General features: G+C 72.5%; 47 protein-coding genes (1 of these 47 only partly in view). 26 read left to right on the forward strand and 21 right to left on the reverse strand.

Features of this window, described 5'->3' with window-relative positions:
• Both pelF and AB0D01_RS19930 read right to left on the reverse strand, forming a co-directional pair.
• Positions 1-1187, reverse strand: partial view of a GT4 family glycosyltransferase PelF gene (pelF, locus tag AB0D01_RS19925; RefSeq protein ID WP_363056945.1) — the 5' portion only. Its footprint begins 328 nt before the window's first position; the window shows 1187 of its 1515 coding nt (coding positions 1-1187); its start codon is at positions 1185-1187; its stop codon lies off the left edge, out of view.
• 128 nt (positions 1188-1315) lie between these two features.
• On the reverse strand, positions 1316-3346 hold the full coding sequence (locus AB0D01_RS19930) for a hypothetical protein (protein ID WP_363056947.1): 2031 nt from the start codon (positions 3344-3346) through the stop codon (positions 1316-1318).
• A gap of 356 nt (positions 3347-3702) precedes the next feature.
• Here AB0D01_RS19930 and AB0D01_RS19935 point away from each other — a divergent pair, with 356 nt between their 5' ends.
• The 6 genes from AB0D01_RS19935 to AB0D01_RS19960 all read left to right on the forward strand — a co-directional run bounded on the left by AB0D01_RS19935 (position 3703) and on the right by AB0D01_RS19960 (position 13242).
• Positions 3703-5238 carry a leucyl aminopeptidase gene (locus AB0D01_RS19935; RefSeq protein WP_363056949.1) on the forward strand — a complete coding sequence of 512 codons (1536 nt, stop codon included), beginning with the start codon at positions 3703-3705 and terminating at the stop codon, positions 5236-5238.
• A 312-nt stretch (positions 5239-5550) separates the two neighbouring features.
• The gene (gene lpdA, locus AB0D01_RS19940) at positions 5551-6939 is read left to right on the forward strand and encodes a dihydrolipoyl dehydrogenase (RefSeq protein WP_363056951.1); all 1389 of its coding nucleotides are present in this window, start codon (positions 5551-5553) and stop codon (positions 6937-6939) included.
• A 54-nt stretch (positions 6940-6993) separates the two neighbouring features.
• Complete coding sequence (sucB, locus tag AB0D01_RS19945) at positions 6994-8772, forward strand: 2-oxoglutarate dehydrogenase, E2 component, dihydrolipoamide succinyltransferase (protein ID WP_363056953.1); 1779 nt, start codon at positions 6994-6996, stop codon at positions 8770-8772.
• Positions 8773-8962: 190 nt separating this feature from the next.
• Entirely contained in the window at positions 8963-9586 is a 624-nt protein-coding gene (locus AB0D01_RS19950; RefSeq protein WP_363057048.1) for a GntR family transcriptional regulator, read from the forward strand.
• A gap of 316 nt (positions 9587-9902) precedes the next feature.
• Complete coding sequence (gene aceE / locus AB0D01_RS19955; RefSeq protein ID WP_363056955.1) at positions 9903-12587, forward strand: pyruvate dehydrogenase (acetyl-transferring), homodimeric type; 2685 nt, start codon at positions 9903-9905, stop codon at positions 12585-12587.
• Positions 12588-12723: 136 nt separating this feature from the next.
• Positions 12724-13242 carry a DUF4240 domain-containing protein gene (locus AB0D01_RS19960; protein WP_363056957.1) on the forward strand — a complete coding sequence of 173 codons (519 nt, stop codon included), beginning with the start codon at positions 12724-12726 and terminating at the stop codon, positions 13240-13242.
• Between the two features lie 28 nt (positions 13243-13270).
• Here the strand turns inward: AB0D01_RS19960 and AB0D01_RS19965 are convergent, their stop codons facing one another.
• Positions 13271-14041, reverse strand: a complete 771-nt coding sequence (locus tag AB0D01_RS19965) for an SDR family oxidoreductase (RefSeq protein ID WP_363056959.1) — start codon at positions 14039-14041, stop codon at positions 13271-13273.
• 86 nt (positions 14042-14127) lie between these two features.
• Here AB0D01_RS19965 and AB0D01_RS19970 point away from each other — a divergent pair, with 86 nt between their 5' ends.
• A complete protein-coding gene (locus AB0D01_RS19970) occupies positions 14128-14781 on the forward strand; it encodes a TetR family transcriptional regulator (protein ID WP_363056961.1) in 654 nt (217 codons plus the stop codon).
• A gap of 56 nt (positions 14782-14837) precedes the next feature.
• Here the strand turns inward: AB0D01_RS19970 and AB0D01_RS19975 are convergent, their stop codons facing one another.
• Together AB0D01_RS19975 and glnA are read right to left on the reverse strand one after the other, a co-directional pair.
• The gene (locus tag AB0D01_RS19975) at positions 14838-15140 is read right to left on the reverse strand and encodes a hypothetical protein (RefSeq protein ID WP_363056963.1); all 303 of its coding nucleotides are present in this window, start codon (positions 15138-15140) and stop codon (positions 14838-14840) included.
• A 152-nt stretch (positions 15141-15292) separates the two neighbouring features.
• Positions 15293-16702: a type I glutamate--ammonia ligase gene (glnA, locus tag AB0D01_RS19980; protein ID WP_363056965.1), complete on the reverse strand. Its 1410-nt coding sequence runs from the start codon at positions 16700-16702 to the stop codon at positions 15293-15295.
• Positions 16703-16886: 184 nt separating this feature from the next.
• On the opposite strand from glnA, the gene AB0D01_RS19985 reads away from it, so the two are divergent.
• Positions 16887-17354 (forward strand): RDD family protein, encoded by a 468-nt coding sequence (locus tag AB0D01_RS19985; protein WP_363056967.1) that lies wholly within the window; start codon positions 16887-16889, stop codon positions 17352-17354.
• A 224-nt stretch (positions 17355-17578) separates the two neighbouring features.
• Positions 17579-19309 carry a recombinase family protein gene (locus tag AB0D01_RS19990; RefSeq protein ID WP_363056969.1) on the forward strand — a complete coding sequence of 577 codons (1731 nt, stop codon included), beginning with the start codon at positions 17579-17581 and terminating at the stop codon, positions 19307-19309.
• On the opposite strand, the gene AB0D01_RS19995 is transcribed toward AB0D01_RS19990, so the two are convergent.
• The 4 genes from AB0D01_RS19995 to lipB all read right to left on the reverse strand — a co-directional run bounded on the left by AB0D01_RS19995 (position 19239) and on the right by lipB (position 22304).
• On the reverse strand, positions 19239-19931 hold the full coding sequence (locus AB0D01_RS19995; RefSeq protein ID WP_363056971.1) for a DUF4191 domain-containing protein: 693 nt from the start codon (positions 19929-19931) through the stop codon (positions 19239-19241). The two genes, AB0D01_RS19990 and AB0D01_RS19995, sit on opposite strands and share 71 nt — an antisense overlap.
• 9 nt (positions 19932-19940) lie before the next feature.
• The gene (locus tag AB0D01_RS20000; protein ID WP_363056973.1) at positions 19941-20138 is read right to left on the reverse strand and encodes a hypothetical protein; all 198 of its coding nucleotides are present in this window, start codon (positions 20136-20138) and stop codon (positions 19941-19943) included.
• A gap of 304 nt (positions 20139-20442) precedes the next feature.
• Positions 20443-21396 carry a lipoyl synthase gene (gene lipA, locus AB0D01_RS20005; protein WP_363056975.1) on the reverse strand — a complete coding sequence of 318 codons (954 nt, stop codon included), beginning with the start codon at positions 21394-21396 and terminating at the stop codon, positions 20443-20445.
• 110 nt (positions 21397-21506) lie between these two features.
• Positions 21507-22304: a lipoyl(octanoyl) transferase LipB gene (lipB, locus tag AB0D01_RS20010; protein ID WP_363056977.1), complete on the reverse strand. Its 798-nt coding sequence runs from the start codon at positions 22302-22304 to the stop codon at positions 21507-21509.
• A 310-nt stretch (positions 22305-22614) separates the two neighbouring features.
• On the opposite strand from lipB, the gene AB0D01_RS20015 reads away from it, so the two are divergent.
• Positions 22615-24051 (forward strand): regulator, encoded by a 1437-nt coding sequence (locus AB0D01_RS20015; protein ID WP_363056979.1) that lies wholly within the window; start codon positions 22615-22617, stop codon positions 24049-24051.
• A 57-nt stretch (positions 24052-24108) separates the two neighbouring features.
• Here AB0D01_RS20015 and AB0D01_RS20020 read toward each other — a convergent pair whose 3' ends face one another.
• The 3 genes from AB0D01_RS20020 to AB0D01_RS20030 form a co-directional block, all read right to left on the reverse strand.
• Entirely contained in the window at positions 24109-25395 is a 1287-nt protein-coding gene (locus tag AB0D01_RS20020; RefSeq protein WP_363056980.1) for an FAD-dependent oxidoreductase, read from the reverse strand.
• Positions 25396-25556: 161 nt separating this feature from the next.
• Positions 25557-26459, reverse strand: a complete 903-nt coding sequence (locus AB0D01_RS20025) for a TIGR01777 family oxidoreductase (RefSeq protein WP_363056982.1) — start codon at positions 26457-26459, stop codon at positions 25557-25559.
• 514 nt (positions 26460-26973) lie between these two features.
• Positions 26974-27663 (reverse strand): VIT family protein, encoded by a 690-nt coding sequence (locus AB0D01_RS20030; RefSeq protein WP_363056984.1) that lies wholly within the window; start codon positions 27661-27663, stop codon positions 26974-26976.
• Positions 27664-27739: 76 nt separating this feature from the next.
• Between AB0D01_RS20030 and AB0D01_RS20035 the strand changes: the two genes are divergently transcribed.
• A complete protein-coding gene (locus AB0D01_RS20035; RefSeq protein ID WP_363056986.1) occupies positions 27740-28870 on the forward strand; it encodes a PP2C family protein-serine/threonine phosphatase in 1131 nt (376 codons plus the stop codon).
• On the opposite strand, the gene AB0D01_RS20040 is transcribed toward AB0D01_RS20035, so the two are convergent.
• Positions 28867-29133 carry a hypothetical protein gene (locus tag AB0D01_RS20040; RefSeq protein WP_363056988.1) on the reverse strand — a complete coding sequence of 89 codons (267 nt, stop codon included), beginning with the start codon at positions 29131-29133 and terminating at the stop codon, positions 28867-28869. The genes AB0D01_RS20035 and AB0D01_RS20040 overlap by 4 nt on opposite strands.
• Before the next feature lie 107 nt (positions 29134-29240).
• Between AB0D01_RS20040 and AB0D01_RS20045 the strand changes: the two genes are divergently transcribed.
• Positions 29241-29615, forward strand: coding sequence for an ArsC/Spx/MgsR family protein (locus AB0D01_RS20045; RefSeq protein WP_363056990.1), 375 nt, complete (start codon positions 29241-29243; stop codon positions 29613-29615).
• A gap of 48 nt (positions 29616-29663) precedes the next feature.
• Here AB0D01_RS20045 and AB0D01_RS20050 read toward each other — a convergent pair whose 3' ends face one another.
• On the reverse strand, positions 29664-31316 hold the full coding sequence (locus tag AB0D01_RS20050; RefSeq protein ID WP_363056992.1) for an ATP-binding cassette domain-containing protein: 1653 nt from the start codon (positions 31314-31316) through the stop codon (positions 29664-29666).
• Positions 31317-31571: 255 nt separating this feature from the next.
• On the opposite strand from AB0D01_RS20050, the gene AB0D01_RS20055 reads away from it, so the two are divergent.
• Positions 31572-32159 carry a hypothetical protein gene (locus AB0D01_RS20055; protein WP_363056994.1) on the forward strand — a complete coding sequence of 196 codons (588 nt, stop codon included), beginning with the start codon at positions 31572-31574 and terminating at the stop codon, positions 32157-32159.
• A gap of 169 nt (positions 32160-32328) precedes the next feature.
• On the opposite strand, the gene AB0D01_RS20060 is transcribed toward AB0D01_RS20055, so the two are convergent.
• Positions 32329-33270 (reverse strand): Gfo/Idh/MocA family oxidoreductase, encoded by a 942-nt coding sequence (locus tag AB0D01_RS20060; protein WP_363057050.1) that lies wholly within the window; start codon positions 33268-33270, stop codon positions 32329-32331.
• A 188-nt stretch (positions 33271-33458) separates the two neighbouring features.
• On the opposite strand from AB0D01_RS20060, the gene glnII reads away from it, so the two are divergent.
• The 3 genes from glnII to AB0D01_RS20075 all read left to right on the forward strand — a co-directional run bounded on the left by glnII (position 33459) and on the right by AB0D01_RS20075 (position 36492).
• Positions 33459-34478 carry a glutamine synthetase gene (gene glnII / locus AB0D01_RS20065; protein WP_363056996.1) on the forward strand — a complete coding sequence of 340 codons (1020 nt, stop codon included), beginning with the start codon at positions 33459-33461 and terminating at the stop codon, positions 34476-34478.
• 127 nt (positions 34479-34605) lie between these two features.
• Positions 34606-35523 (forward strand): hypothetical protein, encoded by a 918-nt coding sequence (locus tag AB0D01_RS20070; protein ID WP_363056998.1) that lies wholly within the window; start codon positions 34606-34608, stop codon positions 35521-35523.
• Positions 35524-35871: 348 nt separating this feature from the next.
• Complete coding sequence (locus tag AB0D01_RS20075; RefSeq protein ID WP_363057000.1) at positions 35872-36492, forward strand: winged helix-turn-helix domain-containing protein; 621 nt, start codon at positions 35872-35874, stop codon at positions 36490-36492.
• A 78-nt stretch (positions 36493-36570) separates the two neighbouring features.
• Here the strand turns inward: AB0D01_RS20075 and AB0D01_RS20080 are convergent, their stop codons facing one another.
• Positions 36571-38031, reverse strand: a complete 1461-nt coding sequence (locus AB0D01_RS20080) for a PepSY domain-containing protein (RefSeq protein WP_363057002.1) — start codon at positions 38029-38031, stop codon at positions 36571-36573.
• 123 nt (positions 38032-38154) lie between these two features.
• Entirely contained in the window at positions 38155-39189 is a 1035-nt protein-coding gene (locus AB0D01_RS20085; RefSeq protein WP_363057004.1) for a hypothetical protein, read from the reverse strand.
• Positions 39190-39297: 108 nt separating this feature from the next.
• On the opposite strand from AB0D01_RS20085, the gene AB0D01_RS20090 reads away from it, so the two are divergent.
• The 7 genes from AB0D01_RS20090 (at position 39298) to AB0D01_RS20120 (ending at position 46146) form a co-directional block, all read left to right on the forward strand.
• Positions 39298-39867 carry a rhomboid-like protein gene (locus tag AB0D01_RS20090; RefSeq protein WP_363057006.1) on the forward strand — a complete coding sequence of 190 codons (570 nt, stop codon included), beginning with the start codon at positions 39298-39300 and terminating at the stop codon, positions 39865-39867.
• 68 nt (positions 39868-39935) lie between these two features.
• Positions 39936-40730 (forward strand): tyrosine-protein phosphatase, encoded by a 795-nt coding sequence (locus AB0D01_RS20095; protein WP_363057008.1) that lies wholly within the window; start codon positions 39936-39938, stop codon positions 40728-40730.
• A 125-nt stretch (positions 40731-40855) separates the two neighbouring features.
• Entirely contained in the window at positions 40856-42778 is a 1923-nt protein-coding gene (locus AB0D01_RS20100; protein WP_363057010.1) for a hypothetical protein, read from the forward strand.
• Positions 42779-42911: 133 nt separating this feature from the next.
• Entirely contained in the window at positions 42912-43808 is an 897-nt protein-coding gene (locus AB0D01_RS20105) for a metal-dependent hydrolase (protein ID WP_363057012.1), read from the forward strand.
• Positions 43805-44848, forward strand: a complete 1044-nt coding sequence (locus AB0D01_RS20110; protein ID WP_363057014.1) for a PDR/VanB family oxidoreductase — start codon at positions 43805-43807, stop codon at positions 44846-44848. The genes AB0D01_RS20105 and AB0D01_RS20110 overlap by 4 nt, the downstream gene beginning before the upstream one ends.
• A 29-nt stretch (positions 44849-44877) precedes the next feature.
• Complete coding sequence (locus tag AB0D01_RS20115) at positions 44878-45585, forward strand: TetR/AcrR family transcriptional regulator (RefSeq protein ID WP_363057016.1); 708 nt, start codon at positions 44878-44880, stop codon at positions 45583-45585.
• Positions 45586-45621: 36 nt separating this feature from the next.
• Positions 45622-46146, forward strand: coding sequence for a GNAT family N-acetyltransferase (locus tag AB0D01_RS20120; RefSeq protein ID WP_363057018.1), 525 nt, complete (start codon positions 45622-45624; stop codon positions 46144-46146).
• Positions 46147-46257: 111 nt separating this feature from the next.
• Here the strand turns inward: AB0D01_RS20120 and pulA are convergent, their stop codons facing one another.
• Positions 46258-51588, reverse strand: a complete 5331-nt coding sequence (gene pulA, locus AB0D01_RS20125) for a pullulanase-type alpha-1,6-glucosidase (RefSeq protein WP_363057052.1) — start codon at positions 51586-51588, stop codon at positions 46258-46260.
• Positions 51589-51678: 90 nt separating this feature from the next.
• Entirely contained in the window at positions 51679-53379 is a 1701-nt protein-coding gene (locus tag AB0D01_RS20130; RefSeq protein ID WP_363057020.1) for a carbohydrate-binding module family 20 domain-containing protein, read from the reverse strand.
• Between the two features lie 245 nt (positions 53380-53624).
• Here AB0D01_RS20130 and AB0D01_RS20135 point away from each other — a divergent pair, with 245 nt between their 5' ends.
• Positions 53625-54317, forward strand: coding sequence for an HNH endonuclease family protein (locus AB0D01_RS20135; protein WP_363057022.1), 693 nt, complete (start codon positions 53625-53627; stop codon positions 54315-54317).
• A gap of 126 nt (positions 54318-54443) precedes the next feature.
• Here the strand turns inward: AB0D01_RS20135 and AB0D01_RS20140 are convergent, their stop codons facing one another.
• The gene (locus AB0D01_RS20140; protein WP_363057024.1) at positions 54444-55682 is read right to left on the reverse strand and encodes a helix-turn-helix transcriptional regulator; all 1239 of its coding nucleotides are present in this window, start codon (positions 55680-55682) and stop codon (positions 54444-54446) included.
• Positions 55679-55999 carry an antibiotic biosynthesis monooxygenase gene (locus AB0D01_RS20145; RefSeq protein WP_363057026.1) on the reverse strand — a complete coding sequence of 107 codons (321 nt, stop codon included), beginning with the start codon at positions 55997-55999 and terminating at the stop codon, positions 55679-55681. The genes AB0D01_RS20140 and AB0D01_RS20145 overlap by 4 nt, the downstream gene beginning before the upstream one ends.
• A gap of 102 nt (positions 56000-56101) precedes the next feature.
• Here AB0D01_RS20145 and AB0D01_RS20150 point away from each other — a divergent pair, with 102 nt between their 5' ends.
• Together AB0D01_RS20150 and AB0D01_RS20155 are read left to right on the forward strand one after the other, a co-directional pair.
• Complete coding sequence (locus AB0D01_RS20150) at positions 56102-56281, forward strand: hypothetical protein (RefSeq protein WP_363057028.1); 180 nt, start codon at positions 56102-56104, stop codon at positions 56279-56281.
• Positions 56274-56510, forward strand: coding sequence for a hypothetical protein (locus AB0D01_RS20155; protein WP_363057030.1), 237 nt, complete (start codon positions 56274-56276; stop codon positions 56508-56510). Before AB0D01_RS20150 ends, AB0D01_RS20155 begins: the two co-directional genes overlap by 8 nt.
• Positions 56511-56773: the final 263 nt, after the last annotated feature.

Genomic DNA, 56773 nt, shown 5'->3' on the forward strand with positions numbered 1-56773 from the left:
CCGCAGGACATGGCCTCGATGATGCTGAAGGGGAAGCCCTCGCTGATGGAGGAGAGCATGACGACGCTGCCGGCCGCGTAGGCCCGCGCGACCTGTTCGACGCGGCCCTCGTAGGTGATGCCGTCGGTGACGCCCAGTTCGGCGGCGAGCTTCTCCAGGCGGATCCGGTAGTCCTCGCAGCCGGCCGGGACCGGGCCGAAGAGGCGCAGGCGCAGGGCGGGCAGTTCGGCGCGCATGAAGGCGTAGGCGCGGATGAGGGTTTCGAGGTCCTTGATGGGGTCGATGCGACCGCACCAGCTGAGGGTGGGCACCTCGGGTTCGGGACCGGCCTCGGGGAAGGCGTGCGGGTCGACGCCGTTGTAGACGGTGCGGATGCGTTCGGAGTCGGCGCCCCCGCGTTCCTCCCAGCGGCGGTTGTACTGGTTGACGGGGGTGATCAGGTCGGCCTGGCGGTAGCCCTCGGTGTTCAGCTCGCGGTAGAAGCCGAGCATCAGGGCCTTGACGGGCCAGCGTTGGGCCGCGGTGCGGTAGCCGAGGTAGCGCTCGCGCAGGTAGATGCCGTGCTCGGTGAGCAGGAACGGTACCCCGTCGAGGCGTTTGGCGGCGAGGGCCGGGAGCGTGGCGAGGCCGCTGCTGACGGCGTGCGCGACGCTGTCGGGCGGGATCCGCACGGACAGCGGGCGCAGGGCGTGTTCCAGCAGGTCGGTGGCGGTGAGCGCGTCGTGGATGGTGGGCTTCGCCTCGGCGGTGGGCAGCCCGGGGCGGGTCCACACCTCCATCAGCAGGCGCAGCACCGACTCGGAGCGCAGGGCCGGGGCGAGGCGGCCGGCGCGGGCGAGGCGGGTGAACTCGCCGAGGGCGTCGGAGAAGGCGCCCCGGTCCGGGTCGACGAGGGAGAGCAGGAAGGCTTCGTACGTCTCGTGGAACAGGCGGCGGGCCTTGCCCCGCAGGGCGAGCCGGCGGGTCCGGGACGGGGGCGGGCCCCAGAGCGGCACGGCGGTGTGCCGGTAGACGTTGCGCGGCAGTTCCCAGGTGACCGGCTCGCGACCGGAGCCGGTCAGGGCTATGACGTTGAAGTCGACTTCCGGCATGCCGCGGACCAGTTGGTCGCACCAGGTGCTGACGCCTCCGTGGACGTGCGGATAGGTTCCTTCGGTGAGCATGGTGACGTGACGCCCATGGCTCATTTCGGTGTGTCCCCCCAGGACTCTCTGCTCTGTGTCGGGCTCGGTTCGCCTCGGGGGGCGCGACGGTCTGCCCGCCGCGCCCCCTTCGGCTCACTCGCCCGTGCGATGTGTGGTGGTGCGGAGGTGGATCAGCTGGGCAGGCGGAGCGTCACCGCGCTCTGGAGCAGCGCGGGGCCGGTCCAGCCGGAGAGGTTCCCGGCGTAGGCGGCGCCGAAGTCGGTGGTGCCGAGCAGCAGCTGCTTCTTCGTCCCGTTGGGCGCGGTGATCGGGGCGAGGACCCCGGCGGGCGCCTTGACGGTGACGTCCTTGCCGATCTTGTATGCGGTGACCTGGCCCGCGGCGAGCGCCTTGTCCCAGGCGGTGCGGCGGGTCAGTTCGAGACCGGTGTCCTTCATGCTCTGGTTGACGATCGGCGCGGAGGTCGCGTACAGGGACCGGTAGGTGTCGAGGACCTGGTTGAGCACGGGGTAGAGGGTGCGGTCCTCGGCGAGGTTGGACTGGTGCACGTAGTGCGGGCGCGGGTCGTTGGCGAGGACGTGGCGCAGCGCGGTGCGGGCCTCGGCGGGCACGATGGTGTTCAGGTAGCCCGTGTTGACGTCGAGCGGGGCCGGCAGGCAGGTCGAGGTCGCCGGGTTGTCCTCGCAGATGCCGCTGCCGCCGTCGGCCCGGCTGGTGTAGATCCAGTTGTACTCGTCGGCCATCTCCGCATTGGTGCCCGTGTTGTAGTACACGTTCATCGGGTGGCGGGGGACGGTCAGGGCGGCGCCGACGGCCCGCTGGGCGGGTTCGCGGGAGTTGTCGCTGCCGGCCCACTTGACGCCGTTGTCGGCGAGGGCGCCCGCGAGGTTGGGGTTGTCCTGGGGCTGCTGCGGGGCGGTCTTCAGCCCCGAGTGCTCGCCGGTCACCAGCTCGGTGCGGTCGGTGACGATGCCCTTGGACGCGGCCCAGTTGTTGTTGTCGCGGATCTGCGCGGAGATCTCGGCCCGGCTCATCCAGTTGATCGCGCCCTGGGCGTTCTTGGTGCAGGTCCACGGCACGGTGGTGGTGTCCTGCACGCAGCCGAGGAACGGGTGCGTGTAGGTGTGGTTCATCCACCGGTACTTGGCCCGGTCGGCCACCAGCCGGTCCGTCAGGGCGTCGACCCCGCCGTTCTCGGCCTTCCACTCCTCGCCGGCGCCCGCGTTGAAGAGCAGGTCGAGCTTGAAGTTCTTCGACGTCTGCCACTGCGCCGCGTACTGCGCGTCGGCGGCCGTCATCCGGATGGTGCTCTCCTTGCCCTCGCCGCCCGCGCAGGCGTAGTCGCCGGGCGTGCAGTTGAGCTCCTTGTTCCAGCGGGCGTCCGGGGCGAAGACGTCGTCGACGTGGACGGCGAAGTAGTTGCGGCTCTGGCCCAGGTGGACGCCCTGCGTGAGCCACTCGACGATGCCCCGGGCGAGCAGCCGGAACTGCTGCTGGTGCTGGTTGTAGCCGAAGGTGACGACCAGCTCGCTGCGCCCGTCGTGGGTGTACTCGCCGACGAGCGAGGCCCGCCCGGAGCCGACGGGGGCGTCGAGGTAGCTGGTGTAGCCGGCGCGCGGCTTGCCCATGAAGCCGTAGCTCTCGGGCACCAGCGGGGAGTTGTCCTCGAAGGTGACCTGACCGCCGAGGTAGGCGAAGGGGCCCGCCTTGCCGGCCGCGGTGACCGTGGCCGGCGTGCCGTCCAGGCTGCCGCTGAAGCCTCCGTTGTCCGTGTACTCCAGACCCACTCCCGGGTGGGCCCAGGTGTAGGCGTCGACCTGGCGGATCCCGTACGTCGTCTCGTACGCGCTCAGCGCGGTCATCTCGGCGGAGCCCGCGCCGAACGGGTTCTCGTTGGGCAGGACCACGCCCTGGTACTTGGCCCGGGGCCGACCGTCCACGGTGTCGCTGAGGAACGCCGCGTTGATGACCGGGCGCGTGGGGCTGCCCAGGTCGACGCGGGTGAACGGCACTCCGGTGTCGCGCAGCTCGGCGGTGATCGCCTCGACGGAGCTGCCACCGTCGTCGACGACCAGCACCTTCAGGTCGACGCGCGGTGTCACGGCCGCGGCGTGCGCGGTCGCGGCGGGTACTGCCACGGACATCAGAGCTGCCGCGGCCATGGCGGCGGCGACCCTGTTCATCCGGTTCTTGTTGACCATTTCGGCCTTCCCCCCGCAGGCCTCCCCGGTGCCGGCCACAGGCGGAGGGCCGAACGGGTGAGGCTCTGTGGAAATCATGCAAAGGAACCCCGCGTCCCCTTGCGAGAGCGGCTCGATCCTCTCGGACCCCGTCAGGTCTAAGAGGCAAACCTGGAGCAGAGTCCACAGATGGGTGAACCTCGCGGCGCATTGATCGAACAAGTTGCCAAACCTTCGAGTGACGTACGGGCGAGTACGTGCGCGTAGGCTCGTTTCCGGCGGCCGCCGCGCCGGAATACGATCGCTGCGGAAGCGGCCGGCGATCCCGGTACCACCACCAGCTCCCCATACACAAACGGAAGCGAGACCTCACCACCGTGACTGCTCTGACTCTCAGCACCGCCGGCGCAGCGACGCTGCGCGCCGACGCCCTCGTGGTCGGCGTGGCCAAGGGCCCGAAGGGCCTCCTCGTGGCCGCCGGCGCCGAGGCCGTGGACAAGGCGTTCGACGGAAAGCTCTCCGCCGTGCTCGACGCCCTCGGTGCCTCCGGCGCCGAAGGTGAGATCACGAAGCTGCCCGCACCGGCCGGTCTCAAGGTCCCCGTCGTGCTGGCGGTCGGGCTGGGCACCGCGCCCGAGGCGGACGAGTCCTTCGACGAGGAGGTGCTGCGCCGCGCCGCCGGCTCCGCCTCCCGCGCCCTGCACGGTACGAAGAAGGCCGCCTTCGCACTCCCCCTGGACGACGCCTCCGCCGTCACCGCCGTCGCCGAGGGCGCGCTGCTGGGCGCGTACGCCTTCACCGCCTACCAGGGCGGCGAGAAGAAGGCCGGCAACGGCAAGAACTCCGGCCCCAAGCAGCCCCTGGCCGAGGTGGCCCTGCTCGGCGCCAAGCCGCGCGACAAGGAGCACAAGGCCGCGGCCGAGCGCGCCACGATCGTCGCGACCGAGGTCAACATCGCCCGTGACCTGATCAACACCCCGCCGAACGACCTCACCCCCGAGGCCTTCGCCGCCGTCGCGTCCGCGACCGCGAAGGAGAACGGCATCAAGGTCCAGATCCTCGACGAGAAGGCCCTCGTCAAGGGCGGCTACGGCGGCATCATGGGCGTCGGCAAGGGCTCCGAGAACCCGCCGCGCCTGGTGAAGCTCACCTACACGCACGCCAAGGCGGAGAAGAGCCTGGCCTTCGTCGGCAAGGGCATCACCTACGACTCGGGCGGCATCTCCCTCAAGCCGGCCGGCCACAACGAGACGATGAAGTGCGACATGGCCGGCGCCGCCGCCGTCTTCGCCGCCGTCGTCGCGGCCGCGAAGCTGGGCCTGCGGGTCAACGTCACCGGCTGGCTCGCGCTCGCCGAGAACATGCCCTCCGGCTCCGCCACCAAGCCCGGCGACGTGCTGCGCATGTACAGCGGCAAGACCGTCGAGGTCCTGAACACCGACGCCGAGGGCCGTCTGGTCCTGGGCGACGCGCTGACCAAGGCCTCCGAGGACAACCCGGACGCGATCGTCGACGTGGCGACCCTGACCGGCGCGATGGTGCTGGCCCTGGGCGACCGCACCTTCGGGATCATGGCGAACGACGACGCCTTCCGCACCTCGATCCACGAGATCGCGGAGGAGGTCGGCGAGTCCTCCTGGCCGATGCCGCTCCCCGAGGACCTGCGCAAGTCCATGGACTCCCCCACCGCCGACATCGCCAACATGGGTGTCCGCATGGGCGGCGGTCTGGTGGCCGGCCTCTTCCTGCGCGAGTTCGTCGGCGAGGGCATCACCTGGGCCCACCTGGACATCGCGGGTCCGGCCTTCCACGAGGGCGCCCCGTACGGGTACACCCCCAAGGGCGGCACCGGCTCGGCCGTGCGCACCCTGGTGCGGCTCGCCGAGCGCACCGCCACGGGCGACCTGGGCTGACGTACCGGTCCGTGAGACGACCGGTGTGACGTGCGGAACGCGCCCCGGGACCCGTTCGTGGTCCCGGGGCGCGTTCGCTCTGGAAGAAACCTTGAGGATCAGTAGGTTTCTACGCAGCGGTAACCCTCACTTCGGACGGAACGACCGTCCACACCCGGGGCCCGGCGTCCCGCGTTCCCCCGACAAATGCGAAGATGGGTTCTCGGCAGGACAGGGCCCCCACCACAGGGCCGAAGAAACAAGCGGCCGATTACCAGCCGCCGCCCGGTCACAGAGGACCGGTGCCCGGCGCACATGCATGGAGGACGTGACGTGGCGAACGACGCCAGCACCGTTTTCGACCTAGTGATCCTCGGCGGTGGCAGTGGCGGTTACGCCGCGGCTCTCCGCGCATCCCAGCTGGGTCTCGACGTTGCGCTGATCGAGAAGAACAAGCTCGGTGGCACCTGCCTGCACAACGGCTGCATCCCCACGAAGGCTCTGCTGCACGCCGGTGAGGTCGCCGACCAGGCGCGCGAGGCCGCCCAGTTCGGTGTCAAGGCCTCCTTCGAGGGCATCGACATCGCGGGCGTGCACAAGTACAAGGACGAGGTCATCTCGGGCCTGTACAAGGGCCTCCAGGGCCTGGTCGCCTCCCGCAAGGTGACCTACATCGAGGGTGAGGGCCGCCTGTCCTCCCCGACGTCCGTCGACGTCAACGGTCAGCGCGTCCAGGGCCGCCACGTCCTGCTGGCGACCGGCTCCGTGCCGAAGTCGCTGCCGGGCCTGCAGATCGACGGCAACCGCATCATCTCCTCGGACCACGCGCTGGTCCTGGACCGCGTCCCCGAGTCGGCGATCGTCCTGGGCGGCGGCGTCATCGGCGTCGAGTTCGCCTCGGCGTGGAAGTCCTTCGGCTCCGACATCACCGTCATCGAGGGCCTCAAGCACCTCGTGCCGGTCGAGGACGAGAACAGCTCGAAGCTGCTGGAGCGCGCGTTCCGCAAGCGCGGCATCAAGTTCAACCTCGGCACCTTCTTCGACAAGGCCGAGTACACCGAGAACGGCGTACGCGTCACCCTCGCCGACGGCAAGACCTTCGAGGCCGAGGTGCTGCTGGTCGCGGTCGGCCGCGGCCCGGTCTCGCAGGGCCTGGGCTACGAGGAGCAGGGCGTCGCGATGGACCGCGGCTACGTCCTGGTCGACGAGTACATGCAGACCAACGTGCCGACCATCTCGGCCGTCGGTGACCTCGTCCCGACCCTCCAGCTGGCGCACGTCGGCTTCGCCGAGGGCATCCTGGTCGCGGAGCGTCTGGCCGGCCTGAAGGCCGTCCCGATCGACTACGACGGTGTCCCGCGCGTCACGTACTGCCACCCCGAGGTCGCCTCCGTCGGCATCACCGAGGCCAAGGCCAAGGAGATCTACGGCGCGGACAAGGTCGTCGCCCTCAAGTACAACCTGGCGGGCAACGGCAAGAGCAAGATCCTCAAGACCGCGGGCGAGATCAAGCTCGTCCAGGTCAAGGACGGTGCCGTGGTCGGCGTCCACATGGTCGGTGACCGCATGGGCGAGCAGGTCGGCGAAGCCCAGCTGATCTACAACTGGGAAGCCCTGCCCGCCGAGGTCGCGCAGCTCATCCACGCGCACCCGACCCAGAACGAGGCGCTCGGCGAGGCCCACCTGGCCCTGGCCGGCAAGCCGCTGCACTCCCACGACTGATTCGTCACGGGCGCGACGACCACTTCCGCACTTTCGTAAGGAGCAACAGAAACCATGTCGGTTTCCGTAACCCTTCCGGCGCTCGGCGAGAGCGTCACTGAGGGCACTGTCACCCGTTGGCTGAAGGCCGAGGGCGAGCGCGTCGAGGCCGACGAGCCGCTGCTCGAGGTCTCGACCGACAAGGTCGACACCGAGATCCCCTCCCCCGTCTCCGGCATCCTGGCCTCCATCAAGGTCGCCGAGGACGAGACCGTCGAGGTCGGCGCCGAGCTGGCCGTCATCGACGACGGCTCCGGCGCCCCGGCCCCGGCCGCCGCTCCGGAGGCCGAGACCGTGGTCGCCGAGACCCCGGCCGCCCCGGCGCCCGCCGCCGAGGCCCCGGCCGCGCCGGCTCCGGCCGCCGAGGCCCCCGCCGCCGCCGCTCCGGCCGCGTCCGGCACGGACGTCGTGCTGCCCGCGCTGGGCGAGTCCGTCACCGAGGGCACCGTCACCCGTTGGCTGAAGTCGGTCGGCGAGACCGTCGAGGCCGACGAGCCGCTGCTGGAGGTGTCCACCGACAAGGTCGACACCGAGATTCCCGCGCCGGTCGGTGGCACCCTGCTCGAAATCCTGGTCGGCGAGGACGAGACCGCCGAGGTCGGCGCCCGTCTGGCCGTCATCGGTGTCGCGGGCGCGGCTCCCGCCGCCGCCCCGGCCGCCGCCGCTCCGGCCCCCGCGGCCGCTCCGGCTCCGGCCGCTCCGGTCGCTCCGGCCGCTCCGGTCGCCGCCCCGGCTCCGGTCGTGGCCGCGCCCGCCGCCGCCGCTCCGGCGCCGGCCCCGGTGGCCGCCCCGGCTCCGGTCGCGGCTCCGGCCCCGGTCGCGGCTCCGGCGCCCGTCGCCCCCGCCGCCCCGGTCTCCGCCGGTGACGAGGGCGCGTACGTGACCCCGCTGGTGCGCAAGCTCGCCTCGGAGTCCGGCGTCAACCTGTCCTCGGTCACGGGCACCGGTGTCGGTGGCCGCATCCGCAAGCAGGACGTCCTGGCCGCCGCCGAGGCCGCCAAGGCCGCCGCTGCCGCCCCGGCTCCGGCCGCCGCAGCCCCGGCCGCGAAGGCTCCGGCCGCCGCGGTGTCCGAGCTGCGCGGTCAGACCGTCAAGATGACCCGCATGCGCAAGGTCATCGGCGACAACATGATGAAGGCCCTGCACTCGCAGGCGCAGCTCAGCTCCGTGGTCGAGGTGGACATCACCAAGATCATGAAGCTGCGCGAGAAGGCCAAGGCCGGCTTCCTCGCCCGCGAGGGCGTCAAGCTGTCCCCGATGCCGTTCTTCGTCAAGGCCGCCGCCCAGGCGCTGAAGGCCCACGCGGTCGTCAACGCCCGGATCAACGACGACGAGGGCACCATCACCTACTTCGACTCGGAGAACATCGGCATCGCCGTGGACTCCGAGAAGGGCCTGATGACCCCGGTCATCAAGGGTGCCGGTGACCTCAACCTGGCGGGCATCTCCAAGGCCACGGCCGACCTGGCCGGCAAGGTCCGCGGCAACAAGATCACGCCGGACGAGCTGTCGGGCGCGACCTTCACCATCAGCAACACCGGCTCGCGCGGCGCGCTGTTCGACACGGTGATCGTGCCCCCGAACCAGGTCGCCATCCTGGGCATCGGTGCCACGGTCAAGCGTCCGGTGGTCATCGAGACCGCCGAGGGCACCAACATCGGCATCCGCGACATGACGTACCTGACCCTGTCCTACGACCACCGCCTGGTGGACGGCGCGGACGCGGCCCGGTACCTCACGGCCGTCAAGGCCATCCTGGAGGCCGGCGAGTTCGAGGTCGAGCTCGGCCTGTAAGGGTCCCCGCGCACGGCCCGTGCCGTCGATTGCGGCGCCCCCGCCCGGATTCGTCCGGGCGGGGGCGCCGTCGTTGTAACGAGCCTCACCCTCAGTCCCCGACCGGGAACGCATCGCAGCAGGCCACGACGGCCGTATTGTCTACGCATCAGGCCCCGCGTGCCCCCACCCAGGAGTTGAAGCGCCGATGATCACCCCACCCGTCGTGCACTCGCTGCGCGAGCAGATCCGCGAGCACATCGTGGAGGGGATCGTCAGCGGCCGTTGGAAGCCCGGGGAGCGGATCGTCGAGCGGCGGATCGCGGTGGAGCTGGAGGTCAGCCAGACGCCCGTGCGGGAGGCCCTGCGCGAGCTGGAGACGCTGCGCCTGATCGAGTCGGCCCCGAACAAGGGGGTCCGCGTACGGAACCTCTCGGCGGCCGATCTGGAGGAGATCTACCCGGTCCGGGCCGGCCTGGAGCAGATCGCGGCGGAGCTCGCGGCTCCCCGGCTGGCGGCCGACTGCTCGGCCCTGGAACCGCACGTGGCGGCCCTGTGGGAGGCCGACCGCACCGAGGACGGCACGGCGCAGGTGCGGCACACCGTGGGCTTCCACCGGGAGATGGTCCGGGCGGCCGGGAACAGCGTCCTGCTGCACACCTGGGAGAGCCTGGGCATCGAGGTGTTCACGGCCCTGTCCATCCGCTGGCTGGGGACCGTCCAGAAGTCCTACGCCGAGGAGCACGAAGCCCTCGTGGCCGCCTTCCGTGCCCAGGATCCGGACATCGCTCTGCTCGTGAAGCGGCATGTCCTGGGTTGCGCCCCGCGCGCTTGATCCTTTTGCCGGCGGGCTCGCCGCCGGCCTTTCCCTTACCCTGCGAAACCCTATTTGACCTGGGGTTTTGAGGATTCCTCAAGGGGCCCTCCGGTGCCAGGCCCTGTACTGAATCCACCGGCACGGCGTGCCTGCGTTCATGGCACCCGGTGCCGACTTTCGTCACAGCGACATTTATTCGTCACTTTTATTTGATCGATCATCGATCAGCGCTTTACAGTCGACGCGGACCCCACCCGGGCCCATCGACCCTGTCCTGCCCGTCAGGGTTTTCTTCACCACCTCCTCTCCTTTGTCCGGAAGGCGGCGCACACCGATGTCCGACCCCGTAGGAAAGCTTCCGAGCGAGCTCGACCAGCTCCCGGACCGCGACACCGAGGAGACCGCCGAATGGGCGGCCTCCCTCGACGCCGTCGCAAAGGCCGCCGGTTCGCGCCGCGCCGAGTACCTGCTCCGCCGCACCCTCCAGCACGCCGAGGCCGCCGGCCTCGCCCTGCCCAAGCTGCTGGAGACGGACTACGTCAACACCATCCCCACCTCCGCGGAACCCGAGTTCCCCGGTGACGAGGCGATGGAAGCCAAGATCACCGCCTGGAACCGCTGGAACGCGGCCGCCATGGTGACCCGCGGCTCCAAGTACGGCGTCGGCGGCCACATCGCCACCTTCGCCTCCGCCGCCTGGCTCTACGAGACCGGCTTCCAGCACTTCTTCCGCGGGAAGGAGACCGACGGATCGGGCGACCAGCTCTACATCCAGGGCCACGCCTCCCCCGGCATCTACGCCCGCGCCTTCCTCGACGGACGCGTCTCCGAGCAGCAGCTCGACAACTTCCGCCAGGAGTCCGGCGGCAACGGCCTGCCCTCCTACCCGCACCCGCGGCGCCTGCCGTGGCTGTGGGAGTTCCCCACGGTCTCCATGGGCCTCGGCCCCCTCTCCGCGATCTACCAGGCGCGCTTCAACCGCTACCTGCAGAACCGGAACATCAAGGACACCGCCAACTCGCACGTCTGGGCCTTCCTCGGCGACGGCGAGATGGACGAGCCCGAGTCGACCGCCGCCCTGGCCCTGGCCTCGCGCGAGCAGCTCGACAACCTGACCTTCGTCATCAACTGCAACCTGCAGCGCCTCGACGGTCCGGTCCGCGCCAACTTCCGCGTGGTCCAGGAACTGGAGGCCCAGTTCCGCGGCGCCGGCTGGAACGTCATCAAGACCCTGTGGGGCTCCGCCTGGGACGAGCTGTTCCAGCTCGACACCACGGGCGCCCTGGTCCGTCGCATCCGCGAGGTACCGGACGCGCAGTTCCAGACCTACGCGACCCGCGACGTGGCGTACATCCGCCAGCACTTCTTCGGCGCCAACGCCGAGCTCGTGCAGCTGGCCGGCGTCCTGTCCGACGCGAAGATCGCCGAGTGCTTCCACACCTCGCGCGGCGGCCACGAGCCCCGCAAGGTCTACGCCGCGTACAAGGCCGCCCTCGCCCACAAGGGCGCGCCGACGGTCATCCTCGCGCAGACCGTCAAGGGCCACACGCTGGGTGCCGGGTTCGAGTCGAAGAACGCGAACCACCAGATGAAGAAGCTGACGATCGACGAGTTCAAGGACATGCGCGACCTCCTTGGCCTCCCGATCCCCGACAGCGCCTTCGCCGACGGCGTCGTCCCCTACGGCCACCCCGGCGCGGACAGCCCCGAGGTCCGGTACCTGCACGAGCGCCGCGCGGCGCTCGGCGGCCCCGCCCCGGCCCGCAAGGTCCACCACGTGGCCCTGCCGGCTCCGGCCGACCGCTCCTTCGCCCCGCTCCTCAAGGGTTCCGGCAAGCAGGAGATGGCCACCACCATGGCCTTCGTCCGCCTCGTCAAGGACCTGATGCGGGACAAGGAGACCGGCAAGCGCTGGGTGCCGATCGTCCCCGACGAGGCCCGCACCTTCGGCATGGAGTCCCTCTTCCCGTCGGCCGGCATCTACTCGCCGCTGGGCCAGACGTACGAGCCGGTCGACCGCGACCAGCTCATGTACTACAAGGAAGCCAAGGACGGCCAGATCCTCAACGAGGGGATCACCGAGGCCGGCGCCATGGCCGACTTCATCGCCGCCTGCACGTCGTACGCGACGCACGGCGAGCCGATGATCCCGTTCTACATCTTCTACTCGATGTTCGGCTGGCAGCGCACCGCCGACCAGATGTGGCAGCTCGCCGACCAGCTCGGCAAGGGCTTCATCGTCGGCGCCACCGCCGGTCGCACCACGCTGACCGGCGAGGGCCTCCAGCACGCGGACGGCCACTCGCACCTGATCGCGTCCACGAACCCGGCGTCGCTGAACTACGACCCGGCCTTCGCGTACGAGATCGCGGTGATCGTCAAGGACGGTCTGCGCCGCATGTACGGCGAGACGCCGGAAGACGTCTTCTACTACCTGACGGTCTACAACGAGCCGAAGGTGCAGCCCGCGATGCCCGAGGGCGTCGAGGAGGGCATCGTCAAGGGTCTGTACCGCTTCAACACGGCGGCCGACCTCGCGGAGGCGGCCCCGGCCGCCGACGCCGCGAAGATCCAGCTCATGGCCTCGGGCACGGCGATCCACTGGGTGCTGGAGGCGCAGAAGCTCCTCGCCGCCGACTGGAACGTCTCCGCCGACGTCTGGTCCGCCACCTCGTGGGGCGAGCTGCGTCGCGACGCGCTGGAGTGCGACGAGGCTCTGCTGCGCGGCGAGGTCCGCACCCCGTACGTCACCCGCGCGCTGGAGGGCGCCCAGGGCCCGGTCCTGGCCGTCTCCGACTGGATGCGTCAGGTCCCGGACCAGATCAGCCAGTGGGTCGAGCAGGACTACACCTCGCTGGGCACGGACGGCTTCGGTCTGTCCGACACCCGTGAGGGCGCCCGCCGCCACTTCGGTGTCGACGCCCAGTCGATCGTGGTGGCCGCGCTGGCCCAGCTCGCCCGCCGCGGCGAGGTCCCGGCGTCCTCCGTCAAGGAGGCCCGGGAGCGCTACGGCCTCTGAGCCCGCGCACCGATCCGACCGCGAGGCGGCCCACCCCTTCGGGGGCGGGCCGCCTCGCGGCGTTCCCGCGCCCGCGCCGCCTTTGGCCGTATGCGCGGTGGCGGCGGTGGGGGCCAGCCGTGATGCTGGAGCGGTGATGGACGAGACGGAGTTCTGGGAGATCGTCGACCGTACCCGCGAGGCCGCCGAGGGCGACCCCGAGGAACACGCCGAGCTGCTCGTGGAGCGGCTGGCCCTGCTCGACCCCGACTCCGTCCTGGACTTCGCGCGACATTTCGAGTCGCGGTACAACCGGGCGTACACCTGGGAGCTGTGGGGAGCGGCGTGGGTGTTGCTGGACGGGGCGAGCGACGACGCGTTCGACTACTTCCGGTGCTGGCTGATCGGCCAGGGCCGGGAGGTGTTCGAGGGCGGCGTCCACGAGCCGGACCGCCTGGCGGAGCTGCTGGGCGAGTTCGACGAGGAGATCGACGGGGACGGCGAGGAGCTGGGGTACGCGGCGGACGAGGCGTACGAGCAGCTGACGGGCGCGGTCGCCCCGGACCTCGGGATCCCGTTGCAGGCGGCCGAGCCGGAGGGCGCCGCGCTGGACTTCGAGGACGAGTCCGTGCTGGCGGAACGCTTCCCCCGGCTCTGGGACCGCTTCCGGGCCTGAGGGGCCGTGGCGCCCCGGAGGTCAGGGCCTAGTAGTGCGTGCCGCCGTCGATGCGGATCTCCGTGCCGGTGATGAAGGCGCCGTCCTCGGAGCCGAGCATGGCGACGACGCCGGCCACGGTCTGGGGGCCGGCGAAGCCCTGCCCGATGGCCGGGGCGAGCTTGGTGAACAGGCTCCAGTCGGTGTCCTGCGGCAGGCCGGGACCCTCGCCGGTGGTCATGCCGCTCTCGATGGAGCCGGGGGCCACGGCGACGAAGCGCAGGCCCTGCTTGCTGTACTCGGCGGCCAGGGCGTGGGTCATGGACTGGATGCCGCCCTTGCTGGCCGCGTAGGCGGACATGTAGGGGTGGGCGAAGCTCGCCGAGGTGGAGCTGAAGTTGACCACGACGGGCTGGTCGCCGGCGAGGAGCGCCGGGAGGGATTCGCGGATGACCAGGAAGGTGCCGGTCAGGTTGACGGCGATGACCTTGTTCCAGAAGTCGAGCGTGGTCTGGTGGGTGTGCGCGGAGCGCAGGATGCCCGCCGCGTTGACCAGTACGTCGATGCCGGTGAGGGCGTCGACGGCGGCGGCGACCCCGGCCTTGACGGCGGCCTCGTCGGATATGTCGAGGACGGCGGTGGTCAGCCGGTCGGCGTGGCCGTCGGCGGCGGCGCGGTCGGCGGTGGCGGCGAGGCCGGCCTCGTTGACGTCCACGGTGTGGACGCGGCCGCCCTCGGCGAGAATGCGGTGGACGGTGGCCTGGCCGATGCCGGAGCCGCCGCCGGTGATGAGGACTCGGCGTCCTTCGTAACGGTTCATGGGGCGAAGGGTACCGAGCACATGGCACGTTTTGCCAGAGTGTCACGTAATGCAATGTCCGGCATCCCGGGCGGTACGCTTCACCCGTGAGATCTCCCCGCCCGTACTCCCCCCAGAGCGGTCCCGGAACCCCGTCGCTGACCGAGCGCCGCAAGGCCGCCACCCAGCTCGACATCGCCCGCGCCGCCTGCGAGCTCTTCGCCGAACACGGCCCCGACGGCACCACCGCCGAGGACATCGCCCACCGCGCCGGCGTGGCCCTGCGCACGTTCTACCGCTACTTCCGCAACAAGCAGGAAGCCGTGGCCCCCCTCCTCGCGGGCGGCGGCGACGCCTGGCGCGCCCTGCTCGCGGAAGAGGATCCCGGCACCCCCCTGGCGGTCGCCCTGGAACGGGCGGTCACCCGCTCGCTCAGCGACTCCCAGTCCGTGGAGGAGGGCCTTGAGGTCACCCGGGGACTGCTGCGCGCGGCCGCGGCGGACGAGGCGCTACGGGGCGTCTGGTACCGGGTGAACCAGGAGTCCGAGGAGCGCCTGGTGCCGGTGGTGGCCCGCCTGGCCGGACCGGGGGCGAGCGAGGTGTCGGTGCGCCTGGTCGCGGCGGCGGCGACGGACGCGATCCGGGTCGCTCTGGAGGTCTGGTCGGCCGGCGACGCCCCGGTCTCGGGCCCCGGCTCCCCCGCCGACCTGGCGGTCCGCTGCCTGCGCGAGCTGACCGGCGCGATGCCCCTGCTCCGCTGACGCGCGAAGCAGGGGCATCGGCCCTGCGGTTCCACGGTGTCCGTCGGTGCGGAGGGTCAGCGCCAACCACCCCGGTCGTCGTAGTAGTAGCGGCCGTCGTACCCGTCGTCGTACCAACCGCCGTGGCCCCAGTTGGCGTTGTCCCAACGGCCCCAGTCGTCGTCGTAGTTGCGGTGGTGGTCGTTCCAACGGCCGTTCCCGCCGCCGCCACAGTCGTCGTCGTACCAGTGGTCGGAGTAGCGGGAGTCCGAACGCCCGCCCCAACCGCCGTCGTGGGCGGAGGCACTGGTCACCGGCAACAGCCCCAGGGTGAGCCCCGCGGCTCCGGCGACGACGACTCCAACGATCCTACGGCGCATCTTCATGCACCTCCGAACGTGTCTGGCTTATCGGGCTCTTACGTCGGTATCAACCGTTACCCGGACAGACCCGACTGTCAAAAGCAGAAGGCCCCCGCCGCTCTCCGAAGAGAGCCGCGGGGGCCTTCCCTGCCCACGCTGACCTGGGGTTCTTACAGGTCGAAGTAGAGCTCGAACTCGTGCGGGTGCGGACGCTGGGCGATCGGGGCGATCTCGTGCGTGCGCTTGTAGTCGATCCAGGTCTCGATGAGGTCGGGGGTGAAGACACCGCCGGCCAGGAGGTACTCGTGGTCCTCCTCCAGGGCCTTGAGGACGTCCTCCAGGCTGGTCGGGACCTGCGGGACGCTCGCGTGCTCGTCGGGCGAGAGCTCGTAGAGGTCCTTGTCGATCGGCTCCATCGGCTCGATCTTGTTCTTCACACCGTCGAGGCCCGCGAGGAGCAGGGCGGCGAAGGCGAGGTACGGGTTCGACGACGGGTCCGGCGCGCGGAACTCGACGCGCTTGGCCTTCGGGTTCGAGCCCGTGATCGGGATGCGCATGGCGGCGGAGCGGTTGCGCTGCGAGTACACCATGTTGACCGGGGCCTCGAAGCCCGGCACCAGGCGGTGGTAGGAGTTCACCGTCGGGTTGGTGAACGCCAGCAGCGACGGGGCGTGCTTGAGGATGCCGCCGATGTAGTAGCGGGCGGTGTCCGACAGGCCCGCGTAGCCGGCCTCGTCGTAGAACAGCGGCTCGCCGTTCGCCCACAGCGACTGGTGCACGTGCATGCCCGAGCCGTTGTCACCGAAGATCGGCTTCGGCATGAAGGTCGCGGTCTTGCCGTTGCGCCAGGCGACGTTCTTCACGATGTACTTGAAGAGCATCAGGTCGTCGGCCGCGGCGAGCAGCGTGTTGAACTTGTAGTTGATCTCGGCCTGACCACCGGTGCCGACCTCGTGGTGCTGACGCTCGACCTGGAGGCCCTGGGCGTCCAGTTCGAGGGAGATCTCGGCGCGCAGGTCGGCGAAGTGGTCGACCGGGGCGACCGGGAAGTAACCGCCCTTGTAGCGGACCTTGTAGCCGCGGTTGTTCTCCTCGGAGCCGGTGTTCCAGGCGCCGGCCTCGGAGTCGATGTGGTAGAAGCCCTCGTTCGCGGAGGTCGCGAAGCGCACGCTGTCGAACACGTAGAACTCGGCCTCGGGGCCGAAGAACGCGGTGTCGGCGATACCGGTCGAGGCGAGGTAGGCCTCGGCCTTCTTCGCGATGTTGCGGGGGTCGCGGCTGTAGGCCTCGCCCGTGATCGGGTCGTGGATGAAGAAGTTGATGTTGAGCGTCTTGTCCTTGCGGAACGGGTCCAGCCGCGCGGTGGTGATGTCGGCGCGCAGAGCCATGTCGGACTCGTGGATCGCCTGGAAACCGCGGATCGAGGAACCGTCGAAGGCGAGCTCCTCCGCCGGGTCGAACGCTCGCGCCGGGATGGTGAAGTGCTGCATCACACCAGGCAGGTCGCAGAAGCGGACGTCGACGAACTTGACGTCGTTCTCCTCGATGTACTGCTTCACTTCGTCGGCGTTCTTGAACATCCAACTCCTCCTACTCCCGACCCGGGGCAGGGACGGGCTTTATAGCTCGTGGTGCGTCAGTGCGGTGCCGCACGCTGACCCGACCATAAGCAGGCGGGATTTCCCAAGCATGACCCATTTGTTTCGCACAAGTTAACCAGGGTCCCGTCCGAGGGCCCGCAGACACCACCGGTACCGTGGTCGGGTGGACAACAGGCAAGCAATCGGATCCTGGCTCTCCGGCCCCCGTGCGGCCGCCGAGGAGATGGGCGTCGACTTCGGCTATCCGGGCCAGCGGCTCGGCCTGCCCCAGTCGGGGCCCGGCTCGGTGGCCCGCTTCGGACGTCGGATCGGAGCTGTCGCCATCGACTGGATCGGCTGCCAGCTGATCGCATACGGACTGATCACGGGCGGCGACCTGGCCGCCGCCGGCAACTGGACGCTGGGCCTCTTCCTGGCCCTGACCCTGCTCACCGTGAGCACGGTGGGCTTCACCCCCGGCAAGCGGATCCTCGGCCTCCGGGTGATTTCGCAGGACGGCGGCCGCCTCGGCATCCCGCGCGTCCTGCTGCGCACGGCCCTGCTGGCCCTGGTCGTCCCGGCGCTGATCTGGGACCGCGACGGCCGCGGCCTCCACGACCGCCTCGCGGGCGCCCTCCAGGTCCGCATCTAGCGCCGGTCTCCCGCCACGAGGATGCCCCCGGCCCTTCCTGCGGCCGGGGGCATCGTCGCATCTGCATGCAATCCGGACCCGCCTTCCGTCGGGAAGTCACCCTTGCGGGCAGATCCACGGCACCCGGGACCTCGACCGCGACCCACTTCTCCTAGCCTGCGGACACACGAACGACCCGGGCCTGCGGCGACACCTCGGGATCCGGCCGGCCCGGGAGGACGGACATGGGCGACGCCTTCGCGCCCCGCAGGGAAGCCGCCTCCGGGGCGGGCGGAACCCCGCGAGCGGTCGACTACCTGCGCGTCTCCACTCCGTCGCAGGCCAAAGGGTATGGAATCGCCTATACCGGCAGAAGCACCTCGCGCTACATCGCGGCGAAGGGCCGGCTGCACGTCGACACGTACGCCGACCGGGGCGTCAGCGGCACCGTCCAGGCCCACGGACGCGATGCGCTCACGCGCCTGATGGCAGATGCCAGGCGGCACCCACGCCCGTTCGACATGGTCGTCGTCCACGAGGCGCGGGCGATCGGTCGCGCCGGGCCCGCCTTCTGGCACTGGCTGCGGGAGCTCGAAGGTCTGGGCGTTTTCGTCGCCGTCGCCGACGCGGACTACGACAGTTCCACCGCCGCCGGGCGTGCCCGGATGCGGCAGGACGCCCGGCACGCCTTCCGGGAGCACAGGAACATCCGCGATCGCACTCGACGCGGCATCCAGGAGAAGGCGCTTCAGGGGGGCCACCCCGGAGGGCAGCCGCGCTACGGGTACCGCATTCTCGACGTGGGCCGCCTGGGCGAGCAGCGCCTGGTGCTCGACGAATGCGACGGCGGAGAGCGGTGTGGGCCCGCCGTCCCCTGCACCACCCGTCACGAGGCACCGACCCTGCGCCGGGCGAGGCGGCTCGCCGTCGAACAGCGCGGCAAGTGGGGCCGCGTCGCACTGGCCCTGAATCAGGAGGGTTCCCGCACCCGATCGGGCGGGCGTTGGAGCGAGGCCAACATCAGGGCGCGACTCATGGACGAGGACCTGTTGAGCGCCCGCTTCGTCTTTCGCAAGCCGTCCCGATCGAAGACCGGGCCGGACGGCGCCCCCGTGTGGGGGGAGAGCCTGGAGATCCCGCTCGATCCCGTCTTCACCGAAGCCGAAGTGGTCGAACTCCGGGACGCCGTCTCACGACGGCCGAAGGCCCCACCCGTGCTGTGGAACCGCTACGCCCTCAGTGGGCGCATCGGCAGCCCCTGCGGAAGGCACTACGTCGGCGGCAGTCCGGCCGGCGAGAAGTCACCCCATTACGTCTGCGCGGGGAAGCGCGCCGCCTACGCGGGCGCGCCCGTCTGCTCCTGCCCCCAGATCCATGCCACGGGAATCGACGATTGGGCCTGGGAGAACACCCGCGCCCTCCTCTGCGCCGCACACGCGAAGGACTTGGCCGGCGAGCGGCGAAAAGAGGCGATGGCCCTTCTCGACGTCCGGATCCGGCTGATCGGGCCGCCACCGCCCATGCGGCGGGGCGTGGCCTGTCCCGTCGCCGAGTGGTTTCGCCGGAACGGCAGGTCGGTCCCGTTGGTGACCGAAGATGTCTGGTCTCGCCTGGTCGACCTGAACCTCTTCCCGGGAGGGGCGACGACCGCTCGGCAGAAGGGCGGCCTGTCACCTCGCACCGTCCTGGAGGCCCTGCTGGAGAAGGCGAGGACGGATGCGCGATGGGCCGAACTGGATGCGAGGAGCGGCTCCACGGGCTTGCGCGGCCACTGGCGACGCTGGGTGACCTCAGGCCTGTGGGAAGCCCGCATGAACGCGTTGGAGGGGTGCCAAGGCACCCCTCCAACGGAACCTCATCCTCTGCCCGCGATGGAACTGACCGTGCGGAGCACCACGGATGCGATCAACGCGGTCGCTGACCCCGGATGCCACGCCCGGGGATGGGGCCCTTCGGCACCGGCATGTTGCTCATGAGGTCGCCCATGGCCCGGAGCTTGTCGTTGGCCTGGGTGATCTGGGGGCCCGACAGGACGCGCGGGAGCTTCAGGAGGGTCGTACGGACCTTCTTGAGCGGCACCTCGCCCTCGCCGGTGCCCACGATGAAGTCGTGGACCGGGACGTCGGGCATGATGCGGGCCAGCTTGCGCTTCTCGGCCGCCAGGAGGGTCTTGACCCGGTTCGGGTTGCCCTCCGCGATGAGGACGACGCCCGCCTTGCCGACGGCACGGTGCACGATGTCCTGGTTGCGGTTCATCGCGACGGCCGGGGTGGTGGTCCAGCCCCGTCCCACGTTGTCCAGTACGGCCGCGGCCGCGCCCGGCTGTCCCTCCATCTGCCCGAAGGCAGCCCGCTCGGCCCGTCGTCCGAAGACGATCGCCATCACGAGGAACGCCACCAGGAAGCCCAGGATGCCCAGGTAGACCGGGTGGCCGATCAGGAAGCCGATCGCAAGGAAGACACCGAAGGTGACGATTCCCAGGCCCGCGACGATCAGACCGACCTTCGGGTCGGCCTTGCGCGTCATCTTGTACGTCAGGGCGATCTGCTTCATTCGCCCGGGGTTCGCAGCAGTCTCTGCGTTTGACTTCCTCGCCATAGGGCGAGTTTACGTGGCCTGTGGGGTACGGGTGGCCGCGGCCTCGAGTACGTGCTCGGTTTCGACCCGGTCCTTCGCCCTGCGGCGGTCCTCCAGGACCGCGGTCCAGGCGTTGCGGCGGGCACCGCTCATGAGGAGCGATTCGATGCCGCGGACGGCCTGGGTGAAGGACGGAATGGCGATGGCGCGAACGGGCGCGGCCTGCATGATGTCGATCCCTCTCTCGGAACTCGCATCGGATTGTGTGCGGTGCGTGGACCCAGCGTCACTGACAGGTGTTACCAGGGCGTGACCGGTCGGTCAAATGTGATCGACGCGTTGCAAACACTGACGCGGCCCGCCAGGCTCTTCCTCGAATGAGCCTAGGGGCCGCGCCGCCACTTTGTTACCCAGTGGTAAGTGTTTGTGCGTGACTTCACACAGTCGCGCGCTTCTCGCGCCGTCGGTCGAGCTCCGCCTCGCCACCGCTTCGGCCGCGTGCCCGCCCTCGTACCTCGGGCGGGCCCGCAACCTACGCTACGACTCCGCTGCGCTTCTCCATCGCCTGCGTGTAGAGGCGGCCCGCCCTGTACGACGACCGGACCAGCGGGCCGGACATGACGCCGGAGAAGCCGATCTCCTCGGCCTCCTTCGCCAGCTCGACGAACTCGGCCGGCTTGACCCAGCGCTCGACGGGGTGGTGCCGCGGCGAGGGCCGCAGGTACTGGGTGATCGTGATGAGTTCACAACCCGCGGCGTGCAGGTCGCGCAGCGCCTCGCTGACCTCCTCGCGCTCCTCGCCCATGCCGAGGATCAGGTTCGACTTCGTCACCAGGCCGTACTCGCGCGCCTTGGTGATCACGTCGAGCGAGCGCTCGTAGCGGAAACCGGGTCGGATCCGCTTGAAGATGCGCGGCACGGTCTCGACGTTGTGCGCGAAGACCTCGGGGCGGGAGGCGAAGACCTCCTCCAGGAGCTCCGGGACCGCGTTGAAGTCGGGGGCCAGCAGCTCGACCTTGGTGTGGCCGGTCTCGCGGCCCGCCGTCTGCTGGTGGATCTGCCGCACGGTCTCCGCGTACAGCCACGCGCCGCCGTCCGGCAGGTCGTCGCGGGCGACGCCGGTGATGGTGGCGTAGTTCAGGTCCATGGTGACCACGGACTCGCCGACGCGACGCGGCTCGTCCCGGTCCAGGGCCTCGGGCTTGCCCGTGTCGATCTGGCAGAAGTCACAGCGCCGGGTGCACTGGTCGCCACCGATGAGGAAGGTGGCCTCGCGGTCCTCCCAGCATTCGTAGATGTTGGGGCAACCGGCCTCCTGGCACACGGTGTGCAGTCCTTCGCCCTTCACCAGGGCCTGCATCTTCGTGTACTCGGGACCCATCTTCGCCCGGGTCTTGATCCACTCGGGCTTGCGCTCGATGGGGGTCTGGCTGTTACGGACCTCCAGGCGCAGCATCTTGCGTCCGTCGGGTGCGACTGCGGACACGACCGGCTCCCTGTGACTTCGATTCTTCGGCGCCCACCAGGGTACGCCCGTAATTTCGTACGCTCTTACGTCGGCCAACCCGAGGTCGGCCGGACGCATTCCCCCGCCGGTCAGCCGGCGGCCGGCTCGATCTCGCGGGGCCGCAGCTCCGCGTTCTCCAGCACGTCCCTGAGGTGGCGCTCCACCACCGGCAGCAGCTCGGCGATGGTGACCTCGCGGCCCAGTTCGTACGAGAGCGAGGTCACACCGGCGTCGCGGATGCCGCAGGGCACGATCCGGTCGAACCAGGTGTTGTCCGGGTTCACGTTGATCGAGAACCCGTGCATCGTGACGCCCTTGGCGACCCGGATGCCGATGGCGGCCAGCTTGCGGTCCTCGCGGCGCTGGCCGGCGTTGGACGGAGCGTACTCGGGGCCGTTGAGGCGGGCGTCGAACTCGTCGTCGTGCAGGCGGGGGTCGAAGTCCAGGGAGAGACCGCCGAGCTTCGGGCGGTCCTCGACCGGGTCGCCGAGCACCCACACCCCGGAACGGCCCTCGATCCGGGTGGTCGCCACGCCGAACTCGGCGGCGGTGCGGATCAGGGCCTCCTCCAGGCGGCGCACGTGCGCGACCACGTCGACCGGCCGGGGCAGCTTCATGATCGGGTAGCCGACGAGCTGGCCGGGACCGTGCCAGGTGATCTTGCCGCCCCGGTCCACGTCGATGACGGGGGTGCCGTCCAGGGGACGCTCGCTCGGGTCGGTGCGCCGACCGGCCGTGTAGACCGGCAGGTGTTCCACGAGCAGGCAGGTGTCGCCGATCTCCTCGGCGAAGCGGGCGGCGTGCACGCGCCGCTGCTCCTCCCAGGCCTCGGTGTACTCGACGGATTCCGGCCCGAAGCCCAGATGGACGAACGAAAGCTCAGTCACCGCGGCGCCTCCTCGTTGAACCTGCTGTGTGCACGTATCGCACTCGGCAAGGGTACGGCGACCCCCGCGCGGGCCGTCAGGCCCCTCCCGCGCCGGGCCTCCGCCCGGTCCCGCCGGGTCGGGGCCGACGGGTCGTCGGGGCGCGGCGTACGGCGGAGGGTGTGGACCGGGCCGTAAAGAGCCCTACCCAATCTGCACACGATCGGATGAATGTGGGGCAGAGAGGGCGGTGTGAGCGAAGTTCGCCGCTACATTCGCGCCGTTCAAGGGCCGGTGCTCCGGTCCGTCGCGTCAGGAAACCGTGGAGCCGATGACGGAACGACCTGCCCAGCGCGTCCCCAACCGGCAGCTCGCGGCGCTGATCGCCGAAGCCGGGTTCTCCAACGCCGGGCTCGCCCGCCGCGTCGACCAGCTCGGCCTGGAGCACGGGCTCGATCTGCGGTACGACAAAACCTCCGTGACCCGGTGGCTGCGCGGCCAACAGCCGCGCGGTACGACCCCCGCGCTGATCGCGGAGGTCTTCACCCGGCGTCTGGGCCGCCGCCTGTCCGCCCAGGACCTGGGCCTGGACGCCTGCGCGCCCGTCTACGCCGGGTTGGAGTTCGCGGCCACCCCCGAGGAGGCCGTCGACATCGCGAGCGGCCTGTGGCGCAAGGACTCCGGTTCGCACGCCGAGCTGCGCAAGATCGCCTTCACCCCGGCCGGGCTGGTCGTCCCCAGCCGGGACTGGCTCATCGGCCGGGCCGACGAGCGGGTGGGGCGCGGCGCGGAGGCCGGCGCCCGGGTCCCGGCGCAGGGCCGCGCCTCCGTCCCGCGGCAACGGCAGGTGGACCGGGGTCCCGGACAGCGGGTGACCGGTGGGGACATCGCGGCGCTGCGGTCGGTGGGCGAGCTGTTCCGGACCCTGGACCACACCTACGGCGGCGGGCACGCCCGGCAGGCCCTCGTGCGGTACCTGGAGCACGAGGCGGAGCCCATGCTGCGGGGCACCTACGGGGAGGCCACCGGGCGGCGGCTGTTCTCCGCCGCGGCCGACCTGACCCGCCTCGCGGGCTGGACCTCGTACGACATCGCCGCCCACGGGCTCGCCCAGCGCTACTTCGTGCAGGCGCTGCGGCTGGCGCAGGCCGCCGGGGACCGGGCGTACGGGTCGTACGTGCTGATCACGATGAGCCGGCAGGCGGTGTACCTCGGGCACGGCCGGGAGGCGGTGCAGCTGGCCCGGGTGGCCCAGCAGGGCGTCGGGTCGGGCCCGCCGCCGGTGGTGCAGGCCCTGCTGCACTCCTCCGAGGCGCGCGGGCACGCGGTGCTGGGCGAGGTGCGGGCGGCGACGGCCGCTCTGGTGCGGGCCGAGCGGGCGCTCGGCGCGGCCCGGCCGGGGGACGACGTACCGCACTGGGCCCGGCTGTTCGACGAGGGGCAGTTGGCGGACGAGTTCGGGCACTGCCACCGCGACCTCCAGCAGTACCGGGCCTCGGCGCAGCACGCGGAGCGGTCCCTGCAACTGAGGGCACCGGGCTTCGCCCGCTCGCGGCTGTTCTGCCGGGTGGTGCTGGCCACGGCCCGGCTGGGGCTGGGCGAGCTGGACCAGGCCTGCGCGCTGGGGGCGGAGGCGGCGCAGCAGGCGACGGAGATGCGGTCGGTGCGGGCGGTGGAGTACGTGCGCGACTTCGAGCGGCGGCTGGAGCCCTACCGGGACGCGGCGGCCGTGCGGACGTACCGGGACCGGGTGGCGGCCCTGTCCTGATCGCGGGCGCGTCCGTCGGGGTCCGGTCCCGGGAGGGACCGGGCCCCGACGGGTGGGTCAGGCGGCCGCCGGTACGGCGGGGCGCGGGTGGGCCGGGATCGGGATGCCGAAGTCGCGCAGCAGGGCCCCGGCGGCCCGCCGGGCGGAGTGCAGGGCGCCCTGGACGGTGTTCGAGTCGCGGTGGTCCCCGCAGACATAGAGGCCGGCCAGGACCCGTACGGGTCGTCGCAGGTCGTACGGGGGCGGCATGGCGGGTACGGCCTCCGGGGTGTGGTGGACGGCCAGGAGCTCCCAGTCCCGGGTCGAGGTCTCGTAGAGCCGGGCCAGGCGCGCGGCGACGGTGCGGGCGGGCGGGGGCGGGCCGTGGACGGTGGTGGTGACCAGGCTGCGGCCGGCGGGGGCCCGGGTGGGGTCGACGGCGCTCATCACGGTGGTGTGGGCGATCGGCCACTTGGGGTCGGCGTCCAGGAGCAGCGAGCCGTCCCAGGGCAGGGGGGTGCGGGTGGCGTGGTGGATGACCGTGACCTCGTGGAAGTCGGGCACCCGCAGGCCGGGCAGCAGTTCGGCGGCGGCGCGGGCGCCGGTGGCCAGGACGACGGAGCGGCAGGCGAAGTCGCCGTGCTCCTCGGTGGTGACCAGGTGGGTGGAGACGGAGCGGACCCGGACGCCGGTGCGGACGGTGCCGGGGGGCAGGCCGGCCGCGAGGAGGTCGGGCAGGACGCGGGCGCCGCCCTCCGGGACGGCGAGCCGGCCGCGGGCGAAGGTGCGCAGGGCGAGGTCGGCGACGCGGCTGGAGGTGGTGAGCTCCGGGTCGCGCAGCAGGGCGGACAGCAGGGGCCGCAGGATCCCGTTGACGGTGCGGGGCGGCAGGCCGCGGGTGCGCAGGGCGGCGTGGGCGGTGCGTTCGGGCCGGGCGAGCAGCCGGTCCGGGGGCAGTGCGGCGAGCCGCGCGAGGGCGGCGCTGAGGCGGGCCTGGTCCAGGGAGCCGCTGGCCAGGGCGCGGGCGGGGGTGAGGGCCCCGGCCCGCTGCTGCCTGCCGTCGGCGCCGGCGACCAGGACGCCGGGGCCGAAGGGGCGCAGGACCAGCCCCTCCAGGCCCGGGGTGCGGTCGGGTTCGGTGTACGAGGTGTTGAGAAGCTGGCCGACCCGGTCGAGCCGGAAGCCGTCCACCGACGCGGTGGCCATCCGGCCGCCGGGATCGGCGGCGGTCTCCAGGACGCTGACCGTGACCCCCGCCGCGATCAGGTGGTGTGCGGCCGCGAGTCCTGAGACTCCGGCTCCGACGATGACTACGTCCGCACGGTGTGCGGCGTGGTGTACGGCGCGGTGTGTGCTGCTGAGCACGTGCCCCTCCCCGAGGTCGGCGCGGCTGTGTGGGGATCCTCCTTCCCCCAACGGGCTCCGGCAGAACCCGAGTCCGGCCGGGTATTACGCACAACTCCGGTCGCATGACGGTCGCATCCGGGTCACGAACGGTCGCACGTGGTCAGACGGTGCGCCCGCCCCTACGTCGGCTCGCGCGTCAGGGCCGCCCGGATCGCCTCGTCGATACCGGGGTGCGCGAAGGTGAAGCCGGTCTCCGACAGGCGCCGGGGCACGGCCCGTTGACCGACCAGCACGTCCTGCGAGAACTCCCCGAGGGCGAGGCGCAGGGCCGGGGCGGGCACGGCGAACACCGTCGGGCGGCGCAGGACCCGCCCCATGGCGGCCGTGACCTCACGGTTCGTCAGGGGCTCGGGGGCGGTGAGGTTCACGGGGCCGAAGAGGGCGGGGGTGTCGATGATGTGGCGCAGGGCGGCGACCTCGTCGTGCATCGAGATGAACGGCCAGTACTGGCGGCCGTCGCCGAGCCGGCCGCCGAGTCCGGCCCGGAAGAGCGGGAACATCCGCCCCCAGGCCCCGCCCTCGGCGGAGACCACCAGCCCGGTACGGGCGTGCGCGGTACGGATGCCGGCCTCCCGGGCGGGGCGGGCGGCGGCCTCCCACTCCACGCAGACGGAGGGCAGGAAGCCCTGTCCGGGCGGGGCCGACTCGTCGACGCGGTGCTCGCCGGTGTCGCCGTAGTAGCCGACGGCGCTGCCGCAGACGAGGACGGACGGCGGGGTCGCGAGGGCGGCCACGGCGCGGGCGATGGCGGCGGTGCCGAGGACCCGGCTGTCGCGGATCTCCTTCTTGTACGCGGCCGTCCACCGGTGGTCGCCGACGCCGGCCCCGGCCAGGTGCACGACGGCGTCGACCCCGTCGAGCCCGGCGGGGTCGACGTACCCCTCGCGGGGATCCCACCGCGCCTCCTCGGGACCGGTGGGGGCGCGGCGCACGAAGCGGACGAGGTCGTGGCCGTCGGCGCGCAGGGAGCGTACGAGGGCCTTGCCGATGAGTCCGGAGGATCCGGTGAGGGCGATACGCATGCCCCCAGTGTGGCGTCCGGGTCCCCCGCCGGTCCCCCACCCGGGCCGATCGGCACGGCTCCCCGCATGCCGCCGCACGGGCCGCGCTCCCCGGGGGGGGCGGCGCGCGGCGCGACCGCCGGCCACCACGGCACGGGCCGCGCTCCCCACCCCACCCGTCCCCCATCCCCGAGGCTCCGCCCCGGACCCCGCCCCTCATCGAGCGTGTCGCATTCCGGGCGGGAAGACCCACACCTGACCCGGGACGGAAGCAAACACCCGGGTCGGAAGACGCACACCCGGCCGGGGGCGGGGGTGGGGTGGGGCGCTGTCCGGGGTGTCAAACGTGATGTGTGGCCCCCACCGCCGTCCCGCTTCGCGCCTCCGCTCAGGGGCCATAAATCATGCCTACCCCGGACGGCGCCCCACCCCACCCCCGCCCCCGGCCCCGCAGCCACCGGACCCCGGACCCGGACCCCGCAGCCACCGGACCCCGGCCCTCCGGCCTCCGGCCCCCCGGACCCGGCCACCCGCGTCAGGTCGTGCCGAGCCAGGTGCCCACCGCGTACGTGACGCCCATCGCGAGGGCCCCGCCCAGGACGTTGCGCGCGACCGCCCGCGCCGGCGGGGCCCCGCCCAGGCGGGCGCTGACCAGCCCACACAGGGTGAGCGCCGCCAGTACCGCCCCCACCGTCACCGGCACCCGCTGCGACGCCCCCGGCAGGACCACCGCCACCAGCGGCAGCAGCGCCCCCACCGTGAAGGCCACCAGGCTGGCGAACGCCGCGTGCCAGGGGTTCGCCAGCTCGTCCGGTTCGATCCCCAGCTCCACCCGGGCGTGCGCCCGCAACGCGTCCCGCTCGGTGAGCTGCTCGGCCGCCTCCCGGGCCAGGTCCCGTTCCAGCCCCCGCGCCATCAGCAACTCGGTCAGCTCCTCCAGCTCCGCCTCGGGCTCCTCGGCCAGTTCCCGCCGCTCCACGTCCAGCGCGGCCCGCTCCGAGTCCCGCTGGGAGCTGACCGACACGTACTCCCCCGCCGCCATCGACAGCGCGCCCGCCAGGAGTCCGGCCACGCCCGCCGTCAGGATCGCGGCGCGCGAGGTGGTGGCCCCGGCCACGCCCACCACCAGGCCGGCCGTCGAGATGATCCCGTCGTTGGCGCCGAGCACCCCGGCCCGCAGCCAGTTCAGCCGGGTGCTGATCACGGCGCTCTGCGTTCGCGTCATGGGACCACTGTGGCCGCGCCCGCCCGACGGGGCCGGCCGGCGTGCGCGGCCGGGGCCCCCGTACCAGGGTGGAGGGGTGAGACGCGGACGCCAGGAGCCGGGCCGGCTGCACGGGACCCCGCCGCCGCGCTGGGCCCGGTTCGCGCCCGCGGTGGCGATGTTCGGGCTGTGCCTCGCCCAGTGGCTGACCCCGGGCGACATCGAGCTGGGCTACTTCCTGGCCGGGCTGCCGCCGGTGGCCGCCTTCTCCTACGGGGCCACCGGCACGGCCGTCTTCGCCGCGCTGGTCATGGCCGTGCTCGCCCTGCCCGCGCTGGGCGTCGCCCACGCGCGCGGGAGCGACCTGGCCACCGTGGCGGTGGTCGGGGTGCTCAGCGTGATCATCGCCTGGGTGCGGCGGCGGCGGGACGAGCAGCTGGTCAGCGTCCGCACGGTCGCGGAGGCGGCTCAGCTGGCGGTCCTGCCGCCGGTGCCGAAGCGCGTGGGTCCGGTGCACTGCGCGGCCCTGTACCGGGCCGCGCAGACGGGCACGCTCGTCGGCGGCGACCTGTTCGACGTGCGGGCCGGACCGTACGGGGTGCGGGCGGTGGTGGCGGACGTACAGGGGCACGGGCTGACGGCGGTGGCCACGGTGGCCGCGCTGCTCGGCGCCTTCCGCGAGGCGGTGCTCGACGATCCGGAGCTGGCGGCCGTCGCGGCCCGGCTCGACCGTCGGCTGACGGCGGACGCGCAGGCCGACGCCGCCCCGCACGAGGAGTTGTTCGCGACGGCCGTCCTGCTGGAGTTCCCGCCCGGGCTGGACCTCGTCCGCGTCGTCTCCTGCGGCCATCCGCCCCTCCTGCTGCTGCGGGGGCCCACGGTCTCGGAGGTGGGCGCGGAGCCCGGCCCCCCGCTGGGCCTGGGCCTGGCCGGGCCGGTGCACCCGCCCGTGGCGGAGATCCGGCTGCGGCCCGGGGACCGGCTGCTCGCCTACACCGACGGGGTCACCGAGGCCCGGGACGCCGCCGGTCACTTCTATCCGCTCGCCGTGCGCATCCCGGTGCTGGCGAACGACCCGGGGGGCCTGGTCCCCGCGGTCTGGAGGGACCTCGCCACCTTCTCCGGGGGCGGCCCCCACGACGACGTCGCGCTGCTGCTGCTCTCGCCGGAGGCGGACGGACCGGCCCGCCCGGGACCCGTACCCCGGGGCGGACCGGCGCGACGCTAGGCCGTCTGGCGTTCGCCGGCGGCGATGAAGGCGCGGACCATCCGGCAGGTGAGGTTGGACGGGCGGTGGATGCCCACCCGTACGGCCATCGTCCGTATCTTGCGGTTGGTCGCGCGGCGCGGGTCGTACGTCCCCGTGTCGAGCAGGGAAATGGCCAGACGCATCGCCTTCAGGCGGCGGTTGTGGCTCTCGTACCACTCGCGGGGCAGGCCCGCGGGCAGCGGCTTCTTCTTCGGCATCACAATGATCGCGGCAGCGGCCATCTACAGCCTCCCAAACGGTAGTTGGCTTCCTGTCGTGCTGCTTCGATTTTACCGGGGGGCACTGACAAAAGCCCCTGGCCGGACGGCGTTCTCCTACCCTGGGGAGCATGGAGATCTGGATCAATCCCGCCTGTTCGAAGTGCCGCGCGGCGCTGACCCTGCTGGACGCGGAGGGCGCCGACTACACGGTGCGCCGCTACCTGGAGGACGTGCCCTCGGCGGACGAGATCCGCGAGGTGCTCGGCCGCCTCGGGCTGGAGCCCTGGGACATCACGCGCACGTCGGACCCCCTCGCGAAGGAGACCGGTGTACGGGACCTGCCGCGCGAGGCGACGCGGGAGGCCCGGGAGCGCTGGATCACCCTTCTGGCCGCGCACCCGAAGCTGATCCAGCGGCCGATCATCACCGCCGAGGACGGCACGGCGGTCGTGGCCCGCTCCGAGGAGGCCGTGCGCGACGCCCTGTCCCGCACGGGAAGCTAGGCCCTGTCGCCACAGCGGCCCCCGACCCCGCCCCGGCCCCGCCCCGGCTCACGCCGCGAGGGCCGGGTGGGCCGCGAGGGCCGGGTGGGCGGCACTGCGGCGGTCGGGGCCCGGGAGTTCGAGGCGCCGCCCGGCGAACGCGGCCCGCAGCCGCCGGTCGTGGGTGACCACCACGAGGGTCCCGGTGTACGGCGCCAGCGCCGCCTCCAGCTCCTCCACCACGGCGGGGGCCAGGTGGTTGGTCGGCTCGTCGAGCAGCAGCAGGTCCAGCGGCCCGGCGGTGACGAGGCAGCCCAGCTCCAGCTTCCGCCGCTGCCCGGCCGACAGCTCCCGGACCGGCCGTTCCAGGTCGGCGGCGGCCAGCAGGCCGAGCCCGGCCACCCGCGCCGCCCGAACCTCCCCGAACAGCGCGGACGCCGACCGGGCCTCGCCCGCGAGCGGATCGTCCTGCCGCAGCATCCCGACGCGGCCCGGCACCCGCAGGGCCCCTCGGGTCGGGGCCAGTTCACCGGCGAGCAGGCGCAGCAGGGTGGACTTCCCGGCGCCGTTGGGCCCGGTGACCAGCAGCCGTTCGCCCGGTTCCAGGCGCAGCGACAGCGGGTCGAGCCGGCCCGGCACCGCGATCCCCTCGGCGTGGACGGCTCCCGCCGCGTCGCCGCCGGTGAAGCCGCCGGTGAAGACGAGCGGCTCGGGTGGCCGGGGGACGGGGTGGTCGTTCAGGCGCTGGAGCCGTTCCCTGGCGTTGCGGATGCGGCTCATGGCGCCGTGGGCACGCGACCGCGCCCGGAACGCGCCCGCTCCGCTGAAGGCCGCCGGGGCCTTGCGCGGGATCACCGCGAGCCGGTCGATGTGCCGGTCGGCCAGCCGCTCGACGCGCCGGGTCTCCTCGCGCCATTCCTCGTGTTCCCGCTCCCAGCGCGCCCGGGCGGCGGCGCGGGCGGCCAGGTGGCCCGCGTAGCCGTTGCCGTGGCGGTGCACGGTGCGGCGTTCGTGGTCGACCTCCAGGACGGTGGTGGTGACCCGGTCCAGGAAGAGCCGGTCGTGGGTGACGGCGACGACCGTGCCGCGATGGGCCAGGAGGCGCCGCTCCAGCCAGTCGACGGCCTCGTCGTCGAGGTCGTTGGTCGGCTCGTCCAGCAGCAGCAGTTCCGGTGCGCAGGCGAGGGCGCCGGCGAGGGCGAGCCGGGAGCGCTGCCCGCCGGAGAGGGTGCCGAGGACCCGGTCGGGGTCCAGCGGCTCGCGTTCGCCGAGCCGGCGCAGGGCGGTGGCGAGCCGCCGTTCGGCCCCGTGGCCGCCGCGCGCCTCGTGGCGGGCCAGCAGGTCGTCGTAGGCGGCGAGTTCCTCGACGCCGGCCAGGTGCATCCGCGCCTCGGCCGAGCGGATGTCGCGCTCCAGGGCGCGCAGTTCGGCGAGGGCGTGGTCGACGGCGTCGCCGACCCGAGCGGTCGGGGGGAGGTCGAGGGTCTGCCCCAGGTGGGCCAGACCGCCGGGGGCGCGGACGAGGACCTCGCCCCGGTCGGGGCGCTCCAGGCCGGCGAGCATCCGCAGCAGGGTGGACTTGCCGGAGCCGTTGTCCCCGACGACCCCGACCCGTTCGCCGGGCCGGACCGTCAGGCTCACGCGGTCGAAGACGGGGCGCGCGTCGTAGCGCTTGCCGACCTCGGACAGGACGATCTGGGTTGCGGCGAGTGGAGTGCGCAAGCGCGTTCCTTTCGTTGACGACAGGGGAAGCGGGACCGGAAACCCGATCCGAGACGAACCGTCTCGTCTCGCTTCGAGGGAGACACTACCCCGCGCCGACCCGTCGCGCAAGACGTTCCGTCTCGCGAAAATGCGAACGGAGCGAAAGGGGTGGCCGTGGGTGCCCCGGGCCTCACACCGACCCCACCTCCGGCCCCCTAGGGTGACCGGTACCCGAAAGGAACAAACCGCACCAAAAGGAACCAAGGTCCATCCGTGAGCGAGCAGCCCCGCATTCCCCCCGTCCCCCGCGCCGGAACCGACGCCGACACCGGCGGGCACCCGGCGCACCCCACACATCCGGCGCACCACGCGGGCCACCCGCCCCACCGGGGTGCCGACTGGATGTTCGGCGGGGTGTACGGGACGGTCCTCGCCAGCGGCCTGCTGGCCGCCCTGGACCAGGCGGGCGAGGAGTACACCCCCTTCTACGACGCCAGCTGGGTCCTGGTCACCGCCGCCACCGCCGCACTCGCGCACGGCTACTCCCACCACATGGCCGGCCACCAGGGCGGCTCCGCCGGGCACCGGTGGCGGGTGCTGCTGCGGGCCCTGTGGAACGAGTGGCCGATGATCGTGGCCACCCTGCCCACCGTCCTGCTGCTGGTCCTCGCCGGAGTCGCGGAGTGGGATTCCTACGGGGTGACGGCCGTCGGACTCGGCCTGAACACCGCGCTGCTGTTCGCCTGGGGCTCCTTCGTGGCCGTGCGCGTCGGCTACCGGCTCGCCTCGGCGCTGCTGATCGGCCTGGCCGACGCGACCATCGGACTGGCCATCATCGTGGCGAACGCCGTCATCAAGTGAGCGACGCCGGCCGGGCATCCGGCCGACGCCGACCCGCGGCCGGGGCCGCAATCGGGGTCAAGCCCGCGGCCGCGCCCGGACGCGCGGCCAGGACCAGTGCCCCGGCCGCAATCGGGCTCGCGCTCGCGCTCGGACCTGCGGTCGACGCCGAACCCGCGCCGCGCGCCGCTCAGGGCTCCAGCTGCGCCTCCGCCCGCGCGAGGATCTCCGTCAGGCGGGCTCCGAACGCCGCGTCGCGCGGGTCCGCGACCCCCGTGCGGGCGGCGGTCAGGAGCGCGTCCAGGGCCCGCCCGTAGGCGCCCGGCACGTCGGTCCAGTCGGGCAGCGAGAACACGCCCTCGGCGCCGCGCAGTTCGAGCCCCACCCCCGCCGCGGCCGACGGGGCGCCGAGGCTGAGCACGGCGGTGCCGGCCGCGCCCGAGGCGTGCCGCAGGGCCAGCTGGACCAGGTCGGAGGGGCCCCGCGTGGCGCTGACGGACTCCACGTCGCCCAGGATCGGGATCAGCACGGACAGCGCGTGGGGGCCGACGTCCCACAGGCCGCCCTTGGCCCTGCGCCAGGGCGAGTCGGCGTACGCGCTGGGCGCGCCGTCGGGCGGGAAGACCGCGCCGAGCCAGTGCGCGGAGGCGGTGTACCACCCGGAGCGCGCGGCCTGTTCGGCGACCCAGCCGGCGGTGGGCTCGGCGAAGCGCAGCGTCAGGAAGACGACGGAGGCGACGCGGTGGAGCGCCGCGGCGTCGGCGACGGCCCGGGCCGCCTCCGCCGTGGTCGCGACGGGCTTGTCGAGCAGGAGGTGACACCCCGCGGCGGCGGCGCGGACGGCGAGCGGCGCCTGGACGTCGGGGGGCAGGGCGAAGGCGGCGACGTCACAGTCCGCGAACAGCGCGTCGGGGTCTTCGTACACCTTCACGCCGTACGTCCGCGCCAGTTCGGCGGCGGCCTCGGGCCGGCGGCCCCAGACCCCGGCGAACGCGGAGCCGGTGTGCGCGGCGAGCGCGGGGGCGTGGGTGCGCGCGGCCCAGGGGCCGGTGCCGAGCAGGCCGACCCGGGGGCGGGGCGCGTCGGGGCCCTCGGGGGAGCCGGACGCGGAGGAGTTCAAATCGTACGAAATGCTCACCGGGTCAGTCTGCCGCACCCGGCCGGCCGCGCCGCCGGCGACCCGCACGGAGCGCCCCGGCGGCGGGGTGAACGTCGGTAACACGGGGTTCACACCCGGGCAACGGACGGGAAATCGCGGCGGGGGACGCTGCCGAGGACACCATGGCGATCCGCAGCACCCGCAGAGTCAGGATGGGGCCCGTGAGCTACAAGGCTGAGTACATCTGGATCGACGGCACCGAGCCGACCGCGAAGCTTCGCTCCAAGACGAGGATCCTGGCCGACGGCGCGGAGCTGCCGATCTGGGGCTTCGACGGATCGAGCACCAACCAGGCCGAGGGGCACGCCTCCGACCGGGTGCTCCAGCCGGTCTTCTCCTGCCCGGACCCGATCCGCGGCGGGAACCACGTCCTCGTGCTGTGCGAGGTCCTGAACATCGACATGACCCCGCACGAGTCGAACACCCGCGCCCTGCTGCGCCCGGTGGCGGAGCGGTTCGCGGGTCAGGCTCCGATCTTCGGCATCGAGCAGGAGTACACCTTCTTCGACGGCATCCGCCCGCTGGGCTTCCCGGTCGGCGGCTTCCCGGCGGCGCAGGGCGGTTACTACTGCGGTGTCGGCGCGGACGAGATCTTCGGCCGGGACATCGTCGAGAAGCACCTCGACCACTGTCTGGCCGCCGGCCTGGAGATCTCCGGCATCAACGCCGAGGTCATGCCCGGCCAGTGGGAGTTCCAGGTGGGTCCGCTCTCCCCGCTGGAGGTCTCCGACCAGCTGTGGATCGCCCGCTGGCTGCTCTACCGCACCGCCGAGGACTTCAACGTCTCCGCGACGCTGAACCCGAAGCCGGTGAAGGGCGACTGGAACGGCGCGGGGGCGCACACCAACTTCTCCACGAAGGCGATGCGCGAGGACTACCGCGCGATCATCTCGGCCTGCGAGGCGCTGGGCGAGGGCAGCAAGCCCCTGGACCACGTCAAGAACTACGGCGCGGGCATCGACGAGCGCCTGACGGGCCTGCACGAGACCGCCCCGTGGAACGAGTTCAGCTACGGCGTCTCCGACCGCGGCGCCTCGGTGCGCATCCCGTGGCAGGTGGAGAAGGACGGCAAGGGCTACATCGAGGACCGCCGCCCGAACGCGAACGTGGACCCGTACGTGGTGACCCGTCTGATCACGGACACCTGCTGCGCCGGCCTGGAGAAGGACGGCCTGGTCTGAGACGGCACGGTCCGAAACGGCCCGGTCCGGATCGGACCGCACAGGGAACGCCGACGGCGCGGCGCCCGTCCTCCCCGGCGGGAGGGCGGGCGCCGCGTTGTCGGCGGGGCCTGTCATGGTGTCCCCCATGCAGCAGGCGATCAGCATCAGAATCGACACCGAGCGCGGGGAACGCCACGACCGTCCCGTGCTCGCGACCCTGACCGGACTCGTGGAGCGGATCGGCGGGGACGGGGACCACTTCGTCATCGTGTCCCGACTGCCGGACGATCCGGACGTCTACGTCCAGGTGTGGCACGAGAGCGGCGGGGACTACCAGCTGGAGCACCGGGCGGGCGCCCCTGACCGGCACTTCCAGGCGTTCGTCCCCTCGGCGGCGGAGGTCGTCGAGGTGATGCGCCGTTGGGCGGCCCGCGAGAAGGGCTGGGACGTCGGGCCGGACTGGAAGCGGCTGGACTTCCCCGTCGAGGACGTGCCGCCGCTCGACCCCGTGCTGGACGAGCAGCTGAGCGGGATCGTCCGCGACTGGCTGCGGTGCGGGTACGCCGGCCGGGCCGCGCTCATCGAGGACGCCGAGGACAACCTCGTCGAGGACGGGGTGCGTCCGGTGTCGCGCGCCCAGGCCGAGCGCCTGGTGAACCGGTTGTGGCGGGAGCGGGTGGAGGAACAGGCCGACTGGGTGGGCGAGACCGACCCCGAGCGGCTGGGGCGGGCGTTCGCGGCGCTGGACGCGGCGGGCATCACCGCCCGGGAGAACTTCACCTGTTGCCGCACCTGCGGTCTCGGGGAGATCGGCGGGGAGGCGGAGCCGGGGGCGCGGGGGTTCGTCTTCTTCCACAGCCAGTGCACCGAGGGCGCGGCGGCCGGCCACGACCTCTACCTGCTGTACGGGGGTCACGAGCCCGGCGTGGAGCTCACGGAGGCGGTGGGTCGGGAGGTGACGGCGGCCCTGGACGCCGTCGGTCTCGACTGGCTGTGGGACGGATCCGCCCACGATGCGATACGGGTGACCGGTCTGGACTGGCGGAAACGATTGACCGGTTGATGGTTTTGTCGGGAATGTAACGTCTTGACGAAACCTTGATCGCTGAATATGAGATTCCGCTCCACGAAGTGAGATGGGGCCTGCCTCGGGCCCCGTCCGTCTGCTTCAATGGCGTCCATGGCCGGCTATTCGTACACCTCGACAGGTCACGGCGACCTCCAGCCGTTCTGGCCCTCCCGTCAGCACCACGATTTCGACCGGGTGTGTTGCCGCGCGAAGAACGCGCCGGCCCTCTAAAGCCTCCGGGACACCACCAGTACAGCCCCCGAGGCCTTCGGTCTGCGCGGACCGCAACGACGACGTACGCACGTCTCCTGCCGACTCTCCGCGTGAAAGAGCTGACCACTCATGACGAACGCCCGCTCCATCGCCTCCGCCCCGTCCGCCGCGACCTCCGCCCCCCTCGCCTTCCCCACCGGCCCGCGCCATCGGCTGCGGTCCGTGGACCGGGACGAGGTGGCCCGCGTCGTGGACCTCCTGCCGCCCGGCGCCACCTGGCTGCCCGCGCCCCAGCACACCCTTCCGGCCCTCCCGGGCCGGCCGCCGATGGTCGGCTACCTGGTCCTCGTACCCGCCGACCAGCAGCCCCCGATCGCCTTCGCCCCGCAGGCCGTGCCCGGCTCCACCGCCGCCGCGACCGCCGCGACCACCACGGTCCCGACCGCCGCGCCCACGACCGTCACCGGGGACCAGCTCGTGCGCATCGACACCGCGCAGCGCACGGCGGAGGTGGACGGCGAGCTGCTGGACCTGACGTACCTGGAGTTCGAGCTGCTGGCCCACCTCGTGGCCAACCCCCACCGGGTGCACAGCCGCGACCAGTTGGTCACCACCGTGTGGGGCTACGGCCACGTCGGCGACGGCCGTACGGTCGACGTCCACATCGCCCGCCTGCGCCGCAAGCTGGGCGCCTCCCACCGGGGCGCGATCCAGACCGTGCGCCGGGTCGGCTACAAGTACACCCCCTGATCTCGACCGTACGGCGGTGGGCCCGCACTCCTTCGGGAGTACGGGCCCACCGGTCGTCACGGCCGGACGGCGCGCGCCCTACGCGGCCTTGGCCCGGCGGCGCGCCACGAACCCGAGGGCCACGTCGCCCGCGAGGAAGACCAGCAGGCTGATCCCCAGCATCGGGACGAACCACCCGACGACCGCCACCACGCAGGCGAGCGGCAGCAGGGTGGTCACCGGCAGACGGCGCCAGGCGCCGCGCGGCTGGGGGCGCCCCACCGACAGGCGGCGCTCCTTGGTGGGCCTGCGCATCCACCACATGCGGTAGCCCCACACGACGAGGAACATGACGGCGACGGCGAGGGCGGCCAGCGCGATCTGGTTGGCGATCCCGAAGGTCAGGCCCATGTGCACGTCGATGCCGAAGCGGGTGAGCTTCGCGAGCAACGGATACTCGGCGAAGCGCAGTTCGTCCATGATCCGGCCGTCGGCGGGGTCCACGGCGACGGCGTCCAGGTGCACCGGCACCTGCTTGTCCGCTTCCTTGATCACATAGCCCTTGCCCTGGGCGGGCAGGGTCACGCGCAGGCTCTCGGTGATCCCCGCCGCGCGGGCGGCGGCGACCGCGCGGTCGATGCCCACATCGGCGGTCGGGGCCGGCGGGGGCATCTCCATGCCCTCGGTCATGACGTGCCCGGCGTGCTCGTCGGAGCCCCCGGCGGCGGCGCCGTCGAGCTTCGCGGCGACGGAGGGGGTGGCCCCGCCGAGCCGGTCCTGGAGCTGCCCGATGTTCTCGCCCGCGTACTTCGACCAGGTCAGGCCGGTGGCGGACAGGACGACGAGTCCGACGACGGCCCACAGGCCGACGGTGCCGTGCCAGGACAGGGTGCGGCGGCGGCCGGTGGCCTTGCGGTCGGGCACGACGAGGTCGGCCTTGCGGGACCGGCGGCGGCCGATCCACAGGGCGAGGCCGCCGAGGGCCACCACCCACAGCCAACTGGCGGCCAGCTCGCTGTAGTTCCGGCCGAACTCGCCCAGCTGGAGGCTGGAGTGGAACTCGCTCAGCCAGGCCCGCAGGGGCAGCGCGTCACCGGCGGTGGTGAGCTGCCCGCGCACGTCGGCGGTGTACGGGTCGACGAAGACGGTGAGGGTCTCGCCCTCGCCGAGCCCCTGGCTCTCCATGATCACCCGGGTGGTGGCGTCGGCCTCGGGCGCGGGCCACACGCCCAGCACCTTGCCGTCGGGGGCGGCGCCCTGGGCGGCCTTGACCTGTTGGCCGAGCGGCAGGGCCGCGTCGCCGACGCGGTCGACCGTCAGCTGGTCGGAGTAGAGGATCCGCTCGGCCTGCCAGGAACCGGCGTACAGCAGGCCGGTGGTGGCGGCGAGGAAGAGGACCGGGGCGATGAGCAGCCCCGCGTAGAAGTGCATGCGCAGGAGCAGCGGGCGCAGGGCGGACCAGCCGCCCTTCGTGCGCGCGGTCGGTCCGGCGGGCGCGTCCGGCGCGTCCGGCTCCGGGGCGTCCCGTACGGGGACGTCCTTGATCTCGTCGAGGGACATGTGGGTCCTAGGGGTTGGCGCAGACAGGGGTGATCGGCCCCGTGGTCTCGCCCCCTCGCCGGACGGACGCGCGCGGCGTGGCCGGTGCGCGGGTGGGGAGGGTGGGTGTGCCGTTCGACCGGCTCAGGCCGGGTACGCCGGATACCCGCGCCGGTGACCGGTCCGCGCCGCGCGCGGGGCGCGGGCGGTGGGGGTCACCGGGTGGGCGGGGGCGTGACGGCACGGCCTCGGGGCCGTGGTGCGGAGGTCCCGCCGGACGGGTGGGCCGCGGCGCACCGCGGTGTGGGCGTGGACGGCTCCGCGCAGTCGGCGCGGTGGTACGTGGGGGGCGGGCCGCGCGGGCGGCGCCGCTGCGGGGGCCGGCCGCAGGCGCAGCAGGTTCAGGGCGCGGGCCAGCGGTCGGGCGGCGAGCAGCGCGGTGGCCCCGAGGGCGGCGGCGAGCCGGAAGACGGCCGCCTCTCCCCGGGCGAGCCACAGGGCGCAGAACAGGCCGGCCAGGACGTGCGCGGCGATCATGCCGAAGCCGCCGTGCCCGGCCATCGCGGCCAGGTCGGCCAGCCCCGCCAGGTCGGGCAGGGCGGCGGGATCGGCCAGCCCCGCCAGGTCGGGCAGTGCCGCGGGGTCGGGCAGCGCCGCGGGGTCCGGTAGGCCCGCAGGGTCCGTCCGGCCCGCGAGGTCGACCGCGCCGGCCGGGTCGCCCGTACCGGTCGGGGCAGCCGCAGCGTGGCCTGATCCGGCGGTGCCCGTCGCGCCGTAGCCGGATGCGGCGGCGCCCGTCGCGGCGTGGTGCGTGCCGGCGCCCGTCGCGCCGTGGCCGGCGTGTGCGTGGTGCCGGCCGGGCATCGGCTCCGGCGGGGACTCCGGGAGGGCCGCGGAGGCGGCCATCGCCGCGTGCGCCCCGCTCGCGGAGAAGGCCACGTGCAGCATGCCCTGGACGGAGAGCAGCGCGGCGGTGATCCCGACGGGCCCGCACCGGCCGCGCCCGGCGGCCACCCAGGCGGGTATGCAGGTCGCCACGAAGGCGCCCAGAAGCCAAGGAATCGGAATGTCCATCCCGGACATGTACGAATGCCCCACCGCACCCAAGGCCACGCACACGGCCGCGAACATCGCGGCCCGCGTGACGCGCATCGGCGCGCGGGATCGGGATTCAGACATGTCCGGGTCATGGTCGCACGGGGGCCCGCCCGCGACCGCGACGGGGCCGTATCCGATCATGTTCCGGTGAACCCATTGCCATGGTCATGGTCAGTACCCCTGGGCGCGGTGTACGCCGGAGGGGTCCAGCTCGGCGCCCTCGTCCTGGAACGACGGGATCCGGCCGCACGGGAGCGCCTGCTGCGCTGCTTCTCGACGAACGTCGACAACCTCGACGCCGGCCACTGGGAAACCCTGCTGACCAGCGCCCTGGTGGTCGAGGAACCCATGCCGCTGCCCTACGCGCTGCTCCTGGTGGCCGCGCTCGGCTACGCGGAGTACGCGTACGGGGCCTGGTGGACGGCCGCCGCCTTCCTCTTCGGCCACGCCTCGGCGACCCTCCTCGTCCACGGCGTCCTGCGGCGCACCGCGGACACCGCGACCCGGCGGGCCCTGGACGTCGGCACGAGCTACGGGTTCAACGCCGTGCTCGGCGCCCTGACCGCGACCCTGCCCCGCGGGCCGGTGCGCCACGGCGCCCGGGCGGCGCTGCTGGCGGTGGGCGCGTGGCCGGTGGTGCGGCGCGGGCGGACCTTCACCGACGCCGGGCACCTCGTGGCGCTGGGCATCGGGATCGGGCTCTCGTTCGCCGTCGATTGTCTTTCCGAAAAGAATCATCGGAAAATCGCTCTGGCATGACCTGAATGCCGCGGATGACCGCCAATCATCCGAATGACACGAGTAAGCCGATCGCTGGAGCCGCCACGATGACCGCCAAGCCCTCCACCACCGTCGCCAACCTCCGCGACCTCGGTGGCACCCCGCTCCCCGGCGGCCGCACCGTCCGCCCCGGCCTCGTCCTGCGCTCGGGCGCCCTCGACCGCCTCGACCTCGACGCCGACCCCGTGGTGGCCGGGCTCGGCCTGCGCACCGTCGTCGACCTGCGCAGCGCGCCCGAGCGCGCCGACCACCCGGACGTGCTGCCCGAGGGCGCCCGGCTGCTGGTGCGCGACGTCCTGGCGGACAAGATGAGCGAGAGCCGGATGCCCGCCGCCGCGCAGCTCAAGGACCTGCTCGCGGACCCGGTGGTGGCCGAGGAGCACCTCGGCGGCGGCAAGGCGCAGGCCCTCTTCGGCTCCGTCTACCGCTCCTTCGTCGGCACCGCCTCGGCGCAGGACGCGTACCGGACCCTGCTGAACGAGGTCGCCGACCCGCAGGCGGGCCCGCTCCTCTTCCACTGCACGGCCGGCAAGGACCGTACGGGTTGGGGCGCCACCGTGATCCTCGCGCTGCTCGGCGCCGACGAGGAGACCCTGATGGCCGAATACCTGTCGGTGAACCCGGCGGTGAAGCAGGCCTTCGCCCCGATGATCGAGGGATTCACCGCCGCCGGCGGGGACCCGGACATCGCGCTCGCGCTGATCGGCGTCTTCCCCGACTACCTGGAGGCGGGCCTGGACGAGGTGCGGCTGCGCTTCGGTTCCATGGAGAAGTACGTGCGCGAGGGGCTGGGCGTGTCCGACGAGACGGTCGAGGCCCTGCGCGCCCGCCTCGTCGTCTGACCAGGGCGCCCGCCGGACCGCTTGGCCGCCGGGCCCCCGGCCACCGCCCCGCCGGGACCCCGGTTCGTCCGAACGCGTGCGCCGGTGGCGGGTGACCATCCGACGAATCGCTCGTTCTGCTGAACGTGACTGCGCCGGACACCGCCACCCGCCCCCCGCTCCCCGACGTCGAGCAGGCCGAGGCCGCCATCGTCGAGCACTACCCGCGGCTGGTGCGGCTCGCCTACCTGGTGCTGCCGCCCGCCCTCGGCCGCAACCGGCGGGTGCTCACCGCGCACTCGCTGGCCCAGCGGGCCCTGCCGCGCGGGCGCCGCGCCCTCGACCCCGCCGCCGTGCGGGGCGGGGTCCCGGCCCAGCGCGCCGGGGCGGACGGCCCCGAGTCCGGGTACGCGTACGTCCGACTGCGCGTGCTGCGCTCCGCCCTGGAGGCGGGGATCCCGCTGACGTTCAGGGCGTTCCCGCTGCGCGGGCAACTGCCCGCGCCGCTGCCCCGCGTATGGGGGCTGCGGCTCTTCCCGCGCTCGGGCGGGGCCGAGGAACTGGCCTTGGACCAGTGGCTGGCCACCCTGAACGGTCCCGGTCGCGCCGCCTGCGTCCTGCGGGCCCTGGAGGGGCTCGCGGAGGCGGACGTGCTGCGGGTGCTCGCCCAGGCCGGGGTCGCGGATCCCGAGGCGGCGGTCGCCGAGTCGGGGGATCCGGCGCACGACGGCCTCTTCGCCTCCCCCGAGTTCGACCCGTGCGTGCTCCAGGCCCGGCCCACCGACCTGCTGCGCCGGCGTCGGCTGGCCCGCGCCGGGCTCGCCGGGGCGCTCGCCCTCGCGGTGTGCGGGGCGCTGCTGGCGCTGCCCGGCGGCGGGTGGGGCTCCGACGGTCCCGCCGCCCCGCCGTACGCGCGCAACGCGGCGGCGGAGCAGGCCCTGGACCCGGGGCAGCTGACGCGGGTCGCGCCGACGCTGTGGCGCACCTCGTCCCGTACGGACTACGCGGCCTGGCCCGCGCGCGGCGACCGTCTCGCCGACGCGGAACTGCTGCGCCGGGCCCTGGCCACCTGGGCCCGGCCCGGGAAGGCCGTGGTGGTCTCCGCGACGCCGGGGACCCCGTCCGGGCCGCCGATGGGGCCGCCCCAGCTGCTGTTCGCGGGCGTCGTCGACCAGGCCGTGGTGGTCCTGTTCCACGACGGGCTGCGCGTGGTGCGCTACGCCGAGCCGCGCTCCGGGACGGCGGGCGCCGCGCTCGACTTCGCCCGGACGGACGGGGCCTCGGCGGACACCGCGACGGGTCTGGTGCTCAGCCGCGTCGACGGCAACGTCCGCTACCTGACGGCCCCCTGGGTGACGGGCGCGGCCCTGCGGGACCTCCTCAAGCCCGGTGAGGCCCCGGCCCCGCTGAAGCTCAACCCGGACGGGATCACCCCGCCGGTGGTGGGTCCCGCCCCGGGCGGGACGTGTACGGGCTGGAACGCGCTGGCCCTGACCGGCGACGGGACGACCCGGCTGGTGACGGACCTGGGCGAGCTGACCCCGGTGCGGTTGACCTCGGGCGCGCCGGGCGCCGCGCGGGACGTCTCGGAAGCGGCGGAACTCGGCGAGTGGTCGAGGATCGCTTGCCTGCTCCCCTCGGTGCGCTCGCACGGGGTGCGTACGGTCAACGCCTGGACGTACGCCAAGCAGCCGCTGCCCGAGGGCGACGGCGCGGCGACCTGGCTGTGCACCCGGGCGGAGACCTGGCGGGGCACGGCGGACCGGGTGCAGGCGCAGTTCCTGGCACCGGGCGCCCCCCTCGCGGCCCAGGCGGCCAAGGCGGAGGGCTCCGCCGCGTGCGGGCCCCGCGAACCGCGGGTGCTGGCCGGGGTGCTGTGGAAGTCCCGGGCGGGGCAGTGGTACGTACTGGCGGCGGGCAGCGCGCAGTTCACCTCCCTGTCGGTGTCGGGCGAGGGGATCGGCGGCGCCGCGAACGGGAATCGACTGGCCCTCAAGGCCAAGGAGGGCGCGCAGGTCGACCTGTCGGGCAAGCTGACGGACGGCACCACGGCGGGGGTGCTGCGCTAGGTCGCCCGCTTCCGGATGCTTCGTGACACCGGAGGGTGCCGGGCGGGTGCGGGCCGACCGAATGCGGTCGGGCCGTGATTTTCGGCGTCGCGGGGGGGTTCTCCTCTCCTGTACCGCTCAGTACATTGACGCCATGTCTAATACGCCGCTCGTGCCCGCCCCCGTGGCGTCGGAACACATAGACCTCCAGGCGCGGAACGTCTCCTTCTCCTGGGACGACACCCCGCTCCACTGGCTGCCAGGCGATCCCTTCGCCGGACACACCATCAACGTCCTGCACCTGCTGCTGCCCGCCGGCGAACGCTGGTTCGTCCACGTCTACAAGCAGGTGCTCCCCCACATCACCGACGACCGGCTCCGGGCCGACGTCATCGGGTTCATCGGGCAGGAGGCGACGCACGCCGCCGCGCACGACGACGTGCTCCCCCACCTCAAGCGCCTGGGCCTGGACCCGACGCCCTACACCGCGCAGGTCGACTGGCTCTTCGAGAAGCTCCTCGGCGACCGCACCCTGCCGCCCGGCCGCGCCCGCACGTGGTGGCTCATGGAACGGGTCGCGATGATCGCGGCCATCGAGCACTACACCGCCTTCCTCGGCGACTGGATCCTCAACGCCGAGGAACTCGACCGGCGCGGGGCCGACCCGGTGATGCTCGACCTCCTGCGCTGGCACGGCGCCGAGGAGGTCGAGCACCGCTCGGTCGCCTTCGACCTCTTCATGCACGTGGACGGCAGCTACCGCCGCCGCGCCCGGACCTGGGCCACCGGCTTCGCGGCCCTGGCCTTCCTGTGGCAGCGCGGCGCCCGCTTCTTCATGGAGAACGACCCCCACCTGCCCGCGGCGAAGGCCTCCGTCGCGCAGTTCTTCCGCGCCGGACAGCAGGGCGTCCTCCCCTCGACGGGAGCCATGCTGAAGTCCATCCCCACCTACCTCTCGCGCACCTACCACCCCTCCCAGGAGGGTTCGACGGCTCAGGCCGAGGCCTACCTCGCCTCCTCCCCCGGCGCCAACGGCGGGGTGCGGCCGTGAAGCGGACCCTCACCGTCACGGCCCTGGCGGGAGCCGCGGTCCTCACCCGGCGCGCACTGCGCCGGCGGGTCCGCCGCTCCCCGTTGTGGCCGCTGCCCGCGCTGGACGTCCCCGTATCGGGCCACTCCCCGCGCCGGACCCTGCGGGCCCGCGTGGTCTCGCGCACCGAGCCGGCCGAGGGCGTCGTACGGATCGTGCTGGCCTCGGACGAGCTGCCCGCCTGGACGCCGGGGGCGCACGTCGACCTCACCCTGCCCTCCGGAACGGTCCGCCAGTACTCGCTGTGCGGGGACCCGGCCGACACCGGCCGCTGGACGATCGCGGTCCGGCTCGTCGAGGACGGTCGCGGGGGCTCCCGCGAGGTCCACGAGGCGCTCGTGGAGGGCGTCGAACTCGCGGTGCGGCCCCCGCGCAACCGTTTCGAGCTCCTCCCCGCGCCCGCGTACGCGTTCGTCGCCGGCGGCATCGGGATCACGCCGATCCTGCCGATGCTGCGGGCCGCGACGGCCGCCGGCGCCGACTGGACCCTGCTGTACGGGGGCCGTTCGCGGGCCACGATGCCCTTCCTGCCCGAACTCGCCGCCCACGGGGATCGGGTCACGCTCCTGCCCGAGGACGAGACGGGCCTGCCCGACCTGACGCCGCTCGCCGGGATCCGGCCGGGCACCCTCGTCTACTGCTGCGGGCCGCAGCCCCTGATGCGGGCCGTCACCGACGCCGTCCCCGACCCGTCGGCCGTGCGCCTGGAACGCTTCGCCCCCGCCGCCGCCGTCGCCGCGCGCCCCTTCACCCTGGAACTGCGCCGCTCCGGCACCTCGGTGGAGGTCGCGGCGGACGAATCGACCCTGACGGCCGTCCGACGCGCCCTGCCCGACACCCCGTACTCCTGCGAACAGGGCTTCTGCGGAACCTGCCGGCACCGCGTCCTGGCCGGCCCCGTCGACCACCGCGACGACCTCCTGACCGACGCCGAACGCGCCGACTCCATGCTCCTGTGCGTCTCGCGGGCCGCCGAAAACCGGATCGCCCTGGACCTGTAGCGCGCCGGTCGGAGAAGTAGGGTGTCGGCATGACAACCGGGGTGCGACGCAGGATGGGTGTCGAGGAGCGGCGGCAGCAGCTGATCGGGGTCGCCCTGGAGCTGTTCAGCAACCGGTCGCCCGACGACGTGTCGATCGACGAGATCGCCGCCGCGGCCGGGATATCGCGGCCGCTGGTCTACCACTACTTCCCCGGCAAGCTGAGCCTGTACGAGGCCGCGCTGCGGCGGGCCGCCGACGAGTTGGCGCAGCGGTTCGAGGAGGCGCACGAAGGACCGCTCGGGGCGCGGCTGTTGCGGGTGATGGGGCGCTACTTCGCGTTCGTCGACGACCACGGCCCGGGTTTCTCGGCGTTGCTGCGGGGCGGCCCGGCGGTCGGCAGCAGCCGGACCAACGCGATGATCGACGAGGTCCGGCAGGCGGCGTACGAGCAGATCATCACCCACATCGGGGTGCAGGACCCGCCGGCCCGGCTGGAGCTGGTGGTGCGCTCCTGGGTGTCGCTGGCGGAGTCGACGGCGCTGCTGTGGCTCGACGGCCGTCGGATCCCGCGCGGCGAGCTGGAGTTGCAGCTGGTGCACGACTTCGCGGCCCTGGCCGCCGTGAGCGCGGCGTACGACGAGGAGATGGCGGGGATCCTCGTACGGATCCTGGCGGACGAGCCCGCCGACGGGCCGTTCGGGGAACTGGTCGCTCGACTGGCCGCGCTGGTACCCGGTCCCCGCACGGGAGAATGAGCCGCCGCCGGCGGTCCGGTTGCCGATAATGCCCAGGTGATCATTGAAGACGGGGTGTTGTTCCGGCAGGCCGCGGAGAAGGACGCCGGCACGCTGGTGGAACTGTACGACCGGGCCGCCCGCTGGATACTGGCGCGCGGCATCGAGCAGTGGAAGCCGGGCGACAAGGACGAGGCGCACTTCCGTGCCCGGATGCGCGACGGCGAGGTGTGGCTCGCGCAGGACGCCGACGGGCACGTCGTCGGCGGGTACGAGCTGTGGTGGGCCGACGAGGAGGCCTGGGGCGTGCAGCCGCCGGTCGCGGGCTACGTGCACCGGCTGATGGTGGAGCGGGAGGCGGCTCCCCCCGGCACCGGGATGCGGATGCTGGTGCACGCCGAGCGGCGGATCGCCCGCACCGGGAGGGACCGGGCGCGGCTGGACTGCGTGTCGACGAACCCGCGGCTGCTGGAGTACTACCGGGGCGCGGGCTACCGGATCGTCGGCGAGTTCCCGCACAAGGAGGGCAAGGACGGCCGGGTCTACGGGGTGATCCTGTTGGAGCGGCGCCTCGACGTGTGAGCCGGCTGCGCGCGGCGCGCAAGGGGCCGGCGCCGACCCCCGGGAGCGGGGGCCGGCGCCGGCCTCGTCGTGCGGGTGCCCGGGCGCTCAGGCGGTCAGGCGGTCGGGCGGTCAGGACCGCTTGAAGACGGCCACCGTCCGCGCCGGTACGGTGAACTCCCCCGTGGCCGCTTCGTACGCGGCGCCCTTGACCACCGGGTCCGCGCCGCCCGCCTGGAGCGGGTGCAGGGCGTGGCCGACGCCCGCGAGGGCGGGGATCCGCTGGGCCCGCCGCTCGGGGCCGGCGTTGAAGACGACCACCAGGTCACCGAGGGCCATGGTGAGCACGCCCGGGGTCTCGTCCGGGCCCGACAGCGGGAACGACAGCCGGGCCTGGACCGCCTCGGCGGTGGTGAGGGCGAAGGCCGGTTCCGTCGTACGGATCCGCAGCAGGTCGCGGTAGGCGGCGGAGGCTCCGCCGATCTCGGCGCAGCCGGGGACCGGACCGGTCAGCAGGGGCTTGGCGTAGGTCCACTTGGAGCGGTTGTCGGCGGCGGGCGGCAGGCCCCGGCCGAAGCCGTTGCCGTCCCGGCAGTCCCAGTGCAGGGCGTTGAACCAGTCGCCGCTGTCGTAGGAGTTGCGGTCCAGGGACTTCGAGCGGAGCAGGTCGGTGCCCGCCTGGGAGAGGGCGGGGCCCTGGGAGAGCGCGGCCGTGGCCATGGCCAGGACCTGTGCGCGGGCCCGGTCGGCGGGGGTGGTGCCGGCCGGCAGCTTGAAGGCGAGGGCGTCGTAGAGGGTCTCGTTGTCGTGGGCGTCCGCGTAGGCGAGGGCGTCGCCGGGGGCGGCGGCGTAGCCGGCGGGGGCGCCGTTGTAGTCGACGTCGGAGCCCCTGACGCGGCGGCCGGTGGAGTCGGTGAAGGAGTAGGAGGCCAGGTTGCCGGAGAGGCCGACCTTCAGGAGGTCCTGGGCGTGCAGCAGGCGGGCGCGCTGCTCGGTGGTGGTGCCGTTGGCCGGTGAGCCGTTCGGGTCGGTGAACAGGCCGCTGGCGAAGCCCTGGACGCGCGGGTCCTCGTCGAAGGGGCCGCCGCCGCGCACGGCGTCGCGGGCGCGGTCGGAGAAGGTGGCGATGCCCGTGCCGGCCATGTTCTTCTGGGTGGCCTGCACGAAGCGGGCGTCGTCGGCGATCTCGCCGAAGTTCCAGCCCTCCCCGTAGAGGACGATCCTCTTCCCGTCGACGCCGTCCTTGGCGACGGTCAGGGAGTCGAGGGCCTTGCGGACGGCCAGGATGTTGGCCTTCGGATGGTGGCCCATCAGGTCGAAGCGGAAGCCGTCGACCTTGTACTCCTTGGCCCAGGTGACGAGGGAGTCCACGACGAGGCGGCCCATCATGGCGTTCTCGGGGGCGGTGTTGGCGCAGCAGGTGGAGGTGGCGACGGTGCCGTCGGCCAGCAGTCGCTGGTAGTAGCCGGGCACCACGCGGTCCAGGACCGATTTGTCGTCCTGTCCGGCGGCCACGGTGTGGTTGTAGACCACGTCCATCACGGTGCGCAGTCCGGCCCCGTTCAGGGACTGGACCATCCTGCGGAACTCGACGGTGCGGGCGGTGCCGTTCGGGTCGGAGGCGTACGAGCCCTCGGGGACGGTGTAGTGCAGCGGGTCGTAGCCCCAGTTGTAGGAGTCCTTCGCGGCGGCGGCCGCCACGCAGGCCTGCTGTTCCTCCGAGTCGGGGGCGAAGACCTTGAGATCACAGGCGGGTTCGGTGCGGTCGGCGGCCTTCTCGGGAATGGTGCCGAGGTCGAAGGCGGGCAGCAGGTGGACGTAGGAGGTGCCGGCGCCGGCCAGGTCGCGCAGGTGCCGCATGCCGGCGGAGTCGGTGTCGGTGAAGGCCAGGTAGCGGCCGGGGTGCTTCGAGGTGCGGTCCGCGACGGAGAAGTCGCGGACGTGGAGTTCCTGGATCTGGGCGTTGGTGAAGGGGACGGCCGCCGGCTTGCGCAGGTCCTTCCAGCCGGGCGGGGCCAGCTTCGGGTCGGCGAGGTCCACGACCAGGCTGTGGGTGGAGTCGGCGGTCAGGGCGGTGGCGTACGGGTCGGTGACCAGGTTGCGGACCATCGAGCGGGTGCTCGGGGCCCAGACGTGCACGGCGTAGCGGTACGGCTTCCCGGACCAGGAGCGTTCGCCGCGCACCGACCAGACGCCGGTGGCGTCGTCGCGGCGCATGGGGACGGTGCGGCCGTCGAGTTCGAGGGAGACCTCGCGGGCGGTGGGGGCCCAGACGGAGAGGGTGGGACGGCCGTCCTTGAAGACGGGGCCGAGGGGGGTGTCGTTGGCGTACAGGTCGTCGAGGACGCCGGCGAGCTGGACGCCGGTGGCGGCGAGGACGGCGCCGTTCGCGGCGCGGGCGCTCGCGACGAGTTGGCCGCGCAGCGCGTCGCGGACCCGGTCGCGGTCGCGGGGGTCGACGGTGAGGGCCGCGTACGCCGCCAGGTGCGGGAACTTCTGCTTCTGGGCGGGGGTGAGGGCGGAGCGGTTCAGGCGCAGCCAGGCGGCGCCGTTCTCGCGCAGGGTGCCGTTCTCGGCGGTGACCTTGCCCTCGCGGGAGGCGAGGAGCTGGACGGAGGCGGCGGTGTCGGGGGCGTTCCAGGCGAGGGTGTCGCGGTCGATCCAGACGGCGTGGGCCTTGGCGATGTCGACGGCGGCGGCCGAGCCGGCGGGCTGGGGCAGGAGGTGGTTCTCCTTGCCGGCCAGCAACCACACCTCGTGGCCGGTGCCCTTGAGGTCGAGGGACCGGTCCGAGGGGAGGTCCTTCTCGTCGCCCTTGTGGAGGATGTAGCTCAGGGAGGTCGCGCCGGCGGCGAGGGGGACCTCGTAGACGGCGCCGTAGGAGTCGGTGCGCACGGGCATGAGCGGCTTCGACCAGTCGGTCGGGTTCGCGGCGCCGGTCCACACGTGCAGGCCCCAGCCGTCGTGGGCGCCGTCGGGGCGCTGGTAGTGCAGGACGGCCTTGGAGGTGTCGGCCGGGGGCAGGTCGGGCCGCTGGGTGCGGACGGGGTCCTTGCCCTGTTCGAGCCAGATCTCGCCGGTCTTCGTGACGTCGAGGACGCGGTCGGCGGCGACGTCCTTGTTGCCGTCCTTGTCGATGACGAGGTAGCCGACGGAGGTGGCGCCGGGCTTCAGGCGGACGTACGCGAAGGCCCCGTAGGCGTCGCGGCCGGTGAAGCCGTGCCCCTCGGGCCAGGGCTTGGCCTCGCCGTCGGCGAGGTCGCCCCAGGCGTACAGGCGCCAGTTCGCGTAGTCCCCGTCGGGCCGGTTGTAGTGGACGACGGCGTACTCGCGCTGCGTGGCGGTCGGGACCTCCGCGGGCGGGGTCCGGCCGGCCGCGGACGCGGCGAGCGCGCTCGTGGTGTGTCCGGCGGAATCGATGACGACGGCCTTGTAGCGCAGGGGCGTCCCCTCGGCGGCGTCGACGTGCTGGGTGACCCGGTAGGGGGCGTGGTCGGCGGAACCGAGGACCTGCCAGGGGCCGTTGCCGACCTGGGCGGCGAACACGACCCGGTTCAGGGCGCCGCCCGTGACCTCGGCGCCCACCTCGACGGTGCCGGTGGCGCCGGCGGCCGGGGCCCCCAGCGTGAGGGTGGGTCCGGTGGCGGGCTTGGCCTGCGGGGTCTCGGCGCGCAGCACGACGGAGCCGTACGCGGGCACGGGCACGGTCAGCTTGCCGCCGGCGGAGGCGCGCAGCAGCGCGGTGCCCCCGTACAGGGTGCGGTACTGGACTCCGGCGGGGGCGTCGATCTCGACGGTGCGGCCCTCGGCGGCGTTGTTCGCGGCGACGAGGTACTCGGTGCGGGACTTCGCGTCGGTGCGGGCGAAGGCGTACACGGAGCCGTCGGCGAGGCGCTCGCTCTGGACGCCGTCGCGCAGCGCCGGGTGCTCGCGGGTGAGCTTCGAGAGGGCGGCGATCTGCCGGTAGAGGGGGTGGCCGGGGTCGTGGGCGTCGGCGGCGTGGGTGCGGTCGGTGCCCAGCTGGTCGTCGTCGAGGTAGTCGGCGACGCGGGAGGCGAAGAGCGGCTGGCGGGAGTCCTTGTCGCCGCCGGCGCCGGTGAAGCCCTGTTCGTCGCCGGAGTAGACGACGGGGTTGCCCCGGGTGAGGAACATCAGCTCGTTGGCGAGCCGGTAGCGGTCGAGCAGTTCCCGCTCGTCGGCGCCGGGCCGGTCCTGCTTCAGGAAGGTGCCGAAGCGGCCCATGTCGTGGTTGCCGAGGAAGGTGACCTGCTCGTAGGCGTTGGCCTTGTCGGTGGTGTACCGGTAGTCGTCGGCGAGGACGGAGCCGAGGCGGGAGGCGGGCGCGCCCTGGGAGGCGTAGGCGCGCAGGGCGTCCTGGAGCGGGAAGTCGAGGGTGGCGTCGAGGCGGCCGCGGGTCACGTAGGGGGAGGTGACGGCGGTGTCGGCGGAGTAGACCTCGCCGAACATGAAGAAGTCCTCGCGTCCGCGCTCGGCGGCGTACGCGTCGAGCGTGGTGGCCCACTGGGTCCAGAACGCGGTGTCGACGTGTTTGACGGTGTCGATGCGGAATCCGTCGATGTCGAAGTCCCGCACCCACCTCTCGTAGATCTTCTCCATGCCCCGGACGACCTCGGGACGCTCGGTCCACAGGTCGTCGAGGCCGAAGAAGTCGCCGGTGCCGGAGGATTCGCCGGCGAAGGTGGAGTCGCCCCGGTTGTGGTACATCGTCGGGTCGTTGAGCCAGGCGGGGACCTTCAGGTTCTTCTTGGCCTCGGGCACGAAGGGGGTGCGCGGGAAGGAGTCGGCGTCGACGGGCGGGAAGGCGCCCTTGGCGGTGTCGTCGAAGGGCACGCCGTCCTTCTTCAGGTAGGGGAAGGCCCCTTGCGACAGGTGGCCGTACGCGCCCTCGCGGTAGTCGACGACGTCGGCGGTGTGGTTGGTGATGACGTCGAAGAAGACCTTCATCCCCTTGGCGTGCGCCTTGTCGACGAGCCGCTCCAGGTCGGCGTTGGTGCCGAAGTGCGGGTCGACCTGGGTGAAGTCGGTGATCCAGTAGCCGTGGTAGCCGGCCGAGACGTCGTCCCCCTTGCCCTGTACCGGCTGGTTCTTGAAGATCGGCGCCATCCAGATCGCCGTGGTGCCCAGGCCCTTGATGTAGTCCAGCCGGTCGGTCAGCCCCTTGAGGTCGCCGCCCTGGTAGAAGCCCTTGTCGGTCGGGTCCAGGCCCGTCTGCAGCCGGGAGCCGGTCAGGCCGCCCCGGTCGTTCTTCGGGTCGCCGTTCGCGAACCGGTCCGGGAGGACGAAGTAGAACTGCTCCCGGGTCAGGTCGTGGCGGGCGGGCTCCTTGGCCAGTTTCGCGTCGGAGGGCGGGGCGGGGGCCCGGTCGGCGGTGGCCGCCGCGGGCAGGGCGGGCAGGAGCGTCACGGCCAGCGCGGCGGCGAGGGCTCCTGCGGCGGGGCGTATCAAGGCGGATCTCCTCGGGTACGGGATGAGGGCCGCCCGGCGCCGGCGGGGATGGTGAGTGCCGGGCGGCCCTGGTCGGTGGGCCGCGGCTCAGCCGCGCCAGGTGTCGTTCAGCGTCACCCGGCCGCTCGCGGGGACGGTGGCGGTGCGGTTCGTCCCGCTCTCCCAGGTCACGTTGCCGGCGGCGTCCTTGCGGACGTACTTGTACGAGAAGGCGGTGCCGGGCGGGAGCGTGACGTCGATCTTCCACACCGGGTAGGCGGCCGGGTCGAGCTTCGGCGCGACGGCGGTGTTCCAGGAGCCGAGCTCGGGGCGGTCCCCGACGACGTGGATGTTCTGGCCGGGGACGGTGGCGGCGTTGACGGCGAAGGAGGCGCCGGCCCCCGCGCCGGGCGGGGTGCCGACGCAGGTACGGGCGCCGACGTGGAGGGCGAGCGCGGTCCCGGCGCCGACCGTGGCGGTGAAGCGGCCGGAGGAGTCCACCGACACCGGGCGTCCGCTCTGGACGTCGCAGTAGTCGCCGGCGGGCAGCGAGGTCTGGAACGTGCGCGTCAGGGCGGAACCCTCGTGGTTGATCACCACGTAGCCCTTGTTCCCCCGGCCGAACGCGATCCGGTCGCCGCCGTCGTCCCACCAGCCGGTGACGGCCTGGCCGCGCACGGCGTTGCGGAAGCCGACCATGGAGGAGATCTCCCGCCAGGCGTGCTGGCACTTCCATCCGTCGGTGTAACAGGCTTTCACCTTGCCGCCGTTGGGCGGTCCGGCGTCCTTGTCGCTCCACTCGTAGCCGGAGTGGACGTCGGGCGAGCCGTAGGGCCAGGCCAGCATGAACACGCTCGCGAGCGTGTAGGCGGAGCCGTCCTTGTAGCTGAGGGTGTCCCCGACGCGCTCGGTGTCGTGGTTGTCGACGAACACCCCGGACCGCCCGCCCGGCATGTGTCCCCAGGCCTCGCCGAAGTTCTTCAGGTAGGCGAGGTTCTCGCCGCGGAAGACCCGCTGGAGGTCCCGGGCGTACCGGAACTCCTGCACGTCCCCGTTGCCGAGGTACTCGTCGGGGGACACGGCCTCGCCGGCCCCGTGTATCGCCTCCTGCTTCCAGTGGACGCCCGGACTGCTCAGCCGGGACTTGATGTTCGCGAGGTCGGCGGCGGGCATGTGCTTGGCGGCGTCGATCCGGAAGCCGTCGACGCCGAGCGACAGCAGGTCGTTCAGGTACCCGGCGATGCGGCCCCGTACGTAGTCCTCGCCGGTGTCGAGGTCCGCGAGCTGGACGAGCTCGCAGTTCTGCACGTTGCCGCGGTCGCGGTAGTCGCTGATGACGGACCGGCAGTCGTCCATGTCGGAGCCCGAGTAGATGCCGGGGTACCCGTACTTCGTGTACGAGGACCCGCCGGTCCCGACCCCGTCGCCGGCCGCCATGTGGTTGATCACGGCGTCGGCGACGACCTTCACGCCGGCGGCGTGGCAGGTGTCGACCATGGCCTTGAACGCGGCCCGGTCGCCCAGCCGCCCGGCGATCCGGTAGCTGACGGGCTGGTACGAGGTCCACCACTGGGAGCCCTGGATGTGCTCCTGCGGGGGCGAGACCTGCACGAACCCGTACCCGGCGGGCCCGAGCGATTCGGTGCAGGCCTTGGCCACGGACTCGAACCGCCACTCGAAGAGGACGGCGGTGACGTCCTTGTCGCCCGGCGGGGCGGCCTGCGCCTGGGGCACCTGGAGGCCGAACGTGGCGGCGGCCAACGCGGCCACCACCGGCAGGGCTCTGCCGGCGCGTACGGATCGAGCCATGGGGGGTCCTCCTGGCGGGAAGGGGTGGGGGTTGCTCGCGACCGTAGAGGGCCCCCCGAACTGTTGCAAGAGTTTGCGCAAGAGATTGCAGAATTGTTTCCGCCCCACAGGCGCGCTCCACCCGCACGCCGGCGCCGGACGGCCCCGCGCAGTGCCGTTTTTGCAGGTGAACCTGACGGCCGGCCGGCCCATCCGTCGGCCGCGCCCCCACGCCGGCCCGCCCACGGGCCACTACACCCCACGGTGTGATCAAGAACCTGCCGGTACGCGGCCTGCTCGCGCTCGCCCTGACCGCCCTGCCCCTCCTGGCCACCGCCCCGGCCGAAGCCACCCCCGTCACCCCGGCCGCCACCGCGGCCCCCGGGGCACCGGCCCTCCACGGCCGGGTCTTCCCCGAACCCCCGCCCGCCGACGTCGCCCGCGCCGAACTCGACCGGCTCGTGGTCGAACCCCCGCACTCCATGGCCGGCTACAGCCGCGCCATGTTCCCCCACTGGGCCCGGCAGTACGGCGAGTGCGACACCCGCGAGGTCGTCCTGTCCCGCGACGGACAGGGCGTCACGCAGGACTCCGCGTGCCGCGCCATCCAGGGCACCTGGTACAGCGAGTACGACGCCGTGGACGTCGACACGGCGTCGAGGATCGACATCGACCACATGGTCCCGCTGGCCAACGGCTGGCGCTCGGGCGCCGACACCTGGAGCACGGAGAAGCGCAAGCGGTTCGCGAACGACCTGGACAACTCCCAGCTCATCGCGGTGTCCGCCTCGTCCAACCGCTCGAAGGGCGACCAGTCCCCCGACCAGTGGGCCCCGCCGAACCTGGACTACTGGTGCACCTACTCCAGAGCCTGGACGCACATCAAGAGCCTCTACGAGCTGAGCATCACCACCCCGGAGAAGGACAAGCTCATCACGATGCTCAACACCTGCGACTGACCCCCACCCCCCGATCCGGGACCCCCGCGGTCCCGGATCCACACCCCCTCACGCCCGTCCATCACACCCGGGCGAGAAGCCGACCAAACCTGCGGTCAACCCCCATGAAGGCAACAGGTTTCACACTCAGCCCAGGCTGTCCGTACGTTCGGCCAGGGCCCGGAGTTCATCCGATACGGCACGTCCCGCGACAAGCACGAGATCCCTCACCACCGCTCGGGACGCCACATGCGTACGGATCATCTCCGGCGCCAATTCCTCGGCTCGCAAGAGGCAATCCAGGGAATCGACATACTGACGCCGCTGCGCATGGGCTCGACCCATGTCCATCAAGAGACGTGCCCGCCTGTCCGGGGACAGGCCCTCCGCGCGGAGCCCCCTCGCGATCTCCAGAGCCTCCCCGGCATCGCCGAGATCGACTGCGGTCGCGACCGCCTGGATCTCCACATTCGTAGGACCGAATTCGAGCTCGAAATCGTTGCGGTCTTCGCCCAACCTCCGGCCGACGCTTCGCGCGGCATCGATCTGCCGCCTCGCCGACGACCTCTCGCCCGATCGAGCATGCACAAGCGCGAGTATCAGATGCAGCGATCCCAGAACGGAGAGGTGCGGGGGTGTGGGCTCCTCGACCTCGGCGTAGCGCTCAAGGGCACTCACCGCCGTAGCTGCCGCGTACTCCGCCTGATCGAGGCGCTTCAGGCGGACGAAGGCATGGCACAGCCGATAGATCCCGACGAACACCCCGAGCGGGTTACCCGAAAGCTCCGCCTCTCGGATCGCACGGTCCGCAGCGACCCATGCCGCATCCGGCTCGTTCTGACGCACGAACGCAGCGGCAAGGGCCTGGTAGGTCCTCGCCAAGAGGTCGTGCAGCTCAGCTCGATACTCCTCCGGCGCCGTGCGGGACGCACGCTCCAGATCCGAGACCAGCGGACCGACCGCCGCACTCAGTTCGGCGAAACGACCCCCGTGTGTGAGCTCCCAGACCTCGCCCACCGACAACCTGAGATCGATGAGCGCATCCACGCGGAATTCCTGGCGAGGGTACAGAAGGTCATCGAGCGCGGGATGTCCTGAGAGCAGGAGCCGCGCCCGATCCAGGTCATTTGCTTCCGGACCGGAAGCAGGCTCAGCCTGCACAGCGGTTGGGGCATCAGGCTGAAGCACCTGGAGCGGCACGCCAAGCCCATCGGCAAGCAGCCTCAGCACGTCCAGGCGGTTCACCGGCTGCACGCCCCGCTCAACTTGAGACAGCCAGCTCGCCGTACGACCCACGGCCGTGGCCAACTCCCCCTGCGTCATGCCCTTCTGCCGACGCAGATCGGCCACTCGGGCACCAAAGGCGCGCCGCTCCTCGGAACTCACTGCGCTGTTGCCACCTTCCCACCGATCACGTCGAGGAACGTCACCTCGACACCGGCAAGGTACTGCTCCCGCGCGGCAAGGAAGTGCTTCGTGTGTGGCTGCGACTCGTGGACATCGAACGCGGCACGGTCTTCGTACAGCTCGTAGAACACCCGCACCAAGGGCTCGCCCTCCGGCACGTGCACCACATAGCTCAACGTCCCCGGCTCGGCACTCTTGATGCCCTCCAGTGTCGCCGCGCACAGCTCGTCGAATGCCACTGCCGCTTCCCGATCACGCAACGAGAAGCGCACAACCAGGCCGAATTCCTCGCTCATACGTGCTCCCTTCCAGTCGCGGACAGTCTCGCAGACACACAACTCCCCTGCGAGTAGCAGGTTTTCTTGACTCACAGAAACACTGCGAGTAGCTTCGTAGTCGTGCTGCTACACAAGGTGACTACAGATGGCCGTGCCCACCACGTACTCAGCGGCAGTCAGGCGGAGGACACGAGAACAAGGGTCGCCGGCGCGGTCTATCCGAGCGCGGAACTGCTCGATCGGGCGCTGGCCGGCTGGGATCGCTTCCTCGCCACATTCGAGGGAGCCCCCGATGAATGAGCACTACGCCTACATGCCTCATGAACTGCTGGGTCGCCGGGTTCGCGACATCGCCTCCGGCGCAGAGGGCCAGTTGATGGCCGTGATCAACGAGAACGTCTCGCCGACCGGCATCGAGCGCTGGATGGAGCTCGCCTACATCCGAGGCTCGTCAGGCCGCGAATTCACCACGGCCGCCACCAACGTCGAACCCGCCTATGACCAGCCGAAGACGGCCGGCGGACGCTGAGACGTGAGGAGCGCGTAGCGATCTGTCGCGCTCGGGTGCTCCGCAGGGCGGTCTCGTCGACTTTTGGCGCGGGTAGCCTGCTCGCCCGGTCCCGAAAGGGGCTGTGAGGGGGCTGGTGCCCGGTGGGCCCGTGGGATGGCCCCTCGCTGGTCACTGACATGGCCGTCCTCCCCTTGTCCTGCCCCGTGGCCGTTCTTTCGGGGGTTTCCCGACAGTCTTCGTTTGTCCGGGGCGGGACGGGCGGTCAAGGGTGGCCGAAGGCC

This window comes from Streptomyces sp. NPDC048606, from assembly GCF_040650855.1.
In the GTDB taxonomy this organism is placed as follows: Bacteria; Actinomycetota; Actinomycetes; order Streptomycetales; family Streptomycetaceae; genus Streptomyces.

Excerpts from the sequence above, each read along its gene's own strand:
- AB0D01_RS20015 (WP_363056979.1), top strand. The coding sequence starts at position 22,615 with ATGACGGAACGACCTGCCCAGCGCGTCCCCAACCGGCAGCTCGCGGCG.
- AB0D01_RS20000 (WP_363056973.1), bottom strand. The coding sequence starts at position 20,138 with ATGCAGGCCGCGCCCGTTCGCGCCATCGCCATTCCGTCCTTCACCCAG.
- AB0D01_RS20070 (WP_363056998.1), top strand. The coding sequence starts at position 34,606 with ATGCAGCAGGCGATCAGCATCAGAATCGACACCGAGCGCGGGGAACGC.
- aceE (WP_363056955.1), top strand. The coding sequence starts at position 9,903 with ATGTCCGACCCCGTAGGAAAGCTTCCGAGCGAGCTCGACCAGCTCCCG.
- AB0D01_RS19990 (WP_363056969.1), top strand. The coding sequence starts at position 17,579 with ATGGGCGACGCCTTCGCGCCCCGCAGGGAAGCCGCCTCCGGGGCGGGC.
- AB0D01_RS20080 (WP_363057002.1), bottom strand. The coding sequence starts at position 38,031 with ATGTCCCTCGACGAGATCAAGGACGTCCCCGTACGGGACGCCCCGGAG.
- AB0D01_RS19960 (WP_363056957.1), top strand. The coding sequence starts at position 12,724 with ATGGACGAGACGGAGTTCTGGGAGATCGTCGACCGTACCCGCGAGGCC.
- sucB (WP_363056953.1), top strand. The coding sequence starts at position 6,994 with ATGTCGGTTTCCGTAACCCTTCCGGCGCTCGGCGAGAGCGTCACTGAG.
- AB0D01_RS20075 (WP_363057000.1), top strand. The coding sequence starts at position 35,872 with ATGACGAACGCCCGCTCCATCGCCTCCGCCCCGTCCGCCGCGACCTCC.
- AB0D01_RS20095 (WP_363057008.1), top strand. The coding sequence starts at position 39,936 with ATGACCGCCAAGCCCTCCACCACCGTCGCCAACCTCCGCGACCTCGGT.
- AB0D01_RS19975 (WP_363056963.1), bottom strand. The coding sequence starts at position 15,140 with ATGCGCCGTAGGATCGTTGGAGTCGTCGTCGCCGGAGCCGCGGGGCTC.
- AB0D01_RS20040 (WP_363056988.1), bottom strand. The coding sequence starts at position 29,133 with ATGGCCGCTGCCGCGATCATTGTGATGCCGAAGAAGAAGCCGCTGCCC.
- AB0D01_RS20145 (WP_363057026.1), bottom strand. The coding sequence starts at position 55,999 with ATGAGCGAGGAATTCGGCCTGGTTGTGCGCTTCTCGTTGCGTGATCGG.
- AB0D01_RS20130 (WP_363057020.1), bottom strand. The coding sequence starts at position 53,379 with ATGGCTCGATCCGTACGCGCCGGCAGAGCCCTGCCGGTGGTGGCCGCG.
- AB0D01_RS19965 (WP_363056959.1), bottom strand. The coding sequence starts at position 14,041 with ATGAACCGTTACGAAGGACGCCGAGTCCTCATCACCGGCGGCGGCTCC.
- AB0D01_RS20045 (WP_363056990.1), top strand. The coding sequence starts at position 29,241 with ATGGAGATCTGGATCAATCCCGCCTGTTCGAAGTGCCGCGCGGCGCTG.
- AB0D01_RS20155 (WP_363057030.1), top strand. The coding sequence starts at position 56,274 with ATGAATGAGCACTACGCCTACATGCCTCATGAACTGCTGGGTCGCCGG.
- AB0D01_RS19930 (WP_363056947.1), bottom strand. The coding sequence starts at position 3,346 with ATGGTCAACAAGAACCGGATGAACAGGGTCGCCGCCGCCATGGCCGCG.
- AB0D01_RS20105 (WP_363057012.1), top strand. The coding sequence starts at position 42,912 with ATGTCTAATACGCCGCTCGTGCCCGCCCCCGTGGCGTCGGAACACATA.
- AB0D01_RS20025 (WP_363056982.1), bottom strand. The coding sequence starts at position 26,459 with ATGCGTATCGCCCTCACCGGATCCTCCGGACTCATCGGCAAGGCCCTC.
- AB0D01_RS19995 (WP_363056971.1), bottom strand. The coding sequence starts at position 19,931 with ATGGCGAGGAAGTCAAACGCAGAGACTGCTGCGAACCCCGGGCGAATG.
- AB0D01_RS20085 (WP_363057004.1), bottom strand. The coding sequence starts at position 39,189 with ATGTCTGAATCCCGATCCCGCGCGCCGATGCGCGTCACGCGGGCCGCG.
- AB0D01_RS20030 (WP_363056984.1), bottom strand. The coding sequence starts at position 27,663 with ATGACGCGAACGCAGAGCGCCGTGATCAGCACCCGGCTGAACTGGCTG.
- glnA (WP_363056965.1), bottom strand. The coding sequence starts at position 16,702 with ATGTTCAAGAACGCCGACGAAGTGAAGCAGTACATCGAGGAGAACGAC.
- AB0D01_RS20115 (WP_363057016.1), top strand. The coding sequence starts at position 44,878 with ATGACAACCGGGGTGCGACGCAGGATGGGTGTCGAGGAGCGGCGGCAG.